The organism is Saccharopolyspora sp. NPDC050389 (assembly GCF_040655595.1).
GTDB lineage: Bacteria > Actinomycetota > Actinomycetes > Mycobacteriales > Pseudonocardiaceae > Saccharopolyspora.
Genome location: NZ_JBFAKG010000011.1, coordinates 87,303 through 143,001, shown reverse-complemented (window position 1 = coordinate 143,001; position 55,699 = coordinate 87,303). Strand labels below are relative to the sequence as shown.

60 protein-coding genes and 1 pseudogene are annotated in these 55,699 nt (G+C 68.3%); 26 read left to right on the top strand and 35 right to left on the bottom strand.

Annotated elements, in window-relative coordinates:
• Positions 1–385: 385 nt before the first annotated feature.
• Both AB0I53_RS10015 and AB0I53_RS10010 read left to right on the top strand, forming a co-directional pair.
• Entirely contained in the window at positions 386–1,186 is an 801-nt protein-coding gene (locus AB0I53_RS10015) for a hypothetical protein (RefSeq protein WP_358599358.1), read from the top strand.
• Positions 1,187–1,446: 260 nt separating this feature from the next.
• The gene (locus AB0I53_RS10010; RefSeq protein WP_358599356.1) at positions 1,447–1,698 is read left to right on the top strand and encodes a hypothetical protein; all 252 of its coding nucleotides are present in this window, start codon (positions 1,447–1,449) and stop codon (positions 1,696–1,698) included.
• 86 nt (positions 1,699–1,784) lie between these two features.
• On the opposite strand, the gene AB0I53_RS10005 is transcribed toward AB0I53_RS10010, so the two are convergent.
• Together AB0I53_RS10005 and AB0I53_RS10000 are read right to left on the bottom strand one after the other, a co-directional pair.
• Complete coding sequence (locus AB0I53_RS10005) at positions 1,785–4,001, bottom strand: 3-hydroxyacyl-CoA dehydrogenase NAD-binding domain-containing protein (protein WP_358599353.1); 2,217 nt, start codon at positions 3,999–4,001, stop codon at positions 1,785–1,787.
• Between the two features lie 14 nt (positions 4,002–4,015).
• Entirely contained in the window at positions 4,016–5,230 is a 1,215-nt protein-coding gene (locus tag AB0I53_RS10000; protein WP_358599350.1) for an acetyl-CoA C-acetyltransferase, read from the bottom strand.
• A gap of 305 nt (positions 5,231–5,535) precedes the next feature.
• Between AB0I53_RS10000 and AB0I53_RS09995 the strand changes: the two genes are divergently transcribed.
• Complete coding sequence (locus tag AB0I53_RS09995; protein ID WP_358599347.1) at positions 5,536–5,913, top strand: hypothetical protein; 378 nt, start codon at positions 5,536–5,538, stop codon at positions 5,911–5,913.
• 212 nt (positions 5,914–6,125) lie between these two features.
• Here the strand turns inward: AB0I53_RS09995 and AB0I53_RS09990 are convergent, their stop codons facing one another.
• A complete protein-coding gene (locus AB0I53_RS09990; RefSeq protein ID WP_358599344.1) occupies positions 6,126–6,326 on the bottom strand; it encodes a MerR family transcriptional regulator in 201 nt (66 codons plus the stop codon).
• Between the two features lie 99 nt (positions 6,327–6,425).
• Here AB0I53_RS09990 and AB0I53_RS09985 point away from each other — a divergent pair, with 99 nt between their 5' ends.
• The 7 genes from AB0I53_RS09985 to AB0I53_RS09955 all read left to right on the top strand — a co-directional run bounded on the left by AB0I53_RS09985 (position 6,426) and on the right by AB0I53_RS09955 (position 10,833).
• Complete coding sequence (locus tag AB0I53_RS09985) at positions 6,426–6,701, top strand: zinc finger protein (protein WP_358599335.1); 276 nt, start codon at positions 6,426–6,428, stop codon at positions 6,699–6,701.
• A 223-nt stretch (positions 6,702–6,924) separates the two neighbouring features.
• The gene (locus AB0I53_RS09980; protein ID WP_358599332.1) at positions 6,925–7,359 is read left to right on the top strand and encodes a hypothetical protein; all 435 of its coding nucleotides are present in this window, start codon (positions 6,925–6,927) and stop codon (positions 7,357–7,359) included.
• On the top strand, positions 7,356–7,907 hold the full coding sequence (locus AB0I53_RS09975) for a DUF3558 domain-containing protein (protein ID WP_245761800.1): 552 nt from the start codon (positions 7,356–7,358) through the stop codon (positions 7,905–7,907). Before AB0I53_RS09980 ends, AB0I53_RS09975 begins: the two co-directional genes overlap by 4 nt.
• A 99-nt stretch (positions 7,908–8,006) precedes the next feature.
• Positions 8,007–8,513, top strand: coding sequence for a hypothetical protein (locus AB0I53_RS09970; RefSeq protein WP_358599330.1), 507 nt, complete (start codon positions 8,007–8,009; stop codon positions 8,511–8,513).
• Between the two features lie 124 nt (positions 8,514–8,637).
• Entirely contained in the window at positions 8,638–8,973 is a 336-nt protein-coding gene (locus AB0I53_RS09965; RefSeq protein WP_358599328.1) for a hypothetical protein, read from the top strand.
• Positions 8,970–10,277 carry a putative T7SS-secreted protein gene (locus AB0I53_RS09960; RefSeq protein WP_358599325.1) on the top strand — a complete coding sequence of 436 codons (1,308 nt, stop codon included), beginning with the start codon at positions 8,970–8,972 and terminating at the stop codon, positions 10,275–10,277. Before AB0I53_RS09965 ends, AB0I53_RS09960 begins: the two co-directional genes overlap by 4 nt.
• A gap of 46 nt (positions 10,278–10,323) precedes the next feature.
• On the top strand, positions 10,324–10,833 hold the full coding sequence (locus AB0I53_RS09955) for a hypothetical protein (protein WP_358599322.1): 510 nt from the start codon (positions 10,324–10,326) through the stop codon (positions 10,831–10,833).
• Between the two features lie 156 nt (positions 10,834–10,989).
• Here AB0I53_RS09955 and AB0I53_RS09950 read toward each other — a convergent pair whose 3' ends face one another.
• Entirely contained in the window at positions 10,990–12,516 is a 1,527-nt protein-coding gene (locus tag AB0I53_RS09950) for a pentapeptide repeat-containing protein (RefSeq protein WP_358599319.1), read from the bottom strand.
• A 173-nt stretch (positions 12,517–12,689) separates the two neighbouring features.
• Between AB0I53_RS09950 and AB0I53_RS09945 the strand changes: the two genes are divergently transcribed.
• A complete protein-coding gene (locus tag AB0I53_RS09945; protein ID WP_358599316.1) occupies positions 12,690–14,342 on the top strand; it encodes an IS1182 family transposase in 1,653 nt (550 codons plus the stop codon).
• A 556-nt stretch (positions 14,343–14,898) separates the two neighbouring features.
• Here the strand turns inward: AB0I53_RS09945 and AB0I53_RS09940 are convergent.
• From AB0I53_RS09940 to AB0I53_RS09885, 12 genes are all read right to left on the bottom strand, one after another.
• Positions 14,899–15,165 (bottom strand): hypothetical protein, encoded by a 267-nt coding sequence (locus AB0I53_RS09940; protein WP_358599313.1) that lies wholly within the window; start codon positions 15,163–15,165, stop codon positions 14,899–14,901.
• Between the two features lie 72 nt (positions 15,166–15,237).
• Entirely contained in the window at positions 15,238–15,909 is a 672-nt protein-coding gene (locus AB0I53_RS09935; RefSeq protein WP_358599310.1) for a Bro-N domain-containing protein, read from the bottom strand.
• A gap of 348 nt (positions 15,910–16,257) precedes the next feature.
• Positions 16,258–17,157, bottom strand: a complete 900-nt coding sequence (locus AB0I53_RS09930) for a hypothetical protein (protein ID WP_358599307.1) — start codon at positions 17,155–17,157, stop codon at positions 16,258–16,260.
• A gap of 4 nt (positions 17,158–17,161) precedes the next feature.
• Positions 17,162–17,407, bottom strand: a complete 246-nt coding sequence (locus AB0I53_RS09925; protein WP_358599305.1) for a hypothetical protein — start codon at positions 17,405–17,407, stop codon at positions 17,162–17,164.
• 20 nt (positions 17,408–17,427) lie between these two features.
• Complete coding sequence (locus AB0I53_RS09920; protein ID WP_358599302.1) at positions 17,428–17,823, bottom strand: hypothetical protein; 396 nt, start codon at positions 17,821–17,823, stop codon at positions 17,428–17,430.
• A gap of 377 nt (positions 17,824–18,200) precedes the next feature.
• Positions 18,201–19,328, bottom strand: coding sequence for a hypothetical protein (locus AB0I53_RS09915; RefSeq protein ID WP_358599299.1), 1,128 nt, complete (start codon positions 19,326–19,328; stop codon positions 18,201–18,203).
• 4 nt (positions 19,329–19,332) lie between these two features.
• A complete protein-coding gene (locus AB0I53_RS09910) occupies positions 19,333–20,586 on the bottom strand; it encodes a hypothetical protein (RefSeq protein ID WP_358599296.1) in 1,254 nt (417 codons plus the stop codon).
• A gap of 10 nt (positions 20,587–20,596) precedes the next feature.
• Positions 20,597–20,809 carry a hypothetical protein gene (locus AB0I53_RS09905; protein ID WP_358599293.1) on the bottom strand — a complete coding sequence of 71 codons (213 nt, stop codon included), beginning with the start codon at positions 20,807–20,809 and terminating at the stop codon, positions 20,597–20,599.
• Positions 20,802–21,464: a hypothetical protein gene (locus tag AB0I53_RS09900; protein WP_358599290.1), complete on the bottom strand. Its 663-nt coding sequence runs from the start codon at positions 21,462–21,464 to the stop codon at positions 20,802–20,804. The genes AB0I53_RS09905 and AB0I53_RS09900 overlap by 8 nt, the downstream gene beginning before the upstream one ends.
• Complete coding sequence (locus tag AB0I53_RS09895) at positions 21,464–22,528, bottom strand: hypothetical protein (protein ID WP_358599287.1); 1,065 nt, start codon at positions 22,526–22,528, stop codon at positions 21,464–21,466. Before AB0I53_RS09895 ends, AB0I53_RS09900 begins: the two co-directional genes overlap by 1 nt.
• Positions 22,529–22,663: 135 nt before the next feature.
• A complete protein-coding gene (locus tag AB0I53_RS09890) occupies positions 22,664–23,569 on the bottom strand; it encodes a hypothetical protein (RefSeq protein ID WP_358599284.1) in 906 nt (301 codons plus the stop codon).
• On the bottom strand, positions 23,569–24,516 hold the full coding sequence (locus AB0I53_RS09885) for a phage tail tube protein (RefSeq protein WP_358599281.1): 948 nt from the start codon (positions 24,514–24,516) through the stop codon (positions 23,569–23,571). The genes AB0I53_RS09890 and AB0I53_RS09885 overlap by 1 nt, the downstream gene beginning before the upstream one ends.
• On the opposite strand from AB0I53_RS09885, the gene AB0I53_RS09880 reads away from it, so the two are divergent.
• Positions 24,491–24,802 carry a hypothetical protein gene (locus AB0I53_RS09880; protein WP_358599278.1) on the top strand — a complete coding sequence of 104 codons (312 nt, stop codon included), beginning with the start codon at positions 24,491–24,493 and terminating at the stop codon, positions 24,800–24,802. The genes AB0I53_RS09885 and AB0I53_RS09880 overlap by 26 nt on opposite strands.
• Here AB0I53_RS09880 and AB0I53_RS09875 read toward each other — a convergent pair.
• From AB0I53_RS09875 to AB0I53_RS09865, 3 genes are all read right to left on the bottom strand, one after another.
• Entirely contained in the window at positions 24,745–25,047 is a 303-nt protein-coding gene (locus tag AB0I53_RS09875) for a hypothetical protein (RefSeq protein WP_358599275.1), read from the bottom strand. The two genes, AB0I53_RS09880 and AB0I53_RS09875, sit on opposite strands and share 58 nt — an antisense overlap.
• Before the next feature lie 78 nt (positions 25,048–25,125).
• Entirely contained in the window at positions 25,126–25,446 is a 321-nt protein-coding gene (locus AB0I53_RS09870) for a hypothetical protein (protein ID WP_358599272.1), read from the bottom strand.
• Positions 25,443–25,646 (bottom strand): helix-turn-helix transcriptional regulator, encoded by a 204-nt coding sequence (locus AB0I53_RS09865; protein WP_358599269.1) that lies wholly within the window; start codon positions 25,644–25,646, stop codon positions 25,443–25,445. The genes AB0I53_RS09870 and AB0I53_RS09865 overlap by 4 nt, the downstream gene beginning before the upstream one ends.
• On the opposite strand from AB0I53_RS09865, the gene AB0I53_RS09860 reads away from it, so the two are divergent.
• Together AB0I53_RS09860 and AB0I53_RS09855 are read left to right on the top strand one after the other, a co-directional pair.
• Positions 25,633–26,313, top strand: coding sequence for a hypothetical protein (locus AB0I53_RS09860; protein ID WP_358599266.1), 681 nt, complete (start codon positions 25,633–25,635; stop codon positions 26,311–26,313). The genes AB0I53_RS09865 and AB0I53_RS09860 overlap by 14 nt on opposite strands.
• 9 nt (positions 26,314–26,322) lie before the next feature.
• Positions 26,323–27,591, top strand: coding sequence for a tyrosine-type recombinase/integrase (locus tag AB0I53_RS09855; RefSeq protein ID WP_358599263.1), 1,269 nt, complete (start codon positions 26,323–26,325; stop codon positions 27,589–27,591).
• Positions 27,592–27,815: 224 nt separating this feature from the next.
• On the opposite strand, the gene AB0I53_RS09850 is transcribed toward AB0I53_RS09855, so the two are convergent.
• From AB0I53_RS09850 to AB0I53_RS09835, 4 genes are all read right to left on the bottom strand, one after another.
• The gene (locus AB0I53_RS09850) at positions 27,816–28,220 is read right to left on the bottom strand and encodes a hypothetical protein (RefSeq protein ID WP_358599260.1); all 405 of its coding nucleotides are present in this window, start codon (positions 28,218–28,220) and stop codon (positions 27,816–27,818) included.
• Between the two features lie 352 nt (positions 28,221–28,572).
• Positions 28,573–29,892 carry a heterodisulfide reductase-related iron-sulfur binding cluster gene (locus AB0I53_RS09845; protein ID WP_358599257.1) on the bottom strand — a complete coding sequence of 440 codons (1,320 nt, stop codon included), beginning with the start codon at positions 29,890–29,892 and terminating at the stop codon, positions 28,573–28,575.
• A complete protein-coding gene (locus tag AB0I53_RS09840; protein WP_358599254.1) occupies positions 29,892–31,148 on the bottom strand; it encodes an FAD-binding oxidoreductase in 1,257 nt (418 codons plus the stop codon). Before AB0I53_RS09840 ends, AB0I53_RS09845 begins: the two co-directional genes overlap by 1 nt.
• Complete coding sequence (locus AB0I53_RS09835; protein ID WP_358599251.1) at positions 31,148–32,632, bottom strand: FAD-linked oxidase C-terminal domain-containing protein; 1,485 nt, start codon at positions 32,630–32,632, stop codon at positions 31,148–31,150. Before AB0I53_RS09835 ends, AB0I53_RS09840 begins: the two co-directional genes overlap by 1 nt.
• Positions 32,633–33,073: 441 nt before the next feature.
• Between AB0I53_RS09835 and AB0I53_RS09830 the strand changes: the two genes are divergently transcribed.
• From AB0I53_RS09830 to AB0I53_RS09815, 4 genes are all read left to right on the top strand, one after another.
• Positions 33,074–33,400, top strand: coding sequence for a hypothetical protein (locus AB0I53_RS09830; protein ID WP_358599249.1), 327 nt, complete (start codon positions 33,074–33,076; stop codon positions 33,398–33,400).
• A complete protein-coding gene (locus AB0I53_RS09825) occupies positions 33,397–34,548 on the top strand; it encodes a hypothetical protein (RefSeq protein ID WP_358599246.1) in 1,152 nt (383 codons plus the stop codon). The genes AB0I53_RS09830 and AB0I53_RS09825 overlap by 4 nt, the downstream gene beginning before the upstream one ends.
• A 22-nt stretch (positions 34,549–34,570) precedes the next feature.
• Positions 34,571–35,335: a hypothetical protein gene (locus tag AB0I53_RS09820; protein ID WP_358599244.1), complete on the top strand. Its 765-nt coding sequence runs from the start codon at positions 34,571–34,573 to the stop codon at positions 35,333–35,335.
• A gap of 167 nt (positions 35,336–35,502) precedes the next feature.
• The gene (locus AB0I53_RS09815; protein ID WP_358599241.1) at positions 35,503–35,874 is read left to right on the top strand and encodes a hypothetical protein; all 372 of its coding nucleotides are present in this window, start codon (positions 35,503–35,505) and stop codon (positions 35,872–35,874) included.
• A 214-nt stretch (positions 35,875–36,088) separates the two neighbouring features.
• Here the strand turns inward: AB0I53_RS09815 and AB0I53_RS09810 are convergent, their stop codons facing one another.
• The 5 genes and pseudogenes from AB0I53_RS09810 to AB0I53_RS09790 all read right to left on the bottom strand — a co-directional run bounded on the left by AB0I53_RS09810 (position 36,089) and on the right by AB0I53_RS09790 (position 40,639).
• Positions 36,089–36,700 (bottom strand): oxygenase MpaB family protein, encoded by a 612-nt coding sequence (locus AB0I53_RS09810; protein WP_358599238.1) that lies wholly within the window; start codon positions 36,698–36,700, stop codon positions 36,089–36,091.
• Between the two features lie 109 nt (positions 36,701–36,809).
• Positions 36,810–36,869 (bottom strand): annotated as a pseudogene (locus AB0I53_RS09805) (hypothetical protein); the annotation flags it as partial.
• A gap of 70 nt (positions 36,870–36,939) precedes the next feature.
• The gene (locus AB0I53_RS09800; RefSeq protein WP_358599236.1) at positions 36,940–38,103 is read right to left on the bottom strand and encodes an alkaline phosphatase family protein; all 1,164 of its coding nucleotides are present in this window, start codon (positions 38,101–38,103) and stop codon (positions 36,940–36,942) included.
• Positions 38,104–38,143: 40 nt separating this feature from the next.
• The gene (locus tag AB0I53_RS09795) at positions 38,144–39,286 is read right to left on the bottom strand and encodes an acyl-CoA dehydrogenase family protein (RefSeq protein ID WP_358599233.1); all 1,143 of its coding nucleotides are present in this window, start codon (positions 39,284–39,286) and stop codon (positions 38,144–38,146) included.
• 219 nt (positions 39,287–39,505) lie between these two features.
• The gene (locus AB0I53_RS09790; RefSeq protein ID WP_358599230.1) at positions 39,506–40,639 is read right to left on the bottom strand and encodes a CaiB/BaiF CoA-transferase family protein; all 1,134 of its coding nucleotides are present in this window, start codon (positions 40,637–40,639) and stop codon (positions 39,506–39,508) included.
• Positions 40,640–40,898: 259 nt separating this feature from the next.
• On the opposite strand from AB0I53_RS09790, the gene AB0I53_RS09785 reads away from it, so the two are divergent.
• The 3 genes from AB0I53_RS09785 to AB0I53_RS09775 all read left to right on the top strand — a co-directional run bounded on the left by AB0I53_RS09785 (position 40,899) and on the right by AB0I53_RS09775 (position 44,402).
• The gene (locus AB0I53_RS09785; protein ID WP_358599227.1) at positions 40,899–41,600 is read left to right on the top strand and encodes a flavin reductase family protein; all 702 of its coding nucleotides are present in this window, start codon (positions 40,899–40,901) and stop codon (positions 41,598–41,600) included.
• A 254-nt stretch (positions 41,601–41,854) separates the two neighbouring features.
• Positions 41,855–42,571 carry a MerR family transcriptional regulator gene (locus AB0I53_RS09780; RefSeq protein ID WP_358599224.1) on the top strand — a complete coding sequence of 239 codons (717 nt, stop codon included), beginning with the start codon at positions 41,855–41,857 and terminating at the stop codon, positions 42,569–42,571.
• Positions 42,572–42,692: 121 nt separating this feature from the next.
• Positions 42,693–44,402: a long-chain fatty acid--CoA ligase gene (locus tag AB0I53_RS09775; RefSeq protein ID WP_358599221.1), complete on the top strand. Its 1,710-nt coding sequence runs from the start codon at positions 42,693–42,695 to the stop codon at positions 44,400–44,402.
• A 440-nt stretch (positions 44,403–44,842) separates the two neighbouring features.
• Here AB0I53_RS09775 and AB0I53_RS09770 read toward each other — a convergent pair whose 3' ends face one another.
• Entirely contained in the window at positions 44,843–46,153 is a 1,311-nt protein-coding gene (locus AB0I53_RS09770) for an MFS transporter (protein WP_358599218.1), read from the bottom strand.
• Positions 46,153–46,461 (bottom strand): hypothetical protein, encoded by a 309-nt coding sequence (locus AB0I53_RS09765; RefSeq protein WP_358599215.1) that lies wholly within the window; start codon positions 46,459–46,461, stop codon positions 46,153–46,155. Before AB0I53_RS09765 ends, AB0I53_RS09770 begins: the two co-directional genes overlap by 1 nt.
• Between AB0I53_RS09765 and AB0I53_RS09760 the strand changes: the two genes are divergently transcribed.
• The 3 genes from AB0I53_RS09760 to AB0I53_RS09750 all read left to right on the top strand — a co-directional run bounded on the left by AB0I53_RS09760 (position 46,442) and on the right by AB0I53_RS09750 (position 47,671).
• A complete protein-coding gene (locus AB0I53_RS09760) occupies positions 46,442–46,849 on the top strand; it encodes an SSI family serine proteinase inhibitor (RefSeq protein WP_358599212.1) in 408 nt (135 codons plus the stop codon). The two genes, AB0I53_RS09765 and AB0I53_RS09760, sit on opposite strands and share 20 nt — an antisense overlap.
• Before the next feature lie 98 nt (positions 46,850–46,947).
• Positions 46,948–47,340, top strand: coding sequence for a DUF202 domain-containing protein (locus AB0I53_RS09755; protein WP_358599210.1), 393 nt, complete (start codon positions 46,948–46,950; stop codon positions 47,338–47,340).
• Between the two features lies 1 nt (position 47,341).
• Positions 47,342–47,671 carry a DUF202 domain-containing protein gene (locus tag AB0I53_RS09750; RefSeq protein WP_358599207.1) on the top strand — a complete coding sequence of 110 codons (330 nt, stop codon included), beginning with the start codon at positions 47,342–47,344 and terminating at the stop codon, positions 47,669–47,671.
• Position 47,672: 1 nt separating this feature from the next.
• Here the strand turns inward: AB0I53_RS09750 and AB0I53_RS09745 are convergent, their stop codons facing one another.
• From AB0I53_RS09745 to AB0I53_RS09725, 5 genes are all read right to left on the bottom strand, one after another.
• Positions 47,673–48,092 (bottom strand): organic hydroperoxide resistance protein, encoded by a 420-nt coding sequence (locus tag AB0I53_RS09745; RefSeq protein ID WP_358599204.1) that lies wholly within the window; start codon positions 48,090–48,092, stop codon positions 47,673–47,675.
• Complete coding sequence (locus AB0I53_RS09740) at positions 48,089–48,562, bottom strand: MarR family transcriptional regulator (protein ID WP_358599201.1); 474 nt, start codon at positions 48,560–48,562, stop codon at positions 48,089–48,091. The genes AB0I53_RS09745 and AB0I53_RS09740 overlap by 4 nt, the downstream gene beginning before the upstream one ends.
• Positions 48,563–48,760: 198 nt before the next feature.
• Positions 48,761–49,864 (bottom strand): 3-dehydroquinate synthase II, encoded by a 1,104-nt coding sequence (locus AB0I53_RS09735; RefSeq protein ID WP_358599198.1) that lies wholly within the window; start codon positions 49,862–49,864, stop codon positions 48,761–48,763.
• Positions 49,865–49,950: 86 nt separating this feature from the next.
• Positions 49,951–50,763 (bottom strand): 2-amino-3,7-dideoxy-D-threo-hept-6-ulosonate synthase, encoded by an 813-nt coding sequence (locus AB0I53_RS09730; protein ID WP_358599195.1) that lies wholly within the window; start codon positions 50,761–50,763, stop codon positions 49,951–49,953.
• Positions 50,764–50,776: 13 nt separating this feature from the next.
• Entirely contained in the window at positions 50,777–52,012 is a 1,236-nt protein-coding gene (locus AB0I53_RS09725; RefSeq protein ID WP_358599192.1) for an aspartate kinase, read from the bottom strand.
• 260 nt (positions 52,013–52,272) lie between these two features.
• Between AB0I53_RS09725 and AB0I53_RS09720 the strand changes: the two genes are divergently transcribed.
• Both AB0I53_RS09720 and pcaB read left to right on the top strand, forming a co-directional pair.
• Entirely contained in the window at positions 52,273–54,216 is a 1,944-nt protein-coding gene (locus AB0I53_RS09720; protein ID WP_358599190.1) for an FAD/NAD(P)-binding protein, read from the top strand.
• Complete coding sequence (pcaB, locus tag AB0I53_RS09715) at positions 54,213–55,598, top strand: 3-carboxy-cis,cis-muconate cycloisomerase (RefSeq protein ID WP_358599187.1); 1,386 nt, start codon at positions 54,213–54,215, stop codon at positions 55,596–55,598. Before AB0I53_RS09720 ends, pcaB begins: the two co-directional genes overlap by 4 nt.
• Positions 55,599–55,699: the final 101 nt, after the last annotated feature.

The following is a 55,699-nucleotide window of genomic DNA, read 5'->3' as shown; positions in this document are numbered from 1 at the left end:
CATGGGAACCTTCCTGTCACTCCGCGCCGATCGCAGGGCCGCGCCTTTGGAGGATGGGAACCCTCCTGTCACCTCACGCCGACAGCACAGCCGCACTCCTGGAGCATGGGAACCTTCCTGTCATCCGCCCCCGCGCCGGTGCGCTGTGTCCGGGGTTCCGGCGCGGGATTGAGGACGTCGGAACGTAGGTGCGGCGGGAGCTTGGTTCCGGGCTGAGCAGCGGGCCGCGCCTCCCGAAATTTCACTCGTTCGGGCGTTGATCGGGAGTTTGGGGTCAAGATCGACGGGACGTTCTCCGATACCGAGTCAGCCGTGCCAACACGCCAGACCCCAAGGAGAACTAATCTTGCGCCCCTGGACCACGCGCACAGTAAAGGCAGCCGTTGTGGCCGCGGGGTTCGCCGCAGTCGGAACCGGTGCCGCCTCTGCCGCGGAGAGCACCGACCTCCCGAAGCCGGACCTGTCGTCCGTTCCGGACAACATCGGGGTTCTCACCCCGTTGAACGCCTGCGAGATGCAGAACGGCGCCGGGTTCAGCCCGACGAAGGCACCGTGTGCGGACACCCAGCTGCACGCGAACACCCCGAACCTGGTGAAGAAGGTGGGCGCGGACATCACCACCACCGCCCACGGCATGAGCGGTGAGCTGCGGGACGGCCGTCCGGTGCTCGCGCCGGGCAAGCCGAACCGGGTGCTCGGCCACGTCTTCGCCGAGACCACCCGCGTCGCGCAGATGACGAAGACCCGCCCGACCATCGGCGGCTCGGTGACCCCGGACCACCTCGGTGTGGCCTCCGAACGCATTCCGGAAGCCACGCTGCTGGACGCCGAGGTGGGGCCGCGCGAGCCCGGACACCAGGGCATGTCCGCGCTGGACACCGCGATCGACCTGACCGCGGCCCAGGGCTACGCGACGGAACCGCTGGCCAACCCGGTCGGCACGGTCGCCCCCGCTCTGCAGCGCAATCCGCTGCAGAACTCCGGCGAGCCGGTTGCCCTGCCGCAGCCCGAGAAGCTCGTGCCAGCAGTCAGCAAGACCCCTGTGACGTCAGAGCTGAACAGCGGCCTGGGCGGGGGCGCGAGAGATGTCGCGCAGCAGGTCACCGGCAGCCTTCCGAAGGCTCCGGTGCACCGGATCACCGGCCAGCTCCCGACGCTCAACGAGGTCGCCCGCGCGCTGCGCTGAACACGATCGGATCAAGTGGTCCCGGACATCGTTCCGGGACCACTTTTTCGTTTCCCCGCAACGAACCAATAACGCTCCACAATGGATCAGTCACTCCATCGTGGGAACTTGCCGGAACACGCCCGGCGCGGTTCGACTTCGTCGACGGGCATGGCGCAAACTCTGCCGCGCGGTCGCCGTTGCACGGGGCGTGTTCCCGCGTTTTCCCGGTCGCCGCAAGGGATGAACCCGAAATGTTCAGTCACCTAAGGAGAAGCACAGTGCGTACCGGTGCTCGTATTGCTGGTGTTGCCGCGGCCGCGGCTGCGATGATGGCCATCGCCTCCCCCGCCTTCGCCGACAGCGCGAACAACAATGGCATCAACCTGCTGGACGACAACAACGTCAGCGCCGTCCCGGTGCAGTTGTGCGGCAACAACGTTGCCGTCCTCGGCGCCGTGGTCCCGATCCTGTCGCCGCAGATCAACAACTGCGTCAACGCGCCGATCATCGACCACCCCAAGGCGGGCTGACTGCGACCAGCGGAAAGGCGCCGGGCCAACACGGGGCCCGGCGCCTTTTCACGTCCGCGAGTTCGACGGCTGCGAAGCCTCGCGCATCACGCCGCCGTGGCGGCGACGATGTCCCCGTCGGGCTCGCCGAGGTCGAACGGTTCGCCCGCCTCGGCGCGGCGGACCAGCGAGGCCGGCGGCTCGAACCGCTGCCCGTAGCGTTCCGCCAGCTCCCGGGAGCGCGCGACGAATCCGGCCAGCCCGCCCGGATAGCCGTTCATGTATTGCACGACGCCGCCGGTCCAGGCGGGAAACCCGATGCCGAGGATCGAGCCGATGTTGGCGTCCGGCACCGACCGCAGCACACCCTCGTCGAGGCATTTGACCGTTTCCAGCGCCTCCATGAACAGCATCCGCTCCTCGAGGTCGATCAGGCTCACCTCGGCCGGATCCCGCTCGGCCGCACCGAAGTGCTCGGCCAGTCCCGGCCACAGCCCGACCCGCTTGCCGTCGACGTAGTCGTAGAAGCCGGCGCCGCCGGAGCGGCCCTTGCGGTCGAACTCGTCGACCATTCGGTCCAGCACCTGCTCAGACGGGTGCGGCGTCCAGGTCCCGCCGGCGGCCTCGACGGCGCGCCTGGTCTCGTCGCGGATCTTGCGCGGCAGCGTCAGGGTCAACTCGTCGAACAGCTGCAGGACGGGTGCCGGGAATCCGGCCTGCGCGGAGGCCTGCTCGATGGACGCCGGGTGCACGCCTTCGGCGAGCATCGACACGCCCTCGTTGACGAACGTGCCGATGACGCGGCTGGTGAAGAAGCCGCGGCTGTCGTTGACCACGATCGGCGTCTTGTTGATCTGCTGCACCACGTCGAACGCGCGCGCCAGGGCCCGCTCGCTGGTGTGCTCGCCGCAGATGATCTCCACCAGCGGCATCTTGTCGACCGGGGAGAAGAAGTGCAGGCCGATGAAGTCTTCGCGGCGGCGCACGCCCTCGGCGAGGCCGGTGATCGGCAGCGTGGAGGTGTTGGAGGCGATCAGCGCGTCGCCGTCGACGACTTCCTGCACCTCCGCGTACACCTGGTGCTTGATCTTCGAGTCCTCGAAGACGGCCTCGATTACCAGGTCGCAGCCGGTCAGCGGTTCGAGCTGATCGGTGGGCGTGATCCGGCCCAGCAGCTCGTCCGCCTTGGCCTGCGTCGAGCGGCCCTTGGCGATGGCCTTCTCCAGCAGCTTCGCCGAGTAGTCCTTGCCCTTCTCGGCCGACGCGAGCGAGACGTCCTTGAGCACGACCTGCATGCCGGCCTTGGCACACACGTAGGCGATGCCCGCGCCCATCATGCCGCCGCCGAGCACCGCGACCTTTTTCGCCCGCCACTCGGGCTCGCCGGCCGGGCGGCTGCCGCCGGAGTTGATGTGTTGGAGGTCGAAGAAGAACGCCTTGCTCATGTTCTTAGCGGTCTGGCCGCAGACCAGCTCCACGAAGTAGCGGCCCTCGATGGCGAGCGCGGTGTCGAAGTCGACCTGCGCGCCTTCCACCGCGGCGGCCAGGATGTTGCGCGGGGCGGGCAGCGGCGCGCCCTTGAGCTGCTTGCGGAGGTTGGCGGGGAACGCCGGGAGGTTGGCGGCGAACTTCGGATTCGACGGTGTGCCACCGGGAATCTTGTGACCCGGCCGGTCCCAGGGTTGCGCCGCCTCGGGGTTGGCCTTGATCCAGTCCTTGGCGGCCGCGAGCAGCTGCTCCGGCGTGTCGACGAGCTCGTCGACGATGCCGATCTCCGCGGCCTTCTCCGGACGCAGCCGCTGGCCCTGCAGCAGCACGTTCAGCAGGGCGTCGGCGATGCCCAGCAGGCGGACCGTGCGGACCACGCCGCCGGCGCCGGGCAGCAGGCCGAGGGTGACCTCGGGGAAACCGAAACGGGCCTTGGGGTTCTTCAGCGCGATGCGGTGGTGGCAGGCCAGCGCGATCTCCAGGCCGCCGCCGAGGGCGGTGCCGTTGAGCGCGGCCACCACCGGCACGCCGAGGGTTTCGAGGCGGCGCAGCTGCCGCTTGACGCCGGTGGTGGTTTCGGCGACCCGTTCGGCGTCGCCGGCCCGGGCCTGGACCAGCTCGCGCAGGTCACCGCCGGCGAAGAAGGTGCTCTTAGCGGCGGTGAGGACGACGCCGGTGACGTTGTCGCGCTCGGTTTCCAGGCGCTGCAGGGTTTCTTCCATGGAGCGCTGGTAGCGCTCGTTCATGGTGTTGGCCTGCTGCTGCGGGTCGTCCAGGGTCAGCACGACGATGCCGTCGGCGTCGGACTCCCAGCGGATGGTGTTCTGCTCGCTCATGTGTGATGTGTCCTTCAGCCGATCCGTTCGACGACAGTCGCGATCCCCATGCCGCCGCCGATGCACAGCGTCGCCAGGCCGTAGCGCAGGTTGCGGCGTTCCAGCTCATCGATGAGGGTGCCCAGGATCATCGCCCCGGTGGCGCCCAGCGGGTGGCCCATGGCGATGGCCCCGCCGTTGACGTTGACCTTGTCGTGGGCGACGCCGAATTCCTTCATGAACTTCAGCGGGACCGCGGCGAATGCCTCGTTGATCTCGACCAGGTCGATCTGGTCGATGCTCAGGTCGGCCTTGGCCAGCGCCTTGCGAACCGCCGGGCCGGGGCCGGTCAGCATGATCGTCGGGTCGGCGCCGCTGAGCGCCGCGGCGACGATCCGGGCGCGGGGGCGCAGCCCGGTGCGTTCGCCGAGGGATTCGCTGCCGATCAGCGCCAGTGCGGCGCCGTCGACGATGCCGGAGGAGTTCCCGGCCGTGTGGACGTGGTCGATGCGCTCGACCCAGTGGTACTTCTGCAGCGCGACGGCGTCGAAGCCGCCGAGCTCGCCGATGTCGGCGAAGGACGACTTCAACCCCCCGAGGCTGTCCGCCGTGGTGTTGGCGCGGATGTGTTCGTCGCGGTCGAGGACGGTGACGCCGTTGCGGTCGGTCACCGGCACCACGGAATGGGCGAAGCGGCCGTCTGCCCAGGCCTTGGCGGCGCGGGTCTGCGACTCGGCCGCATAGGCGTCCACAGTGGAGCGGTCGAAGCCTTCGATGGTGGCGATCAGGTCGGCGCCGATGCCCTGCGGCACGAAGGAGGTGGCGAAGTTCGTTTCGGGATCCATCGCCCAGGCTCCGCCGTCGGAGCCCATCGGCACCCGGGACATGGATTCGACGCCACCGGCGAGCACGGCGTCCTCCCAGCCGGAACGCACCTTCTGAGCGGCGATGTTGACGGCTTCCAGGCCGGACGCGCAGAAGCGGTTGAGCTGCACACCGCTGACGGTGTCGGGCAGGCCCGCGGTCAGCGCGGCGGTCTTGGCGATGTCACCGCCCTGGTCTGCGACGGGCGAGACCACACCCAGCACGACGTCGTCGATCAGCGCGGGATCCAGCTCCGGGTGGCGGCGCTGCAGCTCCTGGATCAGGCCCACCACCAGGCTGATCGGCTTCACCCCGTGCAGCGACCCGGTTTTCTTGCCGCGACCGCGTGGCGTGCGGATCGCGTCGTAGACGAACGCCTCGGACATTTGTGGCGTGCCTCCTCGTTGCGGCAGGTGCTCCACCCAGAGTGTGACACCAACACTGTCACAGTCAAGATGCTCTTAACCTGCCCGTTAGCCCTCTCTTATGGGGCAGATATGGGGCAAACATGCACCACAGCACGCCAAGCAGGCAATCTACAGCCTGCATGATCTTGTCGCTCCTCGCCGCAGAAGCCCTGCTTTGAGCAGGGACTCTCGCCTATCGCGGCACGTCCGCCAGCGAGCTGCAGCTGCAGCCGATCGAGGCCGCCAAGCCGGCTGCGGCATCGGAGCCGCCAGCGGTGACCCCGATGAGCGAGCGAACCGAAAGGGTCGTCCCGCTCGTCTACAGCTGCATCGCGGTCGTGGTCATGGTGGCCGCGCTGATGCTGAGCTTCGGCCCGTATCTGAGTGCCGCACTACTCGCCGTTGTGGCGGCCGACCAAGCGCGGGTGATCTCGACAGTGGCCGGGTGGAGCCTGGCGGTCAGCATGGGCACCAGCGGACTTCTGCTGCTTCGGCGATTCGGGAGCCCGATGAGCCCCGGCGGCGCGATCACACGTGCACCCGATCTGGCATCCGCCGTCACCGCGGCCGGGCTCCGCGCCGGGTGCGGGACACCGCCGGCCAACACGGCGCGGTATCCGAGGCGGCATACCGTCGACGACGGTATGCCGGGCAAGACATGACACCTACGAGCAGGCGTTCGCGGTCGCCGCGCAGCCAGGTGAGCTCTAGCTAGCGCTGGAGCCCACGTTCGCAGCCGAGAAGGCCGTGTTCCTCGGCCAGGCCTGACAGGCGTTCAACGAGCAAAGCAGCCCCCGATCCCACTCCGATCGGGGGCCGCACTCGTTAATCCAGGGTCAGCGGTCGAAGGGCCGCTGATGAGGTGTACATACACTCAGTCGCTGGCGCCGTCGCGCCGCCTGTGCTCACGGAGCTCTCTTTTCGCCTGCTCCATGTCGAACCGCGCCTGACCGCCCGCCGTGACGGTTACGGGCGTGATAACGCCGCTCCGGACCCAACGCGCGACAGTTTGGCGAGTGACGCCAAGTTCGCGCGCTAGCTCCGAGCTGCTCACAAGGCGCGGTTGACCAGGCATGACCCGAACCTACGAACTTCGGGCCACGCCGTCTTTCCCGATGTTACAGTTGTTCCGAAATTTCCAGATGTTCCAGTAGTGAGCCTGCGGACCTGGGGGATGACAATGTTCGGACTTGAGCCCGCCGGACCGGTCATCCGATGGCAGCCGCACGAGGGGCAGCGACACGCGTACCGGCCAGGCGAGACGGCCGCACTGTGCGGGGACGAGTTGGTGGTCCGGAAAGTGTCCGAGCGCGAATGGTTCGACGACACGTGCCCGGAGTGCCGACGAACAGCGTGGGCGATCGTCAACCCGAGGATTCCGTATCCAGTGGCCGATGCCAGCCCGCGGCCTCGGCCGCAACGGCGCCGCAATCGCGGCCGTGTTGCCTAGCTGAAGCTGCAGGCCGTCGAGCTGATGCTGGTGACTTCTACGACTTCGACGAGTTCTCAAGGGGTGATACAGAAGCGGGCGAGGTAAGGCAGTAGCGCGGCTTCGGCCGCGCATTGAATATCGAGGTAGACCGATCGGGCGCCGTTGGCAATTGCAACGGGGCTCAACTTGACGTGTCCGAAACATCCCCACGAGCGAGGCATGGCCGATAGCATCCCCCTGGTTGATCGACAAGCCAGGGGGAGAGCGAGCTGTGACTCAGGGCGGTTTCGAGGCGGCGCTGGAAGGTCTGCAGGCCGTCCGCGGCAAGACCCAATGGATCAACCAGCAGGTCAGCGCCGGCAAGCTGGCCTTGGACCCAGAGGTTGCGGAGAAGGCAGCCAACCGCGTGGAAGAAGAGATCCAGGAGCTGGCCGTGCTGATGCGTGATGCCAGGCAGCTTGGCCGCGTGGTGGGCCTGGGTAACTACCCGGATGGTCAGCAACTGACGCAACGGTTCGTTGACAAGGCTGAACACGAAACAGCCGGCGCCCTGCCGTTGATCAAGGAGATGCAGAAAGTCTTACAGGAACAGGCGGATGCCTTCCGTGCGGCTGCAAGGGACTATCGTGCGACCGACGACCAGATCGCCCAGGATCTTCAGCGAGGTATCCAGTGACCGCACTTTCTCGGACCCTGATCTCCGCGACCGCCGGCTTGGTGTTGATCGGCCTCGCCGGGTGCTCTGGTGGTACAGCTGGCGGCAACGGTAAGACCACCACAGAGCAGCCACCAACATCGAGTGCGGCAGGGTCGGGTTTGAAGAACTTCGACACGTGCGCGTTCTTCACGCAGGAAGATCTGAGCGCCGCCGGCGTCGAGGGCCCGGGCGAGAAGGCAGAGCAGCTGAGCTTTGAACCGGGCTGCAGCTACATGGGCGAAAAAATCCTGCTCACCCTCTACAAGAACGAGGAAGAGACCGTCGACAAGTACGAGACCGGCGGCAACTGGGACAAGTACGAGAAGTTCAGCATCAACGGTCGCAACGCTGCTCGTGCCGTTGAAGGCGGCGGGGGCACGGTCGACGCTGGTTGCTCGATCGTCCTCGACGCGGGCGGCGGCGTCGTTCTCGTCGACGTCACCGAGTCCAAGCCCGATTCGGTGTCCGACAAGTGCGGCGAGGCCGAGAAGATCGCCCGACAGGTCGAGCCCCGTCTTCCCAAGTAACGTGCCCGCTTGCGGCGTGCTCGAACGGCTCGCGGCCCTTTCGTGAGGTGCGAGCCGTTCGACGTCGCAATCCGCAGTCGAGGTCCATGGGGTGGTGTGGTGGGGCTGTTTGACTGGTTCACCGGGACTAAACGGCCTTCGGGCGGGGTTCCGCCGCAGTCTGTAGAGGTTGTTCGTGCAGCACTTCTTGGGGTCAATAGTCCGGACAGGCCGTTTGTGGTTCGTGACGGGCGGCCAGATGGCGTTGACTTGGTCGCCGAGTGGAAGATCGCCGATGCGCACTGGTACGGCTACTTCGGCAACGTGACGACGATCAACAGGACGTTGATGCGGCTTGATCCGTCGAAGCATGAGGTCCGATCTTTGGACCAGGAATGGTCGGTCACGTGGGCCGGGGGAACTCCGCGGCTGACATTGGCGACCAGGTACGCGCGCGGTCAGATCAACAAGAAGTCCTACAGCGCCACCTTCACGCGAGACGAACAGGGAAAGCTGGTCAAGGAATCCCAGCGCACGTTCTCGACAGGCGAATTGAAGCCCCCATTGGAAGAGGCTGTCACCGGCGCCGGATGGACCTGGCGCGGCCTGGTGATCGGGAAACTCTGAAGCATGCCGGTGTGTTCAGCGACGACGGCATACGTGTCAAACGCGTGACGGTGCGGTGCTGTCCTCAGCTGTGACGTGCCCGAACCTGGCTGCGCAGTTCGAGGTATGGAGGAAAGGGCAAATCATGGGGGATGGATTCGAAGTCGATCCGGCTGCATTGCGGGACGCCGCGTCACGAATCACCGATGCGGTGGTCGGTATGGCAGCCAGCCAGTTGGCGAATCTTGCCGCTCCTTCCGGCGACTTCGGCCATGACGGTGTGCACCAAGCTTTGATCGATTTTTGCTCTGGTGTGGAGTTGTCCGCCCAGATCCTCGCGCAGACCTCCGAGTCGGCAAGCACTGCACTGCACGACACTGCCCGCTCGTACATCGACCGGGACCTCGAGGCCCAAGCCGCGGTCCAGAAGGTGGTTGGCGAGATTGCTTCGCCGAACGGACCTGCGGATGGGGGTCGATGATGACGGAACTCGGGCAGACTACCGACCCCAAGGCATTGATCCCAGGCGAACCGAGCTCCATTGAGGACACCGTCGCCAAACTGCGTCAGCAGAGCGAGAAGTTCGGCACGGTGGGAGACGATCTCAAGCGTGTTGACGTCGTTGGCTGGACTGGCGAGTCAAGCACCGCATTCATGGACCTGTTCACGAAAGAACCACCGAAGTGGTTCAAGGTCTGCGACCTGCTGGACGCTGCTTCGACTTCGTTGACTGAATACGCATTCACACTGCGTTGGGCTCAGGGCCAAGCGACAGAAGCCATCGCCCGTTGGGAAGAGGGCGAGGCCGCGACGGAGAAGGCCGCAGCAGAGTACAACGAGGCCGTCGCGCAAGCCAATGCACAGAACCAGGCCAATGCCGCCGCTGGGAGTGCCAACGTTGTTTCTCTCGCGCCATTTTCGGATCCTGGTGAGCGAGCTCGGAAGGAAGCAATCGAGCTCCTCGCCCGCGCTCGCGAACAGCTAGAAGACTTCGGGCGGCGCGTCGCCGAACGAATCGGTCGGCAAGATTCGCGGGAGCGTGGTCTCCTTGACGAACTGGTCGATGCGGTGACGCATGACTGGAAGACCTCTGGGAAGGCCGAGGCGAGCGGTCTCGGCGCAGGGTTCGAAGCAAAAGGCCCGGCGGACGGCAAGCTCGGTGAGCTCAAGGCGTTCGCCCAGCTGGGCAAGGCCAGCGCAGAGGGGTCGACAGGCAACGAGTTCCTCAAGCTGTCCGGCAAGGCTGAGGCCGGCGCGGAGGCGGCACTCACCGCAGCCGCGTCGATCACCGATGAGGGTCTCAAAGGACGAGTAGAGGCCGGGCTCGGCGGGAAAGCGTCGGCAGAAGGGCGTGTTGACGTTGGGCCCCTTGGCGCGAACGGCAAAGCAGAGGTGTTCGGGGGTGCTCAGGCCGGCGCCCAAGTCACGGTAGGGCCGAAGGGAGTAAGCGCGACCGCCGACGCGTTCGCAGGCGCGAAAGGAACAGTCAAAGGCGGTGGCGACATTGGTGGTATCGGTGTCAACGTCGTCGCAGAAGGGTGGGCAGGCGTTGGTGCCGAGGCTGGCGTCACCGTCGGCCAAGGCGATGACGGCAAATGGCACGTCGGTGCAAATGCCGGTGGCGCATACGGTCTTGGCGGCAAGCTCGGTTTCGAGCTCACCGTCGACCCCGCCAAGGTGACCAAGACGGTCACCGATGCCGCCGAGACGGTCGGAAAGATCGGGGAGGCCGCAGGCGACGTGTATGGGGACGCTCAACGAACCATCTCCGGATGGCTGGACTGATATGCGCCGCAGTAGCGTCCTATCCCAGAAACGGAGTGAGTGACCAGTGGCTACGTCCTTGCCGATCCCGATCGAATTCCGTCTACCGAAGGGCTGGCAGGCGGTTCCACCCGACGCTGCGGGAGCGCCCGGCGCGGCGTTCGTCGCGATCCATCCGGCCACGAATCGCCCCGGCTTCACGACCAACATCACGATCGACGGTGAACATCGCCCGGATGCTGCCTCGCTGGCCGAAATCGCCGACGAGTCGATCAACCGACTTCACCAAGCGGCCACGACAGTATCGCTGTCACAGCGGACCGAATTCGGGTCCGCTGACGCACCAGGTCTGACCCAAGTACTGCGAGTCACCACTCTTGTCGAGAGAGAGCACACCGAGCTGATCCAGTGCCAGGTCTACCTCTCAATGTCCGATGTCGACCGCCCGCAGGAGCGAGCGGTGATCAGGCTGTCTCTCACAGCCGCGGAGGACAATTTCAAGGCCGTCATCGGGGACTTCCAGGAGTTCGTGGCTTCCGTGCGCCCGGAGAGCCCTGGTTCGCATAGCGGTCAATGAGCTCTAGCCGGGCTACGTCCTTGGTGCACGAACCGCCCCACTGCGAAGACGACAACAAATTTCAGGCCCCCCATGTCGAGACCTGCACCGTTGTACGCGGGGCGCTTGTTCGTTCGGCCACGCTCTGAATTGGGGGCGACGGTCGCGCCCGCAGCGTTACGACGTAGTCGCGGCTTCTGCCTCACCTTCTTTGACCAACAGCAGCCACTCACGGAAAGGCGCCGGCAGCGGAACCGTCGGGAAGTGAGGCCGCCAGCCGACCGGGAGGTAGCACATCTCAGGCGAGAAAATTTTCGCATCACGGAAGTGATACAAGTTGCCAAAGGTGGTCGTCTTGAAGTAGGTAACGCCCTGGAAAGTCGACTGGCGGAATGTGGTGTCGCCCTGGAAAGTCGCCTCACCGAACCAGGCGTCCCTTTGGAAGCTTGCTTGGTCGAACGTGGCGTCGCGCTGGAACGTTGTCCAGCCGAACTCGGCGCGGCCCCGGAAGGTCACCCAGCCGAACCTGGCACGACTCTGGAAGGTCGCCCCGCCGAACCAGGCGCGGCTATGAAGGGTCGCTCGGTCGAACAAGGCGTGGCCTTGGAAGGCCGTCTGGTCGAACGTGGCGTCGTCCTGGAAGGTCGCCCCCCGGAACCTAGCGTCCCTTTGGAAGCTTGCTTGGTCGAACGTGGCGTCGCGCTGGAACGTTGTCCCGTCGAACTCGGCGCGTTTCCGGAAGGTCGCCCGGTCGAACAGCGCTTGGCCTTGGAAGGTCGTCTGGTTGAACAGGGCGTGGCCGTGGAAGGTGGTCCCGCCGAATCGGCAGGTTCGGGCACGGCAGGCCCGCATGTCCCATTCGATGAGAGTGGCGCCGGTGAGGTCGAGGGCGATGTATTTCCAGAACTTGGCGTTGGTGGGATTGCCGTCCTCATCGAAGTCAGGACGTAAGTGATCGGTGATCAGACGTTGAGCGGTGAGACGAACCTGAAGCTCTTGCCGGGTTTGCTCGTGGTGGTCGTGGATAGATGCCGTAGCGGCGGCGGCGGAGGCGATAGACAGTTCGCTGATCGGTGAGCGTGTGGCCCTGCGGCGTTGTGGCGGGTGTAGCCCCAGCCTGCGGGCTTCGGTCGGTCCGGGCCGGCCCGGCGTGGTCGTGTCGTCGGTGTCGGGCGGGAAGAAGGGCATACGTAGGTACGCGCAGAGCAGGTCAATGACGGGTTGCCGGTGGTCAGGGTTGTGCTGGGCCAGGCGTTCCAGGGTGAGCAGGGCGGCGATGCGTACCGGCGCATCGGCCGATCCGAGCTGTTCGCCCGCTGCGGAGTACAGATCGGTGATGCGGCGCTCCTGGGCATCGTGGCGGTTGTCGGCGGCGACCTGTTCTTCGCGCGCCTTCGTCTCGGCCGCGACGCGTTCCCGGTGGGCGAGATCGAGTTCGGTGATGCGCTGGCGACGGGCAGCCAGCCACAACGCGACCGCACCGCCGGTGCCGATCACAATGCTTCCGGCGAGTTTGACGATCTCCAGCCGGATCTTGTCCTGCTCGGTTCCTCCTCCGAACAGCATCAACAGAACCGACACCGACACCACGGCGACGAGCACCAGGACCACAACGCCGATCGGGATAGTCCGGCGATGCATCACCGGTACTGATGCGCTCGGCGTGGGCTCGCGCTCGTCGGCCTTCCGCACAGGACTGCTCATGATCTACAGGTTGCCGAAAGCCGATCGGGACCGGGTCGATTTCGATGAATATGCCTGCACGGCAAGCGCGCCCCCGCACCCGGTGAAGGGACGCTGTTGGCGAATGTGGGGCCTGGGATCGCCCTGGCAAGATCAACTGATCTTGCCAGGGCGGTTGCCGTTGGAGGCTGTGGGTGTCGTTGCGTCCGGTGTGCGCGAGCGAGGTTCCTGCTGAGACGGTTCGGGTGGCGCATGCGGTATTTCCTCAGGGCTGTCTGGCGATGCGGATGCGCGATGTCCTGGGGCCGGTGTTCTCCGACGTCGAGTTCAGCGCGTTGTTCTCTGCGCGGGGTCAGCCTGCTGTTTCACCCGGCCGGTTGGCTCTGGTGTCGTTGCTGCAGTTCTGCGAGGGCCTGTCTGATCGGCAAGCCGCTCATGCGGTGCGGGCCAGAATTGACTGGAAGTACGCCTTGGGGCTGGGGCTGGCCGATCCGGGGTTTGACTTCTCGGTGCTCAGCGAGTTTCGTGCTCGGCTGATCGAGGGCGGGTTGGAGCGGCGTGTGCTGGACGCGGTGTTGGAGGCTGCTCGCGCAGCCGGCCTGCTCGCCGCCGGCAAGAGGCAGCGCAGCGACTCGACCCACGTGCTGGCGACGACGCGGGAGCTCAACAGGCTGGAGTTCGCCGTCGAGACACTGAGGGCCGCACTGAACGCGGTGGCGGCGGTGGCCGGGGACTGGCTCATCGATCATGTTGAGCCGGAATGGTTCGATCGTTATTCGGCCCGCCCAGAGGACACGAGGTCCCCGTCACGGTGGGCGGCCCGGGTCAAGCATGGTCACCAGGTCGGCGCGGATGGCATGGTGCTGCTTCAGGCGGTGTTCGCCGCTGGCGCGCCGGAGTGGTTACGGCACCTGCCCGCGGTGGACTTCCTGCGGCAGGCGTGGATTCAGCAATACCAGCTCGAAGACGGCCAGGTGCGCTGGCGCGAGCCGAAGAACGTGCCGCCAGCGACGATACGGCTGACCACTCCCTACGACGCGGACGCGCGCACCGGCGCCAAGCGCGAGACCGCCTGGGACGGCTACAAGGTCCATCTGACTGAGACTTGCGAGCCCGACGCGCCGCACCTGATCACCCATGTCGTCACCACACCGGCTTCGGTGGCGGACATGAGCATGACCGCCGTAATCCACACAGGACTGGCCGAACGCACGCTGCTGCCCGATGAGCACTTGGTCGATGCGGGCTATGTCGACGCCGACCACCTGGTCACCGCCCAGCAGCGCCACCAGGTGAAACTGGTCGGCCCGGTGAAATCCGACACCGGATGGCAAAGCAAGGCCGGCGCGGGATTCGACAGCACGATGTTCACCGTCGACTGGGACAACAAGCACGTGACATGCCCTACCGGCAAGATCAGCACCCAGTGGAGACAGGATCGAAGCCAGGCCGGCATACCGGTTATCCGGGCTCGTTTCCACCCTGCCGACTGCCGAGCCTGCCCGGTGCGTGAGAAGTGCACCAAGACCGGCGGTCATTCCGGACGCCGGATCACGCTTCGCCTGCAAGCGGAACACGAAGCGCTTCGGCAGGCCAGGCTCGAGCAACGCACCCCGGAATGGCAACGTTCCTACCAGCACAGAGCCGGCATCGAAGGAACCATCGCCCAAGGCGTCAGCGCCTTCGGGCTCCGCCGGTCCCGCTACCGAGGGCTGGACAAGACCCGGCTACAGCACCTGCTCACCGCCGCCGCGATGAACCTCACCCGCCTCAACGCCTGGCTCACCGACACCCCGTTCGCACCCACCCGAACATCCCACTTCGCGGCACTCCGCCCCGCCGCGTAAACGGCGACGGGGCGGATTCGCCAACAGCGTCCCGGTGAAGGGTGCGTGGGCGCGTTGGTTCAGGCAGCGCGGTGCCGCCCCCTCGGGACGGGCTCGCGCCGCACGCCACAGAGACACCGTTACAACGCGCGGGGCGTCTTGCTGTCGGGTCGGCGGGTACCTCTTCGTCAAGCCCAAGATCGTGGCGTGACGCGCGCCTGGCAGGATTGAGGGCAGGGAACTTTCGGGGTCGCCCTTTTATGCGTAGCGTTCCGTAGTCGTTCCTCCCCTTCCTAACCGCATTTGGTCACGATGGAAGGGTGTAGATGTCCACGTTTTTCCTGCTGGGATGGGTCTTAGCGGCCGCGTGTCTCGTGGTGACTCCCGGTGTTCAAGCGTTGATGAGTCCGAGCAAGCGCCGCCGAGGCGAGGCGTTCCGGCATTTCCGTAGCAACCTCGCGTGGGCGGCCGGTTCCGTGAGCGTGGCCGGCCTTGTCGCAGGAGCACTCGAAGTATTGCCACTCCGGTAGCGACGGCCGAAGGGCGCCGCGCCCTGCTGTGGGGCGCGGCGCCTCTCCTACTTTCCGTCGCCAGCTGAGCTGTAGACGGGTGGCGTGTTGCTTCCGAGGACGATGCGCGTCAGCCACGCGGGCATGCGTGGTTCGATCGCGCGGAGCCCGGCGTACACGGCTCCAAGGATCATCGGGACTGCAAGAGTCGGCCCGGCGTCGCCGAGCGCGTTGACGAGCCAGCCCGGTGCGCCGAGCGTGACCAGGTAGGCCACCAGGGCGGACCAGGCGGCGGGCACGATGGTGCGCAACCAGGCGGTGAGCTGGTCGGACACGGGCTTCCTCCTCATGCAATAGAAAACGGGCACCGCGGTTGCGGTGCCCGTTCGGATGGTGTGGGAGGGTGGTCAGGCGGCGTCACGATCGGCCGGGTTCAGGGCCCCAAACCGGGTGTCGTACTCGAGTTGCATCTGAAGCATGCGGAAATCACGGAGCTCCCGCCCGACCTCCGCAGCCCGCGAAGCGAGCCGGACCAAAGCGTGCGGATGGATGGTCCATGCGCTACCGGTGAACCAGAACAGATCGCGCCACGGCTTGCGAGGGCTTCCGTTCTGCTTCAGTACCCCTGCTGTACGCAACAACCGACACAGTTCGGTGGTGTCGAGGTCGATGCCGTATCGCTGCCGCATGAGTGCCGCAGCCTCGTCCCATGTCAGAGTGTGAGGCTCCAGCCGCGGGTCGGCCGCCTGCCCCACGACGGCGAAACGACCGGTGCGGCGGATTGATGGGAGCACCTCGTGGGTGATCCACCGCTTGAACTGCTTGGCCTCCTGCTTGCGCGAGCGGAGAATCAGCGAGTAGAGGCCGGGCTCGTTGATGATCGAAACCTGCTGCACTCCTCCAAGGGTGTCGATACTGTGGACACCCTTTTCGTCCTCATCGAGCAGTGCGAGCGAGCTTCGGGGGCTGCCAAGCTGGAGCACCGCTGCGACGTCGGCGGCAACGAACCACGGCTCGTCATCACGTATAAGCGCCCGCACGTGGTGCTCTTGATAGGCGAATGGCAGAATCTCGGACACGTCAGCTCCTCCGAGTAGTTGACGTAGCAGATGGATTTGGTGAGGCGCGTGGTGGAAGCACACGCCGCACCGCGTTCTTGTGCCGGGGTCGCGCGTGGTGGAAGCACGCGCGACCCCGTTTTCTGCCGGCGTCGCCTCCCGACGAGACCGCTTGGTGACGACATCTCACGACGTGGTCACAGTCAGTAAAGCACACACCCCCGACACGACCATTTCGCAACATGCCGGTGTTATCGCAGGTCAAACACACAACATGTTGTATCCGTGTTTCGCGACTCGAACTTGCTGTCGACCCATGAATCGAAAGCTACATCGGGTCGGTCGACCTCCGCATCCGGGTCCGAGTCGTTAGGCGGTCTCGCGTCCTGCGAGGCGTTGCGCCAGCTCGGTGACGATCGCATCGGCCTGGTGCTCGTTGTCGTCGCCGAGCGCGGCGGTGACCGCTTCACGGATCACGGGACCGACGACTTCGACCAGCACGGGGCGCATGGCCGCGGCGACGGCGGCCGGGTCGGTTCCACCGGCGGCGTTGATCATCGCGGGCAGCTGGTAGATCACCGCGTTGTTGTCGCGCACGGCGTCGGCGAGCGGCACCATGATCTGCTCCGCGCCCGGCACCCGCGACGGCTTCGGCGCGATCACCGCGTTGTACAGGTCGACGAGCATGGCGACCACGGTTCGGGCTCCGATTTCGGTGCCCCAGCCGTGGATTCGGCCGTTCTCGCCGCGGGGGCCGAGCAGCTCGGTTTCGATGCGGGTCAGCTGTGCAGCTTGTTCGGGGGTCAAGTCGTCTACCTCCTGTGCGCCCGTGGTGGGCGTGTTGTTGAAACTGCGCACGTTCCACGGGCTGTCGTCGTCGCAGAGCTCCGGCATCACGCTGATGTGGAAGTGCTTGGTGTGCAGGTTGGTGCCGCGGTAGGGCATCCAGCGCCACGGGTTGAATCCGGGCCGGGTGTCGAGGATGTAGCCGTTGGCGATCAGGTATTTGATGCGCGGATCGCGGGATGCGGCGAGTTCGTCAGTGATCCGGTCGGTGTCCATGCCGCACGCTGGATCGTGGGTGAAGTCCCGAGCGGTCACCAGCATCATGCCGTCGCTGGCGGGGCCAACCCACGGGTTGTGATCTGAGCTGCGAGCGGCGTGCACGGCGTCGCCGACGCCACCGTCGCTGGTCTTTTTCCTGGTCGGGTACCTCGCATTGAACTGCTGGCGGAGGACTTCCAAGCTGCGCGCGACGCGCCAGGCCATGCGATCACATCCCAAAGTTCTTGGTGTACGCGGCCAGCAGAGCGGTGATGATCGCGCCGAGAATCCCGGAAGCGCCGGCGGCGGCCCACACCTTGCGTTCGAGGGTGCGCAGGCGGGTTTCGTGGTCGGACACGGTCGCGAGCCCGGCACGCAGCTCGGTTCGCATTTCGCGGACTTCACCGTGCATGGCCTGCATTTCTCCGTACATCTGGGACAGCGTGATCGTCACGCCGCTGTCAGGCGGGGGCATGCGCTCTCCAGTAGTGAGGCTCAGACGGATTGGTGTAGGTAGCAGCCGAGTACCTGACAGGCGATGACGCCGGTTCCCGACGTGGTGACGGTCAGCTCAACGGCTTTCCAGTCGGTACCGACTTGCGCCGACACGTCGAACGGCCCTTTCTGCGAGGCTTCCAAAGTGCCGCCGGTCCACGAACCCACCTGCACGCCGCCGACTTTGAGCCGATAGGTGATGCTCGGCGAGTCGAGCGCTCGCCCCCACACGCCATCGACGGTGATCCACGAATGCGAGATGGACGCGCGGCCTTCCCACAGGGTTTTTTCGGCGCCCACCTTGACAGCGTCGATCGTGGCGTAGCCGTAGGTTTCGCCGAGCCCGTCGGTGTGGGTGGTGATCGTGCGCGGCACGAACAGCTGTTGCAGGTTCACCGGCAGCCACGGGCGGGCGAGCCCTTTTGCCGGTGGCCGCGTCGTCGGAGACCACGATGTTGCCGGCGGTGTCGGTGAACGCCCAGAAATCCCGGCCGAACTGCTGCGCGCCTTGCGTGAACAGGATGCGCGAGCCGTCCTCGCGGCGGATCGTGAGCACCTGCTTGCCGGTGTTGTCCGGGCCGACGTACAGGATCTCGGTGTTGTTGTCGTCGACCATGCGCAGGAACGCGTCTTGCAGCAGCGTCAAGCCGCCGCGGCTGATGGTGGCCGACGCCAACCCCACGGACTTCCAGAGCCGCTGGATTTGCTGCTCGGCGCGCTTGATCCGGTCCAGCAGGTTGGACGGTTGATTGATCTGCCCCACGTTCCCCCCTCTAGGCCACGCCATCGAGCAGCGGCGCCAACGTCAACACCACGCGCTCGGCGTCGATGGACGGCGCGAAATCCATGTCGATCACGCGCACGGCGCCTTCGAACCCGTTGCGGTGGAACCGATCCGGCGGCAATACGAGCCAGCCGTCGTCACCGCGGTTGATGTCGGCGGCGGTCGGCGGGATGTCGCCGCGCACTTCGATCGTGGGAAGCACGACGGGCATGCGGGCGGCTTGCTGGTCGGCTTCGGCGTGGCCGGCCAACGTCGCCTCGGACTCGGCGCCGCTGTAGTTGTTCTCCAGCTCCAGCACCGGGAACCCTTGGCCATAGCGTTCGGCCTGCTCGGCGACGGCGATCGGGGTACCGAGGTCGACGCCTTCGCCGACGGCGTAGGCGCGGGTGGCCATGCGGGTGCCGTCGGTGGGCCAGGTGTAGCGGATGGCGTTGCCGCCGAGCTCCCACACGTGCGACGAACCCTGTTGGCCCAGCCACGGCGTCCCGATGCGCAGGATGCGCCGCGGCGCGCCAGAAGCGGACGGCAGCACGTCGAACACCATGTCGGGGCCGTCGATGACGTTGGACAGGTTGCGCAGTGCCTCGCCGACGTCGGTCAGGTCGTAGCCGTTGTACGTGCGGTCTCGCCGGGTGTTCGATGTGGAGGTATCGAATTCGATGCCGATGTCACCGCCGGTGTGCGCTTGCGCCTGGGCGACGAGTTGGCGGGCGATGTCGTTCTGCTCCACGTTGGCGTAGGTGGTGGACAGCCCGGCCACCGTCGACAGGCTCACCGTCGACGGCAGCACCGGCAGCACCTTGCGGTGGTCGAAGTACGACCAGAACTCGCCGGCACCGATCTCGACGGTGTCTCGTTCGGAATCGTAGGAGCGGGACCAGATCACCCCGCCCCACATCGGGCGGGAGTCCCGAAACGCGTAGACCACACGGCGGGCGGGCATCGTGAGGTCGTGCGGGTTGAGATGCCCGGACCGCTCATCGAGCTTCCACGTGGCGGTGAACCGGCCGCTACCGTTCAGCGGCTTGTTGAACCGCACCGACGTGAGCGGCACCTCCTCCAACAGGGTGTTGGTGCGCAGGTCGGCGATCGCATAGGTGCAGACGGGCAGCGCCACCGGATCACCCCCGCGGCCACGTCAACGAGAAGTTGATGCCGTTGCCCAACGGGTCCAGGTTCAATGTCGCGCCGGTGTTCTGGTAGGCCCACACCGACACCTTTTCCCCGGCGTTAAACCGGCGCGTCGTCGAGCAGCTCAGAGTCGCCGGCTCGCCGGTTTGGTCGCTGCCGGCCTGCCCATTGCGGCTCGCGGTTGGGCTGGAGCCGATCGCTATCGCCCGTTCCGCGGCTGATGCCGACGGCACGAACCGGACGTTGGCGGCCAGGTGCCACAGTCCCGAGCGGTTCAGCGTGAACTCGGTCCCAGCCGACACCGCGGCAACCGACACGTCATCGCTGACGTAGTCGACATCAGGCAGGTGCACGCGCTGGTCGACGTTGTTCGGGATGCCCTGCGCGGGCTGCGTCGTGGCCCGGAAGTACCGCGCTTCATGGCGGGTGGCGTTGGTGGTGCCGCCGATCGGGAACGCATCTACCCACGCCGAACCGGTCCAGCGCTGCACGATGTTCGTCGACGACAACATGATCAGCTGTCCCGTGATCGGGTTGCTGATCTCCGATGCGGCGGCCACCACCGGGATGCTCGGCACCCGCCAATCGGTGCCGTCGTGCACTTCGACGCGCTTGGTGTCGAGCCGGTACACGGCCTGCCCGGCGTAGGGGTTGGCGACGCCACTGCGGGCGGTGGCGTCGGTGACCGGCAGGATGCCGCCGGCGGCCACGGTGCGGGGCGTGTCGAAGTTCGTGATGTTGCTAGTGGTGATCATGGTTGCGTTGGCCGGCACCACGATGCGCGCCCGCACGATGTAGTCGGCACTTCCGGTCACCGCCGGGTCGATCGGGGTCGCCCCCGGGGTGCCGACGATGTGCCGCACCACCATGTCGCTGTTGGCGTCGCCGAAATACGCGTCGGACTGCTGGAACACGATCAGGTCGTTGCGTGGGTTGGACGCGTCGGCGGGGACCGTGCCCAGCACGTTGATGTCCTTCACCGCGTCCAAGCACATGATGTAGGCGCCGCCGCCGCGGCTGGACTGCACCACGGCGCGGAACGGGGCGATGTGCACGAACCCGTCGGCGGTCGGGTTGGTGGCGGTCACTGCGCCGGGTGTGGCTGCTGCCGGGAACAACCCGCTGCGGGACGTGATCTGTCCGCTCGGGGTCGCGAGCGCAGCGACGGTGATCCGTCCGTCTTCGACGGTCTGCTGTCCGACGCCGGAAACCTGCTGCACTGCCCACGAATGGCGCTCGGCCACGGGAACCCCCTCAGAAACTCGTGTGGTAATAGAGGCATTCGAGCTGCCCGGTGCCGTCGCTCGTTTCGAACCGCACTCGGGTGTCGCCGGGCGGCAGCGTGAACCACTGCCGCCGCACAAGCACGTTGCTGCGGCTCACGCCGGTGGACAACAGAACCGATCTGTCCTGCGTGGTCAGCATCAGGGGGTGCCCAGCAGGCAGCGTGTACGTGTCGTCAAACACGAGTTCCTGACCGGTGTCGACGTTGCGGGATCACCGGCCGCGTGCACGGCCCCGTGATCCGCCACACCGGTTGCGCGTGGGCATTGCCGTCGTTGGTGATGACGAGCTCGCCGCCGGACTGCGCGGTGCCCCACACCAACGGCCACGTCAGCGGCCACACAAGGCCACCGCCGCCGGCCGCCGGCGGGGCAGTGGTGAACGACTGCTGCGGCAGGTGTAGCAGCCGCGGGTTGGTGGCGCGCCACTGGATCGCCCCGCGGGTGAGCCCGTAGTGGTACTCCACCGGGGTCGGGATCATGCGGCGCACACACCGCGCCATCACCATCGCTTTGATGCCCTGCCACTGCACCACGAGCGGTTCCTCGGCAGGGTTTTCGTCTGGGGCGGTGACGCGCCGCAACGTCGACTCGGCGGCTCGAAACGCTGTCGGGTCCGGGTCGCCGAGCTCGAATGACAGCGTGATGATTCGCCGGTCGGCGTGCAGCTGGCCGGGTTGGTAGCCGTGTTGGTTGGCCAGCTCGGCGTCACCATCGCGCATGTCGGGCAGGTCTTGCCAACCCTCCAACTGCACCAGCTCGTACGTGGTGTCCACACCGAGCAGGGCGCCGCGCCACTCGATCTGCCCATCGGTCGTGATCAGATCACCAGCGGCCACTACCCACCCCCACGAGAGAACCAGTCCAGATCAGCGGCGATGTCGTAGGGCGACTGGTGAGGCTGCGCCACGAACGTGCCGATGTGGATCGTTGCCCGCGGCGTCGGCTCGCGGAACGGGCCGGCCTGCGCGAGCATTCGCCGCGTTTCGTGCGCTGGCAACACGCGGCCCGGCCCGGATGGGACAAGCAGCTCGGGTCCGGTTTCGCCGACCAGCACCGGACGTTGTGAGGCGACCGGACCACCGTGCGCGCGCAGCGGCAGCGGAATCCCTGAACCGGGGTTGGTTTGCCCCAGCCCGGGGCCACGCACCACGATGTCGACGTAGCGCCATCGCGGAATTGCGTTCACGGCGTTGCGGACGCTGTCGGCGGCGTTCACTGCGTCCCACGCCCCGGGTGTCGTGATCAGCGTGGCTACGTCGCGAGGGATGCCGAAATACCGGTCTGCGAGCGCCCGCGCCTGATCGGCGGTGAACCCCATCTGCATCGCCTCGGCGATGAACTGCCCGCGGCGCTGCTCCGAGGCGGACACCGCCGCAGCGGCGGCCTGCTGTTGCGACTGCCCCTGGCGCAGCGCCGTGTCGTAGGCGGTCTGCGCTAGCGTTCGGTACTGGTCGCCCTGCTGCACGAGGTTGTCGTGCAGCTCGCGGCCTTCCTCGGTGGTCAGATTGATCTGTCCGTCGGCGGCGAACAGTGCCGCTTGCCAGCCGGCTGTGCCGCCGCGGACGCCGTCGAGGGATTCCCGCAGGGTGTCCAACCCTTCCTCGAACCGGGCGGTGGCCTCATCCATCGAGATTTGCACGCCGAACAGTTGTTGCCAGGCGGCGTTGAGCGCGTCGACGCGGTCGGCGGTGTCCGCGGTCGAGTTCTTCAGCGTGTTGATCGCCTCGCGTAGCGAGTCCGCGCCGGGAACCGCTTGGCTCATCGCCGAGTCCGCGCAGTACACCGCATCGGTGTACTGCCGCTGATCGTCGATCGCGCCTACGATGGTGCCGCGCAGTCCGTCGGTGGCCAGCAGCAAATCCGTTGACGCGTCGGACTGCTCCCGCAAGGCCCCAGACACCCCGGTGAAACTGCCCTGTGCCTCGTAGGCTGCCTGCACCTGCCCTTGCAGCGCGGCACGCACACCATCGAGCGCGGGGCCGCCGCTGATCAGAGCGTCGATGTACTCCTGGTGGGACAGCCCGGCCGCCTCGACCTATCCGGCAATGGACTGGTACTGCTCGGACTGCATGATGGCCGAGCGGGCATTGGAGTCGAACGCCCCGGCGGAATCCCGCAGCGCCGACGACAACGACCGCTGGTCGCCCTCCGCGCTCTGGCTGGCCGACCCGAACAGGGCGAGCCCGATCGTTGCGGCGGCCAGCGCGACGCCGAACGGGCCGCCCAGCACGCCGAGCATGCCGCGGCCGGCGGTCTGCATCAGACTGCCACTGCCGGCGGCGCGACGTGTGGTGTCGCTGAACTGAATCATCGACGTGGCCACACCGGACACGACGTCGCGCACGGCGCGGATCCCGCGCATCGTGGTCGCCAGCGACAGCCACATGCCGATCAGCGGCCCCAGCGCGCCCGACAGCGGCTCGATGACGTTGAGCACGCCCGAGAGCACGTCGAGCGCGACACCCACGGCAGAGGACATCACCGGCAGCGCACCGCCGGACATATCGTTGATCACGCCGATGATCCGGGTAACGACGTCGGCGACCTCGTCGCCGTGCTCGGCCCACACCCCGGTCAGACCGACCAGCACGCCGCCGACTTCCGGCAGCACGCCGGCGACGAGCTGGCCGAGGTGCTCGACGCCGAGCCCGGCGTCTTCCGAGCCGGTCGACACGATCTCGAAGAACTCGCCGACGCCGGCGCCGGCGTCGGCCATCAGCGATGCCATGCCGTCGACGACCGGCCCGGCACGCTCCACCGAGGCAACCATGCCCGGCATCGCGTTGCGGGCGAAATCCACCACGCCGTCGGTCAGGGTGGCCACGAAGGGCACCGAAGCGGCGAAGGCGTCCCGCATCAGTGGGCGCAGCTCCTCATACGCCGAGCCCATCCCATCCGCCGCGCCGACGAACGCCGGTTCCAGTGGCGCGGCATCAGCCATCAGTCCAGTGCGGACAGTCTCGGACAGGTCCTGGAAGCTGTCGCGTACGGCGGCGTTTTCTCGTAGGGCAACGGCGCCGATCCCGATGAACGCCAACGGCAAGGCACCAACCGCGGCGGCGACACCGGCAGCCGCAACGGCCGACCCACCGGCCACACCGGCGAGTGCCTTCGTGGCGCGGTTGCCCATGCGGTCGATCGAGTCGCCGACCTTGTCGAAGGTGTTCGACGCGCGGTCGATGCCGAGCACGGTGAACACCAGATCGCGCTTGACGTGGCGCCGTTGTCGATGACCTTGACCGGCAAGGTTTGCATGATCACGTTGCCATCGGGCACGTTCGGCGTGGTGCCGTCAAACCGAACGTTCGCGGTGATCTTCACTTCGGAGTTGAACGCGCCGGCGATGTTCGCGCCGGCGAACAGCAACATGAGCTCGGCCTCATCGCCGTTGACGAACCGGTTGTAGGCGGTGAGGTTGTTGAACTCGCCCTCGATCGTGCCGCTGTAGACCCGGGCCTGCGAGCCTTCCGCGCCGATCTCCAACGGCTCATTGCGCAGCCGCGAGCCGTGCACGTACCGGTCATCGGCGAGCCCGTTGGTGCCTTGCAGGTTGATCGACCGCATTTCGTGCGCGCTGCCGGCCACGGTGAGACTGCCCTCGACGAACGTGAGCAGGTCGAGGTTTGCCGGGTAGCTGGCGGTGGCAAGCGGCGTGGCGGTCGTTTCGTCGCGGCCAAGGACCGTCACAGCGAGAGTGACGATCTCGCCGATGGCGCTCGACAACGTCCAGCTCGACACCTTGCAGCCGGTGTAGGTGAACGGGTGCACCGTGCCAGCGGTGTCCGGTCGGCCCACCTGGATCGTCAGGCCGGGCGGTGGCGGGCCGGGGGTGAACGTGTGCTTGTAGACCGTCGGCGCGTTCGTGGCGTCCGGCTGCGCGGTGCTCACCGCGTTCGCCAGCGGCACGCAGTCGGCCCGCGAGGGTCTGCCGGTTGGCGATCTGCTCCGGCGTCAGCCGCTCGACGCCGGTCTCCTCAGCTCGGTCGGTCTCGGCGGAGCCGTGCTGGCGGAGGGCGTCGACGAGCGCGATCGTGGCGTGCACATGCGCCTCGGTGACCCACCGGTCCGTCCGGTCCCCGTCGGCGAGCAGCCGTTCGGCCTTGGCGCGGTGGTCGATCATCGGGTCACCGCCGCGAGGTTGTCGGCGATCCGCAGCCGCGCCGCCGCGTGGTAGGTGCAGAACGCGCGGCCGACGTAGCCGCGCAGCTCCCACGCGCCGGGCGTGGCGCACGGGTTCCAGGCGCCGCCGTTGCAGTGCCGGCTGGGCAGTGCGAGCCAGGCGCGGTTGTCCTGCTCGACCAAGTCGTGGTCGGCGCGGGCACGGGATTCGGTGTGCATGCCCAGCGCCTCAAGGAAGGTCGGCGACACGTCGGTGCGTTCGGCCTCGATTTCCGGCGGGATAGGCTTCGTTGCAGCCATTGAGAGCTCCGATCTCTCGTGGTGAGCGGGGCGCCGCGCTCTTGGCCGGGAGCGGCGGCCCGCGTTTCTGTTGGGGGATCAGGCGTGGGCGAGTCGCCGCGCGCGGGCGGGCAGCTCACCGGCCATCCACCGGTCGGCGTCGTCGCGGCGAATCCGGTAGCAGGCGTGCGGTTTCGGCTGGGCGCCCCGCAGTCCGCTGCGGCCGTCGGTGCGCTGGTACTCGCGGAGCGCGCGCAGCACGGTGTCTTTGTGGCGGCGCGTGTAGGCGGCGGCTTCGCGAACGGTCATCCACGGCGAGGGGATCGCCGCTCCCCCGTCGACGCTCGGTTTGGTCGGCCGGGGCGGCGGGATCGGGTGCGTCGGCACCGGTCCTTTGGTGGGGCTGGCGTCGCCGGTCATGCCGCGCCGACCTTGGACGCGGTCATCACCTGTTCGATGTCGACGCCCAGGTGGTTGGCGATCCGGTACAGGGTTTCGACGGCGGCCGTGTTGGTGCCGGTCTCGATCCCGTAGAGGTGCTTGTAGGAGATGTCGACAGCGGCGGCGAAGTCGCTTCGCCAGCGTTGGCTGGTCGAGCTGAAGCAGATGCGCGACCGCATCGACGCGGAGATCTCCCGAATCGAGCAGGAGCAACGATCCCGCGATGAACGCAAGCACAGCTGGCAGCTCATCAGAGGTGGCTTGCTCACCGTTGTACTGCTGACCCTCAGCGGCGCGGTCTGGACGCTGCGCCAACTGCGGGACCACACGACAGCCTTCGCGTTGATGGCGGCGACGGCATCCACCGGCATGGTGGTCATGGCGATTGTGTTGGCTCCGGTGACCGAACGCGATGCCCGCGGCGAGTCCCCGCCCCAGCCGCAGGAGACACGAGCCCTGCTGACGCCAGGACCACGCGACACCGACATGACGACGCTCGCGCCGACGGCGCCCCAGCCACCGGGCGCGCCGGGCACCACAACGAGCGCGCCAGCCACGTCGAGCGGCGAGTCCGAGCCGCCATCAGCGCCACCCGAGTCAGCCACGAGCGCGCCGGCCACGTCGAGCACGCGAGATCAGCCGAGCACCACCCCGACCAGCACGACAGAACCAAGCCCGGCGGAGCGCCCCAACGACAACGGCGAGACGGAGCGCCCCGACGACAACAAGCACGACCAGGGCAAACCACACGACAAGGACCGCTGTCTACGGGTGCGACCACACCTCGGAGTAGACCCGCACGCCTGCCTGTCCGCTGTAGGTGAGGTGTTGCAAGCAACGATCTAGGGAGGCGATATGGCATGGGCTGACCCGTTACCGGGTGGCGGTTTCCGCGGTGGATACCGTGACTCAGCCGGAACGAAGAAGTACGTCAAGGACGCTGCAACAGGCCGGACGCGGAAGTTCACACGAAAGAAAGACGCGCGCGACGCCGCGACCGAGGAAGAAATCAGCGCCAGCCGACAAGCCGCGGTCGACACCGGAAAGCAATCCGCAAGGATCCCGTGGGGCGAATTGTGGGACCGCATCTCCAGCGCTCGGGACGCACGGCCGTCCGACACCTACGTCACCGAACACTGCCTTGTTGAGAAGTACATCCGTCCAAAATGGGGCGACGTTCACCTCAACAAGATCACCAGCAAGGGCAGTGCTGACACCGGCGTTCAGGAATGGGTCGACGACCTGACGGCCGGCCGGGTTGACGCCTGGAAGTACGAACGGCAGCCCTCCCCCGCCTACGTCCGGCGGATCTACGCGGTGTTCCAAGCATCGATGACGACAGCGAAGGACAAGGGCATCCTGACGGCCTCACCCTGCGTTGGTATCAAGCTGCCCAAAAAGACCAAACGGGCAAAGCCCTATCTCGCACGGGACAACGCCGAGAAGATGGGCGAGCACCTGCGGAACTACCGCGACGTTGTGGATTTCAGCCTCGAAACAGGTCTCCGCCCTGGCGAACTGTGTGGGCTGCATGCGCACAACGTGGACCTAAAGCGCGGCTGGGTGGTGGTATGCGAGGTCTTGGTAGCGCGACGTCGCGTCATCCGCCCCTACCCGAAGGACGAGGACATGCGGGCGGTCCCCCTGACACCCAAAGCGATCCAAATCCTAGACCGCCAGCTCGACGGACGTAGCCTCGCCGGCGGCTGCGGGGTCGAACACACCGATGGGACCGAATGCACTGGTGCACTGGTCTTTCTCTCCAAGAGAGGACACCCTCTGCGATCCGATCGGGTTGGGGATTGGATGCGCCGGGCTGCGAAGAAGGCGAGCGTTCCGTCGGTGTCGCTGTACGCGAGTCGCCGGGGATTCGCCACACGCGCGGCGGATGGCGGGCTCGATGTGTTCGCACTTGCTGACGCCATGGGGCACGCTGATATCCGACAGACCAAGGAGTACGTACAGCAGACAGCCGCCGCCCGACAGCGCCTGATCGCTGCCCTCGGCCAGGCACCGACGCTGACCGTAATCCGTGGTGGGGCAGATGGGGCAAGTCATGGGGCACACGTCGACCAACAGCAGTCTTCATCGGACTCGATCGAACCCGACCAAAACGCAGGATGACCTGCCAGTTTGCGGTCAGACGCCGTAATCCACCTTCAACCACCGCAAGCCGTAAACCCGCAGGTCAGAGCACTCAAGCGACACCAACACTGTCACAGTCAATGGCTGTGACGCTTGTCGAACGATCAGTTGCGCCCGGATGGGGGTTGGGGCGGTGCGAGCATGGGAACCTTCCTGTCATTCCGGCCCCGCAGCACCGGAACGGCCGGCGGCGCGAACCCGATTCAGGAAGTCGGCCCCGCCCCGCTCAGCTCCGCGCGGAGTCGGGCGCAGATCGCTTCCACCGCGGCTTCGTCGGGCATCGCGCTGTCGGTGAACATCGCCATCTGCAGCGCCGGCCCGTAGCCGCCGAACCGCTCCATCAGGTCACGGGTCGCCGGCTGCACGACGAAGTGGATGTGGCCGGGCGTGCCGCCGGAATGCGACCACAAGCAGACGTAGACCTGCTCCGGGCGCACGACTTCCTCGACCGCTGCTGCGACGCGCCGCAGGAGCGGGCCGAGCTCCGCGCTCTCCGCTTCGGTCAGCTCGGCGATGTGCAGGACGTGCCGGAACGGCTTGACCAGCAACGTTCCGACGCCCAACGGGCCCACGCAGTGCTCCACCACCCAGGATTCGGTCTCGTGCACTCGCCCACCCGGGAGCCGGACCGCGCCGCTCGAGAGGTCGCAAGCCAGGCACTCGCCCGATGCTTCGCGCTGCGCACCCACAGCTCGATCACCTCCCTGCCTAATCGACCGCCCGCGCAGCCGATCACTGCGTGCCGGTGACAGGAAGGTTCCCATGCTCGCGTTCCGCGCCTCAGGAATGACAGGAAGGTTCCCATGCTCCAGGCGTGGCGACAGGAAAGTTCCCATGCTTGCACCCGGCGCAGCCTGGGCCGTGGATCGGATGCTGCCGGCGGGAAGGGGTGCGGCGGCAGGAGCTTCGCGGCCGTGATCGGCGGGAGCCCTGCGAGGTCCGACCTCGCAGGGCTTCGGGTCAGCCGCGCAGCAGCGTTTCGACGCCTTGGCCGCGGATGGATGCGTCGAGCACCTGCACGGTGTGCGCCATCGCCAGGTGCTCGCCGCGGCGCTCGAGCGCCGTGCGGATCTGCATCGAGCACCCCGGGTTCGCCGTCACCAGCAGCTTCGCGTCGGTGGCGAGGACGTTCTCCGCCTTGCGGTCGCCCAGGTCGCGCGCGGCCTCCGGCTGGAGCAGGTTGTAGACGCCTGCGGAGCCGCAGCACAGTTCGCCTCGGTTGATCTCCCGGAGCTCCAGCTCGGGGATCGCGCGCAGGAGTTCGCGCGGCTGCGACCGGATGCCCTGGCCGTGCGCCAGGTGGCAGGCATCGTGGTAGGCGATCTGCACCGGCAGCGGGTGGCGCTCGGCGACCGGGCCGAGTTCGGTGAGCAGTTCGGCGATGTCGCGCACGCGTGCGGAGAAGCGTTCCGCGCGCTCGGCGTATTCCGGGTCGTCCTGCAGCAGTCGCGGGTATTCCTTCAGCGTGGAGCCGCAGCCCGCCGAGTTGATGACGATGTAGTCCACACCGGACTCTTCGAAGGTGTCGAGCAGCTCGCGGGCGAACTTCACCGCTTCGGCTTCCCGCCCGGAGTGCTCGCTGAGCGCGCCGCAGCAGCCCTGCGCCGGCGGGATGACGACGTCGCAGCCTTCGGCGGCGAGGATGCGCGCCGTTGCCGCGTTGACATCGGGGAAGAACGCGCTCTGCACGCAGCCGGTGATCATCCCGACGGTCGCGCGTCGTTTTCCGCGCGCCGGGATCCGGTTTCCCAGCTTCGGCGCGCGGCCGATCGGCGGCGCCAGGGACTCCATCACCTGCAGCCCGTCCGGCAGCTTCGCCAGCAGCCCGGAACGCTTGAGCAGGTTGCCGATGCGGAGCCGCTGGTACAGCGCGAGCGGCCCACGCATCGCCTTGAGGCGGCGCGGGTACGGGAACAGCGTGAAGATCGCCGTGCGCAGGAGCCGTTCCCAGCGGCCGCGCTTGTGGTTGCGTTCGACCTGCGCGCGCGTCTCGGTGATGAGCGTGCCGTACTGCACCCCGGACGGGCAGGCGGTCACGCAGGCCATGCAGCCGAGGCATGCGTCGAAGTGACCGACCATCGTGTCGGTCATGGGCTCGCCTTCGAGCCCTTCCTTCATCAGGTAGATGCGCCCGCGCGGCGAGTCCATCTCCTCGCCCCACAGGTCGTAGGTGGGGCAGCTGGGCAAGCAGAATCCACAGTGGACGCAGTCGTCGACGAGCTCGCGCTGCGGCGGGTGCAGCGCATCGAAGGCGCCCGGGCTGGCCGGCGTCTCGGTCATCAGATTCCTCCCACGAACCGACCGGGGGCGAGCCGGTGTTCCGGATCGAACTGGTCCTTGGTGCGACGCATCAGCGCCAGCAGCCCGGGCGCGATCGGCCCCCACGGGTCGATCGCGGCGTCCTGCGGCGCCCGGAGCAGCACCGCGTAGTCGCAGCTGGCGCGCAGCGCCTTGACGAACTCGGCGACGGCGGCGGCATCCGCGTCGCCGGGCAGCCCGGCGTTCAGCACGCCGAGCCCGGCGGCGCCGCGGATCGCCAATGGCAGACCGCTCGCCGCGGCGGCGTCTTGCGCGACGCTGAGCAGTCGCGGCAGCGCGGTCGGCTCTGCGCCGAAGCGCAGGCCGATCCCGCTGGCCGGGTCGAACGGGTATCGACCCCACCACGAAGGGGCCTGTTCCAGCACTTCCGCGCCGTGCCCGATGGCGGCGGCCAGCTCGACCGCGCGGTCGTGCGTCGCGGTGGGCCTGCCTTCGAGCTGCGCGCAGACCGTGATCGGCCCGCCGGGCTCGACCCGGTCGAGTTCGATCGCGGTGGGCATCGCCTGGGAATGCCGGACGATGTCGGCGGCGGCCGCGGCGCTCGCCGGGTCGTCGGCGGTGACCGTGATCCAGCGGTGCTCGGCGGCGACCGGGTGCAGCCGGAACACGGCTTCGGTGATCACCCCGAGCGTTCCGAAGGAACCGGTGTAGAGCTTGCCGAGGTCGTAGCCCGCGACGTTCTTCACGACCTTGCCGCCCGCGGTGGTCACCGTGCCGTCGGCCCGCACGACCGTGATGCCGATCAGCAGGTCGCGCACTCCGCCGAAGAGGTGCCGGGACGGCCCCGAGGTTCCGGTCGCGACGATGCCGCCCAGCGTCGCCGTCGGCAGCGGCTGGTCGATCGCCAACTGCTGCCCGGCGGCGCGGGCAGTGCTGTTGACCTCGGCGATCGGCGTTCCTGCCAGGGCGTGCACCACGAGGTCGCCCGCGGCGTGGTCGACGATGCCGTTGGCGGCCGACACGTCGAGCAACAGATCCACGGCATCCGGCGCGCCGCCCCAGCCGAGCTTGCTGCCCGATCCCCTGGGCACCACCCGCAGGCCGTGCTCGGCGGCGATCTTCATCGCCACCGACGTCCGCTCCGTTCCGTCCACAGTGGCCACCCAGTGCGGGCGGACGCCGGACACGGCGTCCGCCTCCGTCGCCTCCCGCACGCATTCGGCGCCCAGCGCGGCCACCAGTGCGTCGTGCGCGGCGTCCTTGGTCGTAGTGGGCATCAGAACTGGTCCGCCAATCCCGCTTCGGTCAGTGGATGCACGCCGCGCCGGGGCCCGGGCACCTCGCCGCAGAGCCTCGGCGTCGGGAAGACCTTGCCCGGATTGCAGATTCCGACCGGGTCGAAGGCGCAGCGCACTCGCTGCATGGTGTCCAGGTCGTCGGCGGTGAACATCCGGCCCATGTACTTGACCTTGTCCGCGCCGACCCCGTGCTCGCCGGTGATCGAACCGCCGTGCTCGATGCACAGGTCGAGGATCGCGCCGGAGACCGCCTTGGCCCGCTCGTTCGCGCCCGGCTCGGCATCGTCGAAGAGCACCAGCGGGTGCAGGTTTCCGTCGCCGGCGTGGAAGACGTTGGCGACCCGCACGCCGGATTCGGCGGAGAGCCTGGCGATTCGCCCGAGCACCTCGGGCAGCGCGGTCCGCGGGATCACCCCGTCCTGCACGATGTAGTCGGGGCTGATGCGGCCCACCGCCGCGAACGCGGACTTGCGGCCCTTCCAGATCATCGCGCGCTCGTGGTCGTCGGCGGCGACCCGGATCTCGAACGCGCCGTGCGCCTCGCAGTGCCGCTTCACCTCGGTGAAGGTGTGCTCGACCTCGGCCGCGGGGCCGTCCAGTTCGACGACCAGCACCGCGCCCGCGCCTTCCGGGTAGCCGCACTGCACGGCCTGTTCGGCGGCTTCGATGGCCAGCGCGTCCATCATCTCGATCGCCGCCGGGGTGACACCGTCGGCGATGATCGCCGACACCGCCGCGCCCGCTTCGTCGGTGGACGGGAACCCGGCCAGCAGGGTCTGCACCACCTCGGGCTTGCGCAGCAGCCGAACGGTGATCTTGGTGACCACGCCGAGCGTGCCTTCGCTGCCGATGAACGCGCCCAGCAGGTCGTAGCCCGGGGTTTCCCGCGCGTTGCCGCCGAGTTCGACGATGTCGCCGTCCGGGGTGACGACCTCCAGGGCGAGGATGTGGTTGGTGGTGAAGCCGTACTTCAGGCAGTGCGCGCCGCCGGAGTTCTCCGCGACGTTGCCGCCGACCGAGCAGACCTGCTGGCTGGACGGGTCCGGCGCGAAGTAGTAGCCCTGCGCGGCGACGGCCTTGGTGACGTCGAGGTTGATCACGCCCGGTTCGACGACGGCCCGCTCGTTGGCCAGGTCGATCTCCAGGATCCGCCGCATCTTCGAGGTCACCACGAGCACGCCCGACGCGTGCGGGAGCGCCCCGCCCGACAGTCCGGTGCCGGAGCCTCTGGCGACGAACGGGACCTGGTGCTCAGCGCAGATCCGGACGATCTCCTGGATCTGCTCGGCGGTTTCCGGCAGCACCACCACGGCTGGCACGACCCGGTAGCTCGCCAGCCCGTCGCACTCGTAGGTGCGCAGCCGCTGCGGGTCGGTGATCACCGCGCTGGGCGGCAGTGCCGCTTGGAACCGCTGCACGACTTGGTCGAGCGCCGGCTCGGCCGCGGTGCTGGTCGACTGCATGCTCAGCCTCCCGATTACTTCCGTTTTACGGAATGACCCTCCCGGTCATCGGGAACCATAGGTTCACAACATAGATACAAGAGGTGGACAAGATGTCCCCGCCGCCGCGATCGCGTCCCGCACAGCACCAGGATCACCCTCGGCTCCCGCCGTGACCAGAGCAAGGGAACCTTCCTGTCACGTCACCCGCAAGACGAGCCGCTGCCGGGCGGGAAATGGCAGGAAGGTTCCCATGCTCACGCTCCCCGGGCCGCTGGGTGACAGGAAAGTTCCCATGCTCGCGTCTCCGCGAATGCCGAGCGCCCGGAGCCGAGCGGATGCGGCCAACAAGACAGAAGCGCCAATACATCTCAAACCGAGCGGAACCGAAGACTTCTCACAGACGTCAAACGCGACGTAAGGTCGACAACCAGTCATTTCACGCCGAGGGGAAGTGCTGCAGTGGGTGGCAATCTGCAGATGACGCCCGGGACGCTGACCGAGCACGGCTCCGGTTGCGAGAGTCTCGCCGACAAGTTCCAGCAGCTTTCTCAGCTGCTGGAACAAGCACGCACCGACGACCAGTGCTTCGGCCCGATCGGCAACGCCGTCGGCATCAGCGACAAGTACTTCGAAACCCTGCAGGGCTGCCAGGAGAGTGCCCAGAAGGCCCAGCAGTTCCTCACCGAGACCAAGCAGGCCCTCGAAGACACCGTCAAGGACTACGGCGAGACCGAGCAGCAGGTCATCGAGATGCTGAACAAGGCCGGAGAGGGGCTCGCAGGATGACCGGCCCGGGAACTTTCACCGAGCTCAACCAGGGCGACTCCACCCGCAAGAACTGGGCCGAGCAGACCCTGACCCGCGGCTCCTCCATCGCCGGCGCCACCTCCGACCTCAAGGACGCGGCGGCCAACACCAACGGCGGCAGCCTCGCCGACGGCTCCGCCGCACCCGAATGGACCTCCGCTGTCATCGCGGCGCGCCAGGAGCAGATGGACCTGCTGTCCAATCCCGGCCAGGCGCTGCTGGACAACGGCCTCGGCTTCCTGGTGTCGATCGTGATGACGCCGCTGATCGAGATCGCCGAGCAGGCCATCGGCGACCCCGAGCAGATGCGTGCCACCGGCAAGGGCTGGGAAGAGGTCGCGAAGTGGCTTGACTCGGTCGCCGAGCAGGAGCCCCAGCGCGCTGAGGCGACCGCCGGGACGTGGGTCGGGCAGGACGGCGACGCCTTCCGCAAGCAGATGACCGAGTTCGGCGACGGGACCAAGGCCCTGGCGCAGGACGTCCGCGGGCTGAAGGAAACCCTGGACGGCATTGCGGACATGTTCGACATGTTCGTCGAGATGGTCATCAACATCCTCACCGAGCTGATCATCAGCCTGATCATCCAGTGGCTCGCCGCGCTCGCCGCGTCGTGGATCACCGCAGGCGCCTCGGTGGGCGCGGCCGGCGCGACCACCACCGCCTCGGTCGGTATCACCGGCGGCCGTATCGCCACGCAGGTCGCCAAGGTCCAGGCCCAGCTCTTCAAGTGGCTGAAGAAGCTTGAAGAGCTGCTCAACAAGATGCGCGGCAAAGGTGGGTTGCAGAAGTTCCTGGCCAACCGGGTGTCCAAGAGCAAGGAGATCACCAACCCGGATGGCACGACGGGCTTCACCTCCAAGACCAGCAACTTGTTCATGGGCCGTCACGGGATGGGGAAGACCGGCGAGGAAGCTTTGGCCGCCAACATCGGCGGTAAGGTGATCGGCGAGGTACTCGGCGGAAAAGCCAGCCTGGGCAAGGCTGCATTGTCCGGCGTTGTGGAAACCGTCGAAGGGCAAGCAATCAAAGAGATCCCCAAGCAGATGTACGACCAGGCCAACCAGCGGATCAGCGGGCAGCTCTCACCGGAGGAGAGCAAGGCTGCGCAGGAGAAGGGATTCTCGTGACCTGGCGGGAGCCGCGAGCTGAATGAACCAAGAACACCTGATCCTCAGCGCGCGGTCGTGGTGGTGCGAGCCGGATGAGCCCATCCTTTGGGCGGTTCCCGACCCGTACCACATTCCGCTGTTCGAGGTCGGTGGCCTCGACGAACACGGCAAGAAGCGTCGCAGCATCGTCACCCGCGCCGCGTTCCAAGTGGGAGCTCTACCGTTCCGTGTCAACGCGCTGATCAGCTGGGGTGACGAACCCGCCGACGACCGCAGTCAGCCCTCGGCTGTGGTGTCGGCACGGGGTGTCGACACACTGGCCGTCCGGATGACGGGTACCGCAGGAGATGCCATCCCCGGGGCGCTACCGGGAGTCCTCGTCGCCACACCACAGCGGTTGGCGCTGCTCGAGCTTCCGGAATACCCCGAAGGTTCGCTGGACGTCCTGGACAAAGCCATGGACACGGTCATGAAGGTCACCGGTCCGGTCGGCAGGCTCGCGGACGACTTCGCGGGAACCATGAACTCCGCCATCAACGGCAAAGGACGCGCCTTCGACCACAAGGGGCAGACCCGTACTCTCGAAATCGTCGAACGGGCTTGCGTGAAAACGGACCAGATCGTCAACTGCGACGTCGTGCAACGCGAGTTCCGCTGGCTTGGATACGAGAAGGAACACCGCCACCGCCCCTACCTGCGAATCAACTTCATTGATGGTTCTCGGCTCGATCTGCGGATCCCGGTGAAGACCGATCCGAACCGGGTTCTTGGGCTGGTACGCGGCAATGGGGGCAGCAGTTGGTAGCAACACCGAACGAACTCGCACAGTTGGCTGCGCAGGGCTGGCTGCGCCAAGGCGAGTCGTTGCACCGGGTCTTCGAACGGCGACCCGGCTATCTGGCATCCACAGTCGCCGGCAATGCGAAGGCACCGCACATTCCGGTCAACCCGGTTCCGAGGTGCAATCAAGCAGTGTCGGAGGACTACCTCAAGCCATCGGAGCTCGTAGCGCGAGGCGAGCACCTCGGCGACGAGTGGGTGCATGACCGCGGGGTTCGAGGGTGGGCGACGGCCGCTGCCGGGCACCAGCTCGCCGTGCAGGTCGTCGACATGCTGACGGCGGGCAACGGCTACGCCTGGTTGATCGCCACCACGCACCGCGTGGCCGTGGTCATCCCGGCCCAATTCGTCGACCAACCGGCAGCGCCCCTGGTCACCTGGTGGGAGCAGCCCCCGAACGCGGTACGCGGCATCCGCGACGTGCTGTTGGGGCGAACGTTCTTCGGAGCGCCGTTCGCCTCCATCGACTTCGCCGACGGCTCCAACCTCCTGCTCCGGCAGTGACCCTTCGCCGCAGGCGTCGCGGATGGCAGGAAGGTTCCCATGCTGCGGCCCCACTCGGGCCGTGGTGACAGGAAGGTTCCCGTGCTCCACGCCGTCGGCAATGGCAGGAAAGCTCCCATGCTGCGCTGCTATGCGGGCGGAGTGACAGGAAGGTTCCCGTACTGCACTCCGGCCGCCGTCGTGGTGACAGGAAAGTTCCCATGCTTTCGCGGTGTCACAGCTGGGCGAGGGTTTTGATCGACGGCAGGGCCGTCTTGCCCAGGCGGTCCACCGCGCGCTGGACGTGGTCGCCCGGGTAGCGGAAGCGCAGCTGGTCCGGCACCGCCAGACCCGTCGTCCTGAATCCGCACAGCCCGGCCGTGACCACCGGGGCCGGGTATGCCGGGCGGCCGTGCAGCTTCCGCGCCCACTCCGGCAGCACCGAGTACGCGAGGTGCCCGAGGGGCAGGTAGCCGAGGTTCACCGGCAGCAGCCACCACGGCGCGAACGGCCGGTGCAGGAAGTCGTAGACCAGGTCGGAATCGGCCGTTCGCTGCAGTTCTGGCCGGATCTGCTCGAAGTACTCCGCCATCGCGCGGGTCGATCCGGGCACCTCCGCCGGGTCGAGCCCGACGAGGGCGGCCGCCCGGCGCTGTTCGTCGAAGTACCGGTCGAGTTGCGCGTCGGTGAGCGGGAATCCCGCGCGCCGCACCACGCCGGCGAACGAGGCGACCTCGGCGCAATGCACCCAGCGCAGCAGGTCCGGCTCGTCCAGGCGGATCTCGGCGCCGGTTCTCGGATCCGTCGCGCTGAGCGTGCGATGCACCCGGCGGACTCGTTCGCCCACGGATTCGGCTTCGGTCGTCGTGCCGTAGGTCGTCGTGGCGACGAAGTTGCCCGGTGCGCATCAGGCGTCCCAGCGGGTCTTCCCGGAACCGGGAGTTCTGCACGACAGCCGCCACCGCGCGTGGATGCAACGCCTGCAGGTAGAGGCTGCAGATCCCGGCGATCCACATCGCCGGATCGGCGTGCAGCTGCCATGTCACGGTCTGCGGCCCGAACAACCCCTCGTCGCGCATGCGCGCTTCACCCGCCCAACATCAGCACCGGAACCAGCTGTTCGGCCGAGGTGAGCGACCCGTGGTGGCCCCGCAACGCGGACTCGCCCGGCTCGACCACCGATCGGATCACCCCGGAATCACGCATGATCGCCAACACGTCGCCGATGCGCGGGCGCACCGAATCGGCGACCACTGGGCCGAACCAGCCATCGTCGATCGCCTGCTCGCCGGTGAGCACCACGCCGCGATCGCCGATCGTCTCCCGCCACGCGGCATGCACATCGGCGAGTGCACCGGGTTCGACGTAGATGTGGCGGGCGCGGACTTCGCCGCCGAGGAGCCGGACGCCGGCTCGCAGCGCCGGGTCGGTGTCGGCATCGACCGCTTCGCCGGGGTCGACCTGGACCATGCCGTGATCGGCGATCACGGTCAGCACCGCGTCACGCGGGAGGCGCTCGGCCAGCATCGCCACCAGGCGATCGATCACTGTTAGCTGCAGGCGCCACGGCAACGAGCCCGGGCCGTGAATGTGCCCGAGAAAGTCGAGGTGACCGTGATAGCCGTAGCACAACGCCGGGCCGCCAGCGCCCAGCGCGCCGAGTAGTTCAGCGGCAAGATCGCCCAGGGCGCGCAGTCCCCGGAAGTCCGCGCCACGAAACGCGGCCCTGGTCAGCCCGGTGTTCGCGAACTCCGCCGGCACGGCGGTCCGGACGTCGACGCCTGCGGCGGCCGCCCGTTCCAGCACCGTCGGCGTCGGTTGGGCCTGTTCCGGCGGCCACTGATCGAGCAGGCTTCGACGGCCTCCGGCGGAATCGCCCACCGTGCCGTGGGTTCCCCAGCTCAGCGGGTGCAGCAGGCCGCCTGACGGCTCGGCGAAGCTGTAGCCGACGAGACCGTGCTCGCCCGCGCACCGGCCGGTGCCCAGCGAGGTGATGCTGGTGACCGTCGTCGTCGGGAAACCCGCCTTCAGCGGCGGCGACGTCAACAGGCTCGCCATGAACGGCGCGTCGGCCGCGTGTTCGCGCAGCAGGTCTCGGCCGAGCCCGTCGATCAGCAGCACTCCCGCGGTGCGGCAGGCCGGGAACCCGATGGTGTCGGAGAACCCGGCCACGCCCATCGCGCCGAGCAGCGACGGCAGGACGTCGGGCAGTGCGCGCCCGTCGTCGTCGGGAGCGACGATCCAGTCCATGGCGCCTTGCCTCTCTCGTGGGCGCGTGCGCCCACGACCATCAGAATCCCATCGACCGCCCGATGATCTCCTTCATGATCTCGGTGGTGCCGCCGTAGATCGTCTGGATCCGGGAATCCAGGTACGCCTTGGCGACCGGGTATTCCGTCATGTAGCCGTAGCCGCCGTGCAGTTGCAGGCAGCGGTCCACGACCCGCTTGTTCAGCTCGCTGAGCCACCACTTGGCCATCGCGGCGTGCTCGACGTCCAGTTCACCGCGAACGTGGTCCGTGATGCAACGATCCGTGAACACCCGGCCGATCTCGACCTCGGTGGCCATCTCCGCCAGCTCGAAGCGGATGTGCTGGAGCTTGCCGATCGGGCGGCCGAACGCGGTGCGGTCGCGGCAGTAGTCCTTGGTGATCGCCAGGACCTTCTCGGAGGTGGCGGCGGAGGCGACCGCGATCGACAGCCGCTCCTGCGGCAGGTTCTGCATCAGGTAGATGAAGCCCTGCCCTTCCTCGCCGAGCAGGTTGCTCGCCGGCACCCGCACGTCGTTGAAGAACAGCTCCGCGGTGTCCTGCGACTTCTGGCCGATCTTGTTGAGGTTGCGGCCGCGTTCGAAGCCGGGCATGCCGCGCTCCACGACCAGCAGGCTGATGCCCTCGTACCCGGCGTCCGGGTCGGTGCGGGCCACCACGATCACCAGGTCGGCGAGGATGCCGTTGCTGATGAACGTCTTCTGCCCGTTGAGGACGAAGTCGTCGCCGTCGCGCACCGCGGTGGTGCGGATGCCCTGCAGGTCGCTGCCCGCACCCGGCTCCGTCATGGCGATGGCGGTGATGAGCTCGCCCCGGCAGAACCCGGGCAGCCAGCGCTGCTTCTGCTCGTCGTTGGCCAGCTTGATCAGGTACGGCGCGATGATGTCGTTGTGCAGCGGCGAACCGAAGCCGGAAATGCCCGCGTTGACGAGTTCCTCGTCGAAGACCACGTTGAACCGGAAGTCGTCGACGCCACCGCCGCCGTACTGCTCGTCGACGGCGAAGCCGAGCAGCCCCTGCTCCCCGGCGGCCAGCCACGACTCGCGGCTGACGACCCCAGCTGCCTCCCACTCCTCGACGTGCGGCACGAGCTCCTTGTTGACGAAGGTGCGCACCGTCTCGCGGAACGCCTCGTGCTCGGGCTCGAACAACTCCCTGCGCATCGGTTCACGCCTCCTTTCGATGTTCACGCCGGGCGTGAGAGGAAGGGAACTTTCCTGTCACCACGCCCCTGGCGGAACGACAGCATGGGAACTTTCCTGTCACGGACCGGCGGGGGCGGGTCGCGGTTCGGTGTCCGGCCGTTGGTTGCCGATAGGTGCGAGAATGGGAACCTTTCTGCCATCCTCCGCCTGCATGTCGAGCGGTCGCGGCAGCGCCGCTCATCGGTTCCCCGAGCCGAACGCGCCGGATTCGAGCAGTTCCTGCGGAACCTTCCAGTCCCGCAGCACCGCGTCGGTGTCCGCGCCCGCCTCGGCGACCGGCCCGGGCGGCGGGTTCGGGGTTCGGCTGAAGCGCGGCGCCGGTGCCGGCTGCAGGGCGCCGTCGCGCCGCACGAGTGTTTCCCGGGCCGCGATGTGGGGATGGGTTTCGGCTTCTGTCATGGACAGCACCGGTGCGACGCACGCGTCCGAGTCGGCGAACAGTTCGGCCCACTCCTGCCGGGTTCGCTGCCGGAAGGTCGCGGCGAACCGTTCGCGCAGTGCCGGCCAGTTCGCCGGGTCGTCGCGGTCGGGCACCTCGCCCGCCAGCCCCAACCGGTCCAGCAGTTCGGCGTAGAACTGCGGTTCCAGCGCCCCGACCGAGACGTATTCGCCGTCCGAGGTTTCGTAGACGTCGTAGTAGGGCGCGCCGGTGTCCAGCAGGTTGGTGCCGCGGTCGGTCTTCCAGCCGCCGGTCGACAAGAAGCTGAACAGCATGGTGCCCAGGTGCGCGGCACCGTCCACGATGGCCGCGTCGACGACCTGCCCGCGGCCGCTGGTGCGCGCTTCGAGCAGCGCCGCCAGCACACCGACCGCCAGGTACATCGCGCCGCCGCCGAAATCGCCGAGCAGGTTCGCGGGAACCTGCGGTGGCCCGCCCTCGCGGCCGATGGCGTGCAGCATGCCGCTGAGGGCGATGTAGTCGATGTCGTGTCCGGCGGTCGACGCCAGCGGTCCGTGCTGGCCCCAGCCGGTCATCCGCCCGTAGACCAGCTTCGGGTTGACCGCCCAGCACTGCTCCGGCCCCACGCCCAGGCGTTCGGTGACGCCGGGGCGCAGCCCTTCCAGCAGCACGTCCGCTCGCTCGGCCAGCGCCAGCACCGCCTCCGCGCCGCGTTCGTGCTTGAGGTCCACCTGCACCGAACGCTTGCCGCGGTTGAGCAGGTCGGTCTTGCCTCCGCCGGACGTGGGCCGGTCCACTCTCACCACATCGGCACCGAGATCGGCCAGCAGCATCGCGCAGAACGGAGCCGGACCGATCCCGGCCAGCTCGACTACCTTGACCCCGGCCAGCGGCCCGCCTGTTCCCGTCACGCCACACCTCTCCGCAGCCTGTGTCACGCACCACAAGTATCGCGACGCAATTAGTGTTACACCGTTGGTGTTACAGCGGTCAAGGCCTTGACCTGCCCCGAAAGCCCTGCATTCAGGGCAGGTTTCGAGCAGACATGCATCACAGCACACGAAACATGCACTCGGCTCCCACGCAGCGCTCGCAGTGTCGTCGGCGCGTGGAACGAGACGTCCGATTGCCGCCAGCCCCGTGGCACCTCCCGCCACAAGGATGGATCGCATGACGGCAACAACCTCGACGCATACCCGGATCGAACCCGGCATCCTCTACTTCGGGACGCCGGTAGTGCTGATCTCCACGCTGAACGAAGACGGATCCGCCAACCTCGCCCCGATGTCATCGGCCTTCTGGCTCGGCTGGCGAGGCATGCTCGGGATGAGCGCCCACTCGAAGACCATGCAGAACATGCGGCGGACCGGTGAATGCGTCCTGAACCTGCCGTCCGATTCGCTCGCGTCCGTCGTTGATCGGCTGGCGTTGACCACGGGTTCGAATCCGGTTCCGCCCTACAAGCACGAAGGCGGCTACCGGTTCGAGCACGACAAGTTCGGCCGCGCGGGACTCACGCCGGTCGCCTCCGAAACAGTGTCGCCGCCGCGAGCGGCCGAGTGCCCGGTGGCGATGGAAGCCGTCGTCGAGGCAGAGCACCCGGTGGCCGAGGACGACGAGGCGCAGCGCGGCGGGATCGTGGCCCTGGAGGTACGCATCCAGCGCGTGCACGTGCACGAGCAGATCCGCATGGAGGGAACCAGCGACCGCATCGACCCGGACGCGTGGCGACCGCTGATCATGAGCTTCCAGAAGTTCTACGGGCTCGGACCGCAGGTGCACCCGTCCAGGCTCGCGCAGATCCCGGAAGGGTTCTACCGCGGCCCGGACATCGAACGAGGACGAGAGGCCCCGACGCTGCAGGTCGGCTAGGCCCCGAGTGCCCCGGCTCGGACCGCCGGTGGCTCACTCATGCGGATGGCCCGCTCTCGCAGACGCGAGAACAGGCCATCCGCATGAGGATCGACCAAGATCCTGGGGCGGACAGCAGGCGACAGGCACCTTCGGCACACCGTGACCAGAACTCACAAAAACGTAGTCCGACCTGCTTGAATCCAGATAGCCGGGATCACAGCGTCGATGAGACACCGTTGGTGTTACAGCGGTCAAGGAGTAACGTTGCCGACATGCTCCGAACTGCGGACGAAGAGCTCACCATCGACGAACTGGCCGCCCGCGCCGGAGTCACCGTGCGCACCGTCCGGTTCTATTCCTCGCGCGGCCTGCTGCCGCCGCCGCGGCTGCGCGGCCGGCTCGGCCTCTACGGCGGCGACCACCTGGCCCGGCTCGACCTGATCCGCGAACTGCAGGCGCTCGGCTTCACGCTGTCGGCGATCGAGCGCCACCTGGAGCGAATCCCGGCCGACGCCTCGCCGGACGAGCTCGCGTTGCAGCGCGCGCTGATCGCGCCGTGGACGGACGACCACGCCGAGGACCTGGAGCGGCACGAGCTCGACCGCCGCGCCGGCCGGCACCTCGACGACAGGCTGGTCGAGCAACTCATCGAACTCGGGATACTGCAGCGGATCCCTGACTCGACGCGGCTTCGGCTGCCCAGCCCGGCGATGCTGGGCGTCGGCCTGCAGATCCTGGACCTCGACCTGCCGCTGGAAATGCTGTTGCAGGCCAAGGGGATCGTGGAGCAGCACACCGCGCAGATCGCGACCGAGCTGCGCGAGCTGTTCGCCGCGAACGTGCTGCGCCCGTACGTCGAGCGCGGCCGACCGGAGGATGAGCGCGAGCGGGTCCGAGCCGCGACCGACCAGTTGCGACCACTGACCATCCAGGTCCTGGTCAACGGATTCCAGCGCGCCGTCAACGACGTGATCCGCGACCACGTCTGAATTGACCGGATCGGGCGGCCGATTCCAGCTTTCGGCGCTGGCCAACGGCACCACCTATGAGGTTTCATCTCGTCGTGACGCATGCCACACCTGCGCATGCGCGGAGGGGAGACCGGATGCGATGAGCGTTTCGGAAGCCTGGGCCACCGCCGCGTCGGAGACGACCATCCCGCAACTGTTCTCGCGCAACGCCGCGGAGTTCCCGCAGCGCCCCGCGCTCACCGACAACGGGCGCGAGCCGCGCACCTGGACCTGGACCGAAGCACGCCACGAGGTCCACGGACTGGCCGCCGGACTCGCGGCATTGGGCCTGCAAGCCGGCCAAACGATGTTGATCATGATGGCGAACCGCGCCGAACACTGGCTGATCGATGTCGCGGCGACCCACATCGGCGCGGTGCCGAGCACCCTCTACCCCACCCTCAGCCAGGACCAGGTGCACTACATCGCCCAGCACAGCAGGGCCCGGGTCGTCGTGCTCGACGGCCCCGACCAGCTGCGGCGTTGGTCCAAAGTGCTGCGCAACGTGTCCACGATCGAGCACGTCGTGGTGCTGGACGAGGCGGCGATGGTGTCCGCGGACCACCGGTTCCACACCTGGGAACGCTTGCGGGTGCTCGGCGAACAGCGCTTGCGCGATGATCCGCACCTGGTGCAGCAGTCGGCGGCGGCGATCGCACCGAACCATCCGGCGGCGATCCTCTACACCTCCGGCACCACCGGCGAGCAGAAAGGCGTGGTGCTCACGCATCGGAACATCTGCTTCGCGGCCGCAGCGCTGCACCAGATCACGCAGCCCGAGCAGCACGCGCCACGCCTGTGCTACCTGCCGCTGGCGCACATCGCGGAGCGGATGGTCGGGCTCTACGCCGCGATCCACGACGTCGCGCACGTGCATTTCTGCGCCGATCAAGGCCGAGTCCTCACCGCACTGACCCGCGCCCGGCCGTCGCTCTTCTTCGGCGTGCCCAGGATTTGGGAGAAGCTTGCCGCAGCGCTCCAGAAGATCCCGGCCGAACAGCGCGCCAACCCGCAGGCACTACGCGCCCGCATCGGCTTGGACCGTGCCATGTGGCCGTCCAGCGGCGCCGCCCCGATAGATACCGGGTTGCTGGAGTTCTTCAGCACGATCGGCTTGGACATCTTCGAGCTCTGGGGCCTGACCGAAACCACCGGCTGCGTCACCACCAACTACGCGGGTGCGCGCCGACCCGGCACCGTCGGCCGCGCGGTGCCCGGCGTGGAGATCCGCACCGCGGCCGACGGGGAGGTGCTGGTGCGCGGCCCTCTGGTGTGCGCGGGGTATCTGCAGCCCGACGGGGTGATCCGGCCGGCCGCCGACGCCGACGGCTGGCTGCGCACTGGCGACGTCGGGGTGCTGGACGCCGACGGCTACCTCACCATCACCGGCCGGAAGAAGGAACTGATCATCTCCGCCGGCGGCAAGAACATCGCGCCCACGGCGGTGGAGAACGCGCTCACGGCGCACCCGCTCATCGGGCACGCGCTGGTGTTCGGGGATCGCCGCCCGTACCTCGTCGCGCTGCTGGTGCTCGATGAGGACACCTCGCCGAAGTGGGCGCGCGACCGCGGCATCGCCTTCCAGGACCGCGCCGAACTGGCCGCGCATCCTGCCGTCCGGTCCGAAGTGGAGGCCGCGGTGCGGGCCGCGAACGAGCGGTTGAACCGGCCCGAACAGGTCAAGCGCTACCGGATCCTCGGCCAGCAGTGGGGCGTCGAAGGCGGCGAGCTGACCCCGACGCTGAAGCTCAAACGCCGGGTGATCCACGACAAGTACGCCGACATCATCGACCAGCTCTACGACGACTGACCAAGCAACGCGAGCACGGGAACCTTCCTGTCACCCAGGGACCCGGCGGTGCGAGCTTGGGAACCTTCCTGTCACTGTCGCCGCGGCGACTTGGCAGAAGGTTCCCTTCCTGTCACCAGACAGCAAGGGAACCTTTCTGTCACCACGGCTCACGACGACCGCGAGCATGGGAACTTTCCTGTCATCTCAGCTACGCGACGACGTGAGCATGGGAACCTTCGTGTCATCCGCCTCTGCGGCTTGGCAGCATGGGAACCTTCCTGGCACCGAGGCTCCTGGCGGCCTGAGGATGGAACCTTCCGTCACCGTGACGACAATCCTGAGTCCGTCCTAGTTCTTCGGACCGGTGCATTCGATGCCGGTCCAGAGGCCACCGGGTAGCTGGTATCGCGACACCGGCGGTGGTTGGGGCGGGTGGCCCGCCCCAACCGCGCGGCTGTTCAGGTCGTCACGGGTTCAGCTTCGCGGGCCCAGCGGGTCGGTTCGCCGGTGATGCCCAGGCACGCCACCGTGATCAGCGCGCCGATCACCAGGTACGCCGCGATCGGCCAGGACGCTCCGCCGGAAATGGTCAGCAGAGCCGTCGCCACCACCGGCGACAGCCCGCCGCCCAGCACCGAGCCGCTCTGGTAGCCCAGGGACACGCCGGTGTAGCGGACCTTCGTGGCGAACAGTTCCGCGCAGAACGCCGCCATCGGGCCGAAGACCGCCGCCGAACCCCCGTATCCCAGCGTCATCGCCAAGACGATCAGCGCCGGGTTCGCGGTGTCCAGCAGCCAGAACATCGGGAACGCGTACAGCGCCAGGAAAATCCCGCCGCCGAGCATCACCTGGGTGCGGCCGAGCCGGTCCGACAGGTGTGAGAACAGCAGGATTCCGGCGATCTGCGCCGCCGATCCGCACAGGCTGCCGAGCAGCATCACGTCGCGGGTGACGCCGAGCTTCTCCGTGCCGTAGGTCAGCAGGAACGTGGTCAGGATGAAGATGAACGTGTTGAACCCGAGGTTCACCCCCGCCGACAGCAGGATCTGCCGCCACGAGCTGGAGAACGCCTCGGCGACCGGCAGGCGGGCCCGCTCGCCGCGTTGCCGGATCTTCGCGAACTCCGGGCTTTCCGCCAGCCGCAGCCGCACGTACAGGCCGACGCCCACGAGCACCAGGCTCACCAGGAAGGGGATCCGCCAGCCCCAGGTCAGGAACGCGTCACCGGAGATCGCGGTCGCGCCGGCGAAGGCCCCGGTGGCCAGGAACATGCCGCTCGGCGAGCCCAGGAAGGTCCATCCGCCGTACCAGCCGTGCCGGTGCGGCGGCGCGTGCTCGACGGCCATCAGCACCGCGCCGCCCTGCTCGCCGCCGAGGAAGAAGCCCTGCACCAGCCGCAGCACCACGAGCAGCACCGGCGCCCAGATCCCGACCTGCTGGTAGGTCGGGAGCAGCCCGATCGCCGCGGTGCACACGCCGGTCACGCTCAGCGTGATGACCAGCATCAGCTTGCGGCCCACCACGTCGCCGAAGTGCCCGATGACCGCCGCCCCGACCGGCCGCGCCAGGAAGCCTGCGCCGAAGGTGGCGAACGCGAGCAACGCCCCCACCCAGGGGTCGCCTGCTGGGAAGAACAGCTTGTTGAACACCACGGCGGCGGCGGTGCCGTAGATCAGAAAGTCGTAGAGCTCGATGGTGTTGCCCACCGCGCTGGCGAACGCCGCCTTGCGCACCGTGGCTGTGTCCGGCCCCGCAGGTACCGTCGCCATCAGGCCTCCCGTCTGTTGCGGACACCGGCGAGCCGCCCGGTGTCGCGTGGTTCCGCACCACAATGACCAGTGATCGACAAAAGGTCCACCACCTTATCGAGCAGCTCACCGCTTGTGGGCGACTTCCCGCGCTTTCCGATCACGCCTTTTCGTGACAGGTCGTGATGGAAACCGGTTCGGGCGAAGCACGTTTCAGTGATCCGGCGTCGCATCTGCCGCATTTCGCTCGGCCTCGGCGATAAAGAGAAGCGAATCGTCTGATTCAACACATCCAGGAGGATTGACGAGATGGCTGCAAAACGGCTCATCGGCCGAACCTTGCTCGCCGCTGCAACTCTGGCCGGCACCGCGCTGGTCCCGGCGTTCGCCCACGCGCAACCCGCGTCGGCCGCGCACGGCAGCATGATGAACCTCTCGGTCCGCGGCGAAGGCCGTGACGACGTCAGGAACGCGCTCCTGACCTGCGAGCCCGCCGGCGGCTCGCACCCGTACGCGAAGGATGCGTGTCAGGCGCTGAGAGATGTCAACGGTGACTTCAACCTGCTCAGCACCGGCAACTCCACGTGTCCGCTGGTGTACCGGCCGGTGACGCTCACCGCGCAGGGCAGGTGGCAGGGCAAGCCGATCACCTTCGAGAAGACCTACTCGAACGAGTGCGTCGCCGGGGCCGCGACCGGCAAGGTGTTCTCCTTCTGAGGCCGCCGTCGGGCCCCGCCGCGTGCGGGGCCCGACACGGGCCGTGACCTGTGGAACACGGGCTCTCTCCATACCGCCGTTCGGGTTACCGTGACCCCATGGCGACCGACCACGAAGACTGCGATTCCCGCTGGCCGCGGCGGCTGTACCGGGACGGCTCCGATCCCGACCCGAGGTTCACCCTGGCCAACGAGCGCACCTTCCTGGCGTGGATCCGCACCGCGCTCGCGCTGATGGCCGGCGGTGTCGGCGTCGAGGCCCTGAACGCGGCCACCGGCCAGCTGAGTCCACTGCGGACCGCGTTGGCGGTTCTGCTGCTGCTGGCCGGAGTGCTTTGCAGCGCAACGGCTTTCACGCGTTGGTGGACCACCGAGCGGGCGCTGCGGCGCGGTCGGCCGCTGCCCGCGCCGCGGCTGGCGCCGGTCATCGGCTACGGGCTCGGCGCGATCGGCGTCGCCGCTTGCGTCCTCCTGTTCGTGACCGGGTTCTGACGTGGAGCGCCCTGACGGGCCCTGGGATCCGGGACTGCAGGTCGAGCGGACCACCCTCGCGTGGCTTCGCACCGCGCTCGCGTTCGTCGTCGGGATGCTGGTGCTGCTGCGGCTCCTCGCGCACGAGAGCGTCATCGCGGCGGCGGTTTGCGCCGCGCTCACCCTGCCGCTCGGGCTCACCATCAGCTGGCTCGTTTGGCACCGGCACCTCCGGGGCGAGCGGGGCCTGCACGCCGAGACCCCGCTGCCCGGTGGCGCGCTGCCGGCGGCGGTGGCCGCCTTGTCGGTGCTCGCCGGCTGCTCCGGCCTGATGTACGTGCTGTTCGCCTGAGTCAGGCGACCTTCAGTTCGATCTCGACGTTGCCGCGGATCGCGTTCGAGTACGGGCAGACCTCGTCCGCTGCGGCGAGGAGTTCTTGCGCCTGCTCACGCGGCACGCCCGGCAGGTCGACGACCAAGCCGACGCTGAGGCCGAATCCGCCGGCGTCGTTGCGGCCGATGCCGACCTGGGCGGTGACCGACGAATCGGCGATGCCGACCTTGGCGCGGCGCGCCACCACTTGGAGCGCGCTGTGGAAGCACGCCGCATACCCGGCGGCGAAGAGCTGCTCGGGGTTGGTCGCCGCGCCGCCGGGGCCGCCCATCTCCTTCGGCACCGCGAGGTCGAGGTCCAGGACGCCGTCCGAGGACCGAGTCCGCCCGTCCCGACCCGCACCGGTCGCCGTCGCTTCGGCCGTGTAGAGCACTGTCATCGCTGATCCTCCCGTTTGCCTTCCGCCTGTTGCTGCGCCGCCGAATCCAGCGCGGCCGTCAGGCGCTCCAATGTGGACCTCAGCTGGACGAGTTCGTCGACCTGCAGCCCGGTCGCGGACACCATCCGGTCCGGGATGCACCGGGCCTGCGCCCGCAGCTCCGAACCGTCCGCCGTCAACGCGACGGCCACGGACCGCTCGTCCGCGAAGCTGCGTTGACGCGTGATCAGGCCGCGCGCCTCCAGTCGCTTCAGCAGCGGCGACAAGGTGCCGGAATCCAGCCGCAGGGCGGCGCCGAGCTCCTTGACCGTCACCGACTCGCGTTCCCACAGCACCAGCATCACCAGGTACTGCGGATAGGTCAGCCCGAGTTCCTCGAGGAACGGCCGGTACAAGCCGGTGAACGCCCGCGAAGCGCTGTACAACGCGAAGCACACCTGCCGGTCCAAGGCCAACCGCGACTCATCCACACCGACAAGGTAGCGCCAAATTAAGTTGTGCACAACTCAGTTGCTCGCACCCGGTTGTGAGCATGGGAACCTTCCTGTCACCCAGGCCCAGCCGCAGCCCGCCTGAAGCATGGGAACCTTCCTGTCACCCAGGCCCTGCGCAGCGAAGAAGCCCTCGCCGCCGGCTCCCGGCGGCGAGGGCTTCTCACCCGTGTCGGGTCACTTCTCCAGGCAGAACTCCTTGATCGGGTAGCCGACGTGGCGGTCCTCCGCCGGCAGGTAGCCGAGCAGCCGGTCGCCCGGCTTGAGCTCCGTGCTGTTGAGGACCACACCGCCCGGTCCGAGCACCCGGACGTGCCAGTCGTCCTGCAGGATCAGGTTCACCTGCTGGCCCGTGGTGCTGATCGCCTCGATCGAGATCAGCGGCCGGCTCTCGATCTTGACGCGGCCGACCGTGACCACCCGGGTGCGGCCCTTGGTGTCCACCGCGAGCACCTTGCTGCCCGACTTCAGCTCGCTCAGGTAGTTGGTGCGGCCCTGGTGGGACACGGTGTAGGAGTGGATCGCCCCGGCGTTGACCCGGAACGGGCGGGTCGGCATGTACGGCAGCGGGTGCGTTTCGCTGACGCAGAGGATCATGCCCTTCGAGTGCGAGCCGACCAGGATGCCCTCGTCCTCGCGGAAGTAGGTGCAGGTGTCCACGCACGCCCGCTCGCCCATGCCGACGTGCTCGGTGCGCACCACCTCCAGTTCGGTCAGCTCGAGGTCGGCCGAGCCGCCCGCGGACGCCGCGACCAGCTCGGTGGCGTCGCCGACGCGCTGCGGCTTGAGCAGCACGCCGTCCGAGCCGTGCTCCAGGACACCGAAGACGATCTCGGCTTCCTCCACGTCTTCGACGACCGTGACGATGCTGCCGGAGGCGCCGGCCGCGGCGGCGAGCACGATCTCCAGCGGGATCTTGGTCGGGTCGCGGAACCACAGCACGCTCCACCGCTGGGTGCGCGCCGCCTCGCACGCGACCTCCAGCGTCGGCGCGTCGACGATCTCCACGAACGGCCCGAACTCGACGCCCGGGTGGCGGGATGCCAGCACCGCCGGGTCGCCGTGGCGCTCCGGGTCGACGATCACCACGTCCGCCGGCCCCAGGTCGTCGGGCAGCGGGCCGCGCGGCAGCAGCACCTTCCGCACCGTCGGCGGCAGGTCGACCAGCTCGCCGGGCTCGTCGGCCACGATGGCGCTCACCCGCTGGTGCACCGCCTCCTCGACGATGGCGGTCTTGATCTCGGCGTCGACACCTCGGATGTCCAACCACGTCAGTCGCATTGCGTGCTCCTCGGTCAGGTCTCGGTGACTGTTGGCGGAACTCGGTTCGCGCAGGCGGTCACCCGCGCGGGGTCGGGCCGGGCTGGTCAGGAGGCCAGTTCCGGCACCAGGTCGTCGGTGAGCTCGCGGGCCGGGTGGATCAGCGCCGCCACCCGGCGGGCCCGCTGCCCGGGATTCGGGGCCTCGAAGATGTTGCGCCCCATCGCCACGCCCGCCGCGCCCGCGCGCAGCACGTCCTCGACGTGGGCGAGGACCTTCGCTTCGTCGTCGACGCGCGGGCCGCCCGCCGCGACGATCGGCGCGGCGCAGGAATCCACCACTTCGGCCATGGCCTCGACCGTGCCGGGGTAGACGGTCTTGACCAGGTCCGCGCCGAGGTCGGCCGCGAGGGTTGCGGCGTGCGCGACGAGCCGCACGTCGCGCGGATCGATGATTTGCGGGCCGCGCGGGTAGATCATCGCCATCAGCGGCAGGTTCCAGGCGTCGCACGCCTCTGCGACGGCGGCGAGGTCCGCGACTTGGCGGCGTTCCTCCGTCGAGCCCAGGTTGACGTGCACGCTCACCGCGTCGGCGCCCAGGCGCAGCGCGGTTTCCACGCTGGCGACGAGGTATTTCGCGTCGGGGTCCGGCGCGTGCGCCGTGCTGGCGCTGAGGTGCACGATCAGCGACATGTTCACGAAGGCCGCCGGGTCGATGTAGCGCAACGCGCCTTTGTGCAGCACGATCGCGTCGACGCCGTTGGCGGCCAGCTGCGGCGTGAGGCTCGCCGGGCCGCCGGGCGTCGGTAACGGGCCGTCGGTGACGGAGTGGTCCATCGGCACCAGGAGCAGGCGGTCATCGCCGTTTCGCGACATCCGCCGGAGTCTCAGCTGCGCGCCGAACGATCGAGTGGTGGACACCGGGTCCTCCTGTTCACGAGGTGGGGACGGGATCGGGGCGGGGACGGTCCAGTTCGAATTCGTCGTGCAGCGCCGCCACCGCCGCGGCGGTGTGCTCGGCCGGTATCAGCACCGACACGCGCAACTGGTTGGTGTGCAAGGAGTTCGCGGGCACGCCGAGCTCGTCGAGGGTGCGCAGCACCCGCACGGCGTATTCCGGCCGGGTGAGCATTCCCGTGCCCAGCAAGGAGATCTTGCCGAGCTCGCGCTGCACCGTTACGTCGCGAGCGGCGTCCGGCACGGCCAGTTCCACCTGCCGCCGCACCTGGTGGACGGCGGTGCCGGCGACCGTGAAGCTCAGCGCCGGTCGTTCGTCCGCCCAGGTCACCAGGTCGACCGGGATGACCTGGTCGGCGATGGCGCGCAGCGCCCGGTGGGGCCGTTCCGGGTCGTCGGGGTCGAGCCGGATGGTGAACCGGGCGATGTCCGCGTCGTGGGTGATCGCGGCGACGAAGCCTTCCTTCTCCAGCATGCCGATTGGGCTCCCTCCGGTGATCGTCGTGCCGGGGCGGTCGTGCAGGGCGCTCGCCACCAGCAACGGCACGTTGCGGACGGCGGCGAGTTCCACGGCTCGCGCGTGCAGCACCCGTGCCCCGGCGAAGGCCATCTCGGCCATCAGCGGCGCCGCGATCTCCGGCAGCGGCCGCGCCCGCGGCACCAGCCTGGGATCGGCGGTGTAGACGGCGTCGACGTCGGTGTAGATCTCGCACCGGGCGTCGAGTGCGGCGGCGAGCGCCACCGCGGTCGTGTCGGAGCCGCCGCGGCCCAGCGTGAACAGCTCCCCCGCCGCGTCGATGCCCTGGAATCCGGCGACGACCACGACGGAGCCGCGTTCGAGGTGGGCCAGCACCGCACGGGTGTCGATGGTGTTTATCAGGGCGGCACCGTGCGGTCCGGTGGTTCGGATGCCCGCCTGCGCACCGGTGAGCGAGACGGCTCGGGTGCCGCGGCGGTGCAGGGCGGTGGCCACCAGGGCGGCCGAGGCCACCTCGCCGGTGGCCAGCAGTTGGTCGGTTTCCCGCGGCGCGGGATGCGGGTGTAGCTGCTTGGCGTCGGCCAGCAGGCGGTCGGTGGTGTCGCCGCGGGCCGAGACGACCGCGACCGTCGGGCGACCGGTCTGCCGGGCGGCGTCGATGCGCGCTGCCACCCGGCGAACGTGTTCGGCGGTGCTCAGCGAGGTGCCGCCGTACTTCTGCACCAATGGTTTCATCGACACCTCATCGCGAGGGGGCGCGCCGGAGCCGACGCCGGGACGAAACGTTCTGTCGTGCAACATCTTTCTAATCGACCAGCTCGGCGCGGGGCATCGCGGGAACACGTGATTGTCCCGGTGACCGCATGATTTGCCCCGCGATATCCCGGAAAGACGTGCTGCGCGGCGGGTGTCCGCCGGCGTTGAATCGGGCGGTGCGATGTCGAGTCGGTTCGGCCGGGAGATTCGAGGATGCCGTGCGATCGAGGGAGACTCCGATGCGGATCTGCGTGATCGGTGCGGGCCCGCGTGGCCTGATGGTGCTGGAGCGGATCTGCGCCAACAGCCGCGAACTCCTCGGCCCGGCGGTGCCGGTCGAGGTCCACCTGGTGGATCCGCACGTTGGTGCGGGCGGCCGGGTGTGGTGGACCGGGCAGAGCCCGCTGCTGCTGATGAACACGGTCGCCTCGCAGGTCACCGTGTTCACCGACGACAGCGTCGAGTGCGAGGGGCCGATCCGGCCCGGGCCGAGCCTGCACGAGTGGGCGCGTGCCGATCCGGACGAGGTGCCGATCGGGCCGGACGACTACCCGACCCGCGCCGCGTTCGGCCGCTACCTGGCGTGGTTCCTGGATCACGTGATCGCGACCGCGCCTCCGAACGTGACCGTGCGGGTGCACCGCGCCACCGCCGTCGCGATGCAGGACGACGCGCAGCACCAACGGGTCCGGCTCTCCGACGGCGGTGTGCTGTCGGCGGACGTCGTGGTGCTCGCGCAGGGGCATGTCGACACCGAATCCGCCGGTGCACAGCGCGATCTTGCGGAATTCGCGCGCCGGTACCGGTTGCGCTACGTGCCGCCGAGCAATCCGTCCGAAGTGGACCTTTCGTCGATCGTCCCGGGCGAGCCGGTCGGGCTTCGCGGGCTGGGTTTGAACTTCTTCGACTACCTGGCGCTGCTGACCGCCGGACGCGGCGGCCGGTTCGTGCGGGTTTCCGGGAAGCTGCAATACATTCCGTCCGGTCGTGAGCCGGTGCTGTTCGCCGGTTCCCGCCGGGGCGTGCCGTATCACGCGCGCGGGCAGAACCAGAAGGGCGTGTCGGGGCGGCACGAACCGCTGTTCCTGACGCCGGAGGTGATCGCCGGACTTCAGGCACGGGCCGCCGAAGGCGCGCCGCCGGGTTTCCTGGACGACGTGTGGCCGCTGGTGTCCAAAGAGGTCCGGGCGGTGTACTACACGACCTGGATCGGGCAGCACCGCAGCGCGAGCACCGCCCGGGCCTTCCGCCGGGACTACCTGCGCGCGCTCGGCGACGAGGTCGCCGAGCGTTCGGTGCTGCGCCGCTACGGCGTGCCGCCGGGCGAGTGGTGGGACTGGGACCGGGTGACGCGCCCCTGCGGCGGGCTTGTCTTCGCCGACCGCGACGAGTTCCACGGCTGGCTGCTGGAGCACCTCGAACGCGATCTCGTCGAGGCCGAGCTGGGCAACGTCGCCGGGCCGATGAAGGCGGCGCTGGACGTGCTGCGGGATCTGCGCAACGAGATCCGGCTGGTCATCGACCACGGCGGGATCACCGGCGGCTCCTACCGGGACGAGGTGCAGCGCTGGTACACCGGCGAGAACGCGTTCCTGTCGATCGGGCCGCCAGCGCGGCGGATCGCCGAGCTGATCGCGCTGATCGAAGCGGGCGTGGTGCACGTGCTCGGCCCCGGCATGCGGGTGTCGGCCGTGGATGCCTCGTTCATGGTCTCCGCGCGCGGCGTGGCGGCGCCGCCGGTGCCGGTGACGACGCTGATCGAGGCCCGGTTGCCGGAGCCGGACCTGGGGCGTTCGGCCGATCCGCTGCTGAGTTGGCTGCGCCGGACCGGGCAGTGCGTGGCGTACCGGATCGCCGATCCGGACGGCGCCTTCCGGACCGGCGGGCTGGCGGTGACGCGCCGCCCGTACCACCTGATCGACGCCGGCGGCCGCCCGCATCCGCGGCGCTTCGCCTTCGGGGTGCCGACCGAGTCCGTGCACTGGGTCACCGCGGCCGGGGCGCGGCCCGGCGTGAACTCCGTGAGCCTGGCCGACGCGGACAGCGTCGCGCGGGCGTGCTTGTCGGTGCCGCGCAGCGAGCCCGGCCCGCGGCAGGCCGCGTTGTACTCCGACTACCACAACCCGCTCGCCTGGTTGCCGACCAGCGCGCCGCGGCGAGCACGTGAGGAGGTGGCTCGATGAGCCCCGGCGCGGATGCGGGCCTGCTCTCCCCGGTGTGGGCGGGCACTCCGGTGCACGCCGCGACGTCCGACGACGCGTGGCTCGCGGCGATGCTGCGGGTGGAGGTGGCGCTGGCGCGGGTGCAGGCGCGGCTAGGGGTGATCCCGGAATCCGCGGTCGCGGTGATCGAGTCGGTGGCGCGGCCGGAGCGGTTCGACCTCGGCGAGCTGGCCGTGCGGGCACGCGAGGCCGCCAACCCGGTGGTGCCGCTCGTGTCGACGCTGACCTCGCTGGTGGCCGCGGAGAGCCCGGCGGCCGCCGACCACGTGCACCGGGGCTGCACCAGCCAGGACGTGCTGGACACCGCGACCATGCTGGTCGCCGGCCGGGCGCTCGCCGAGCTGGAGTCCTGTTTGGACCGTTGCGCGGCCGCTTTCGCCGCGCTGGCGGAACAGCACCGGGACACGCCGATGGCGGGCCGGACGCTGACGCAGCACGCCGTGCCGACGACGTTCGGGCTCAAGGCGGCGGGATGGCTGGCCGGAGTCGGCGAGGCTCGCCACCGGGTGCACCGGCTGCGCACCGAAGGGCTGCCGGTGTCGATCGGTGGTGCAGGTGGCACCGCCGCCGCGTACGCGGCTTACGCGCAGGTGGCCACCGGTGCCGATCTCGTGGGCGAGCTCGTCGAGGGCATGGCGGGCGAACTCGGCCTCGCGGTGCCGGCCGTGCCGTGGCACACGCAGCGCGTGCCGCTGGCGGATCTCGGCTGGGCGCTCAGCGTCGTCGCCGGGACGCTGGGCAAGTTCGCCGTGGACGTGCAGGTGTTGTGCCGCACCGAGGTCGGCGAGGCCGTCGAGCCGGGCCCGGCCGGGCGCGGGGCCTCGTCGGCGATGCCGCAGAAGCGCAATCCCGTGCTGTCGACCCTGATCGTGGCCGCCGCCCGGCAGGTCGCCCCGGCCGCCGGGGTGCTGGCGCAGTGCATGCTCGCCGAGGACGAGCGTCCGGCGGGAGCCTGGCACGCCGAGTGGCAGCCGCTGCGGGATTGCCTGCGCGCCACGGGCGGCGCAGCGCACACGGCCGCCGAACTGGCCGAGGGCCTCACGGTGTTCCCGGACAGGATGCTGGAGAACCTGCACCGGACTGGCGGCGCGATCGTCGCAGAGCGGGTCAACGTCGCGCTGGCTCCGGCGCTCGGCAAGGCCCGCGCGAAGCAGGTGCTGGCCCGCATCTCGGCCGAGGCCGCCGCCGGGCGCGGCACGTTCGACGAGCTGCTGGCGGATGCGCCGGAGCTCCGCGAGTCCGATGTGGACGGTGAGGCGGTGCGGGAACTGCTCGCCCCGCAGAACTACCTCGGCGCGGCGTCCTGGTTCGTGACGCGCGCACTCGAGGAGTACGGCGCCTGATCACGGGGTGGGGGGCGATGTGCACGAATAGCCGGCACCCCCACCGGGCGGGGGGGGGGTGGGGGCGGAAAACAACCACCCCCCAACCCCAAGCCCCCGCC

Bases quoted from the DNA above. Each gene is read 5' to 3' on its own strand.
- AB0I53_RS09875 (WP_358599275.1), bottom strand. From the start codon at position 25,047: ATGGCTGCAACGAAGCCTATCCCGCCGGAAATCGAGGCCGAACGCACC.
- AB0I53_RS09925 (WP_358599305.1), bottom strand. From the start codon at position 17,407: ATGCCCCCGCCTGACAGCGGCGTGACGATCACGCTGTCCCAGATGTAC.
- AB0I53_RS09745 (WP_358599204.1), bottom strand. From the start codon at position 48,092: ATGACAGTGCTCTACACGGCCGAAGCGACGGCGACCGGTGCGGGTCGG.
- AB0I53_RS09720 (WP_358599190.1), top strand. From the start codon at position 52,273: ATGCGGATCTGCGTGATCGGTGCGGGCCCGCGTGGCCTGATGGTGCTG.
- AB0I53_RS09855 (WP_358599263.1), top strand. From the start codon at position 26,323: ATGGCATGGGCTGACCCGTTACCGGGTGGCGGTTTCCGCGGTGGATAC.
- AB0I53_RS09985 (WP_358599335.1), top strand. From the start codon at position 6,426: ATGACAATGTTCGGACTTGAGCCCGCCGGACCGGTCATCCGATGGCAG.
- AB0I53_RS09840 (WP_358599254.1), bottom strand. From the start codon at position 31,148: ATGCCCACTACGACCAAGGACGCCGCGCACGACGCACTGGTGGCCGCG.
- AB0I53_RS09780 (WP_358599224.1), top strand. From the start codon at position 41,855: ATGCTCCGAACTGCGGACGAAGAGCTCACCATCGACGAACTGGCCGCC.
- AB0I53_RS09820 (WP_358599244.1), top strand. From the start codon at position 34,571: ATGAACCAAGAACACCTGATCCTCAGCGCGCGGTCGTGGTGGTGCGAG.
- AB0I53_RS09765 (WP_358599215.1), bottom strand. From the start codon at position 46,461: ATGAGCCGTTTTGCAGCCATCTCGTCAATCCTCCTGGATGTGTTGAAT.
- AB0I53_RS10000 (WP_358599350.1), bottom strand. From the start codon at position 5,230: ATGTCCGAGGCGTTCGTCTACGACGCGATCCGCACGCCACGCGGTCGC.
- AB0I53_RS09835 (WP_358599251.1), bottom strand. From the start codon at position 32,632: ATGCAGTCGACCAGCACCGCGGCCGAGCCGGCGCTCGACCAAGTCGTG.
- AB0I53_RS09735 (WP_358599198.1), bottom strand. From the start codon at position 49,864: ATGCGACTGACGTGGTTGGACATCCGAGGTGTCGACGCCGAGATCAAG.
- AB0I53_RS09930 (WP_358599307.1), bottom strand. From the start codon at position 17,157: ATGGCCTGGCGCGTCGCGCGCAGCTTGGAAGTCCTCCGCCAGCAGTTC.
- AB0I53_RS09960 (WP_358599325.1), top strand. From the start codon at position 8,970: ATGATGACGGAACTCGGGCAGACTACCGACCCCAAGGCATTGATCCCA.
- pcaB (WP_358599187.1), top strand. From the start codon at position 54,213: ATGAGCCCCGGCGCGGATGCGGGCCTGCTCTCCCCGGTGTGGGCGGGC.
- AB0I53_RS09890 (WP_358599284.1), bottom strand. From the start codon at position 23,569: ATGGCTGATGCCGCGCCACTGGAACCGGCGTTCGTCGGCGCGGCGGAT.
- AB0I53_RS09800 (WP_358599236.1), bottom strand. From the start codon at position 38,103: ATGGACTGGATCGTCGCTCCCGACGACGACGGGCGCGCACTGCCCGAC.
- AB0I53_RS09860 (WP_358599266.1), top strand. From the start codon at position 25,633: ATGCGCGACCGCATCGACGCGGAGATCTCCCGAATCGAGCAGGAGCAA.
- AB0I53_RS09965 (WP_358599328.1), top strand. From the start codon at position 8,638: ATGGGGGATGGATTCGAAGTCGATCCGGCTGCATTGCGGGACGCCGCG.
- AB0I53_RS09760 (WP_358599212.1), top strand. From the start codon at position 46,442: ATGGCTGCAAAACGGCTCATCGGCCGAACCTTGCTCGCCGCTGCAACT.
- AB0I53_RS09795 (WP_358599233.1), bottom strand. From the start codon at position 39,286: ATGCGCAGGGAGTTGTTCGAGCCCGAGCACGAGGCGTTCCGCGAGACG.
- AB0I53_RS09785 (WP_358599227.1), top strand. From the start codon at position 40,899: ATGACGGCAACAACCTCGACGCATACCCGGATCGAACCCGGCATCCTC.
- AB0I53_RS09870 (WP_358599272.1), bottom strand. From the start codon at position 25,446: ATGACCGGCGACGCCAGCCCCACCAAAGGACCGGTGCCGACGCACCCG.
- AB0I53_RS09950 (WP_358599319.1), bottom strand. From the start codon at position 12,516: ATGAGCAGTCCTGTGCGGAAGGCCGACGAGCGCGAGCCCACGCCGAGC.
- AB0I53_RS09865 (WP_358599269.1), bottom strand. From the start codon at position 25,646: ATGCGGTCGCGCATCTGCTTCAGCTCGACCAGCCAACGCTGGCGAAGC.
- AB0I53_RS09775 (WP_358599221.1), top strand. From the start codon at position 42,693: ATGAGCGTTTCGGAAGCCTGGGCCACCGCCGCGTCGGAGACGACCATC.
- AB0I53_RS09770 (WP_358599218.1), bottom strand. From the start codon at position 46,153: ATGGCGACGGTACCTGCGGGGCCGGACACAGCCACGGTGCGCAAGGCG.
- AB0I53_RS10005 (WP_358599353.1), bottom strand. From the start codon at position 4,001: ATGAGCGAGCAGAACACCATCCGCTGGGAGTCCGACGCCGACGGCATC.
- AB0I53_RS09995 (WP_358599347.1), top strand. From the start codon at position 5,536: ATGAGCGAGCGAACCGAAAGGGTCGTCCCGCTCGTCTACAGCTGCATC.
- AB0I53_RS09725 (WP_358599192.1), bottom strand. From the start codon at position 52,012: ATGAAACCATTGGTGCAGAAGTACGGCGGCACCTCGCTGAGCACCGCC.
- AB0I53_RS09825 (WP_358599246.1), top strand. From the start codon at position 33,397: ATGACCGGCCCGGGAACTTTCACCGAGCTCAACCAGGGCGACTCCACC.
- AB0I53_RS09990 (WP_358599344.1), bottom strand. From the start codon at position 6,326: ATGCCTGGTCAACCGCGCCTTGTGAGCAGCTCGGAGCTAGCGCGCGAA.
- AB0I53_RS09755 (WP_358599210.1), top strand. From the start codon at position 46,948: ATGGCGACCGACCACGAAGACTGCGATTCCCGCTGGCCGCGGCGGCTG.
- AB0I53_RS09845 (WP_358599257.1), bottom strand. From the start codon at position 29,892: ATGACCGAGACGCCGGCCAGCCCGGGCGCCTTCGATGCGCTGCACCCG.